This window comes from Paraburkholderia sp. (genome assembly GCF_047605525.1).
Taxonomy (GTDB): Bacteria; Pseudomonadota; Gammaproteobacteria; order Burkholderiales; family Burkholderiaceae; genus Paraburkholderia.
The window spans coordinates 114,610-156,724 of the sequence record NZ_JASGFN010000020.1 but is presented as its reverse complement, the minus strand read 5'-3'; the positions used below and the strand labels follow the sequence as shown (position 1 = coordinate 156,724).

At 64.1% G+C, this 42,115-nt stretch carries 40 protein-coding genes and 1 tRNA gene (1 of these 41 cut by a window edge); 19 read left to right on the top strand and 22 right to left on the bottom strand.

The window, feature by feature from the left end; translation table 11 throughout:
- The coding region (locus QM685_RS26380) for a LysR family transcriptional regulator (protein WP_415120962.1) at positions 1-684 on the bottom strand (684 nt) is incomplete at its 3' end.
- Between the two features lie 101 nt (positions 685-785).
- On the opposite strand from QM685_RS26380, the gene QM685_RS26375 reads away from it, so the two are divergent.
- A complete protein-coding gene (locus QM685_RS26375) occupies positions 786-1,169 on the top strand; it encodes a tautomerase family protein (protein ID WP_415120960.1) in 384 nt (127 codons plus the stop codon).
- Positions 1,170-1,209: 40 nt separating this feature from the next.
- On the opposite strand, the gene QM685_RS26370 is transcribed toward QM685_RS26375, so the two are convergent.
- On the bottom strand, positions 1,210-2,151 hold the full coding sequence (locus tag QM685_RS26370) for a LysR family transcriptional regulator (RefSeq protein ID WP_415120958.1): 942 nt from the start codon (positions 2,149-2,151) through the stop codon (positions 1,210-1,212).
- A gap of 146 nt (positions 2,152-2,297) precedes the next feature.
- Between QM685_RS26370 and QM685_RS26365 the strand changes: the two genes are divergently transcribed.
- The gene (locus QM685_RS26365; RefSeq protein WP_415120970.1) at positions 2,298-3,002 is read left to right on the top strand and encodes an SDR family NAD(P)-dependent oxidoreductase; all 705 of its coding nucleotides are present in this window, start codon (positions 2,298-2,300) and stop codon (positions 3,000-3,002) included.
- A 35-nt stretch (positions 3,003-3,037) separates the two neighbouring features.
- Here the strand turns inward: QM685_RS26365 and QM685_RS26360 are convergent, their stop codons facing one another.
- Positions 3,038-3,832 (bottom strand): SDR family NAD(P)-dependent oxidoreductase, encoded by a 795-nt coding sequence (locus tag QM685_RS26360; protein WP_415120956.1) that lies wholly within the window; start codon positions 3,830-3,832, stop codon positions 3,038-3,040.
- A gap of 238 nt (positions 3,833-4,070) precedes the next feature.
- Between QM685_RS26360 and QM685_RS26355 the strand changes: the two genes are divergently transcribed.
- A complete protein-coding gene (locus QM685_RS26355) occupies positions 4,071-4,907 on the top strand; it encodes a TOBE domain-containing protein (RefSeq protein WP_415120954.1) in 837 nt (278 codons plus the stop codon).
- A 45-nt stretch (positions 4,908-4,952) separates the two neighbouring features.
- Here QM685_RS26355 and QM685_RS26350 read toward each other — a convergent pair whose 3' ends face one another.
- From QM685_RS26350 to QM685_RS26335, 4 genes are all read right to left on the bottom strand, one after another.
- Positions 4,953-5,663 (bottom strand): sulfate/molybdate ABC transporter ATP-binding protein, encoded by a 711-nt coding sequence (locus QM685_RS26350; protein WP_415120952.1) that lies wholly within the window; start codon positions 5,661-5,663, stop codon positions 4,953-4,955.
- A 1-nt stretch (position 5,664) separates the two neighbouring features.
- On the bottom strand, positions 5,665-6,339 hold the full coding sequence (gene modB, locus QM685_RS26345) for a molybdate ABC transporter permease subunit (protein WP_415120950.1): 675 nt from the start codon (positions 6,337-6,339) through the stop codon (positions 5,665-5,667).
- Positions 6,340-6,361: 22 nt separating this feature from the next.
- Positions 6,362-7,135 (bottom strand): molybdate ABC transporter substrate-binding protein, encoded by a 774-nt coding sequence (modA, locus tag QM685_RS26340; protein ID WP_415120948.1) that lies wholly within the window; start codon positions 7,133-7,135, stop codon positions 6,362-6,364.
- 179 nt (positions 7,136-7,314) lie between these two features.
- Entirely contained in the window at positions 7,315-8,016 is a 702-nt protein-coding gene (locus QM685_RS26335) for a phosphatase PAP2 family protein (RefSeq protein WP_415120946.1), read from the bottom strand.
- A 364-nt stretch (positions 8,017-8,380) separates the two neighbouring features.
- On the opposite strand from QM685_RS26335, the gene QM685_RS26330 reads away from it, so the two are divergent.
- Together QM685_RS26330 and QM685_RS26325 are read left to right on the top strand one after the other, a co-directional pair.
- Positions 8,381-9,565 carry a PHB depolymerase family esterase gene (locus QM685_RS26330; RefSeq protein ID WP_415120944.1) on the top strand — a complete coding sequence of 395 codons (1,185 nt, stop codon included), beginning with the start codon at positions 8,381-8,383 and terminating at the stop codon, positions 9,563-9,565.
- Positions 9,566-9,673: 108 nt separating this feature from the next.
- Positions 9,674-9,856, top strand: a complete 183-nt coding sequence (locus tag QM685_RS26325) for a DUF3563 family protein (RefSeq protein ID WP_233837153.1) — start codon at positions 9,674-9,676, stop codon at positions 9,854-9,856.
- A gap of 154 nt (positions 9,857-10,010) precedes the next feature.
- Here QM685_RS26325 and QM685_RS26320 read toward each other — a convergent pair whose 3' ends face one another.
- The 7 genes from QM685_RS26320 to QM685_RS26290 form a co-directional block, all read right to left on the bottom strand.
- Positions 10,011-10,469 (bottom strand): TspO/MBR family protein, encoded by a 459-nt coding sequence (locus QM685_RS26320; RefSeq protein ID WP_415120942.1) that lies wholly within the window; start codon positions 10,467-10,469, stop codon positions 10,011-10,013.
- 34 nt (positions 10,470-10,503) lie between these two features.
- Positions 10,504-12,003 (bottom strand): cryptochrome/photolyase family protein, encoded by a 1,500-nt coding sequence (locus QM685_RS26315; RefSeq protein WP_415120940.1) that lies wholly within the window; start codon positions 12,001-12,003, stop codon positions 10,504-10,506.
- 202 nt (positions 12,004-12,205) lie between these two features.
- On the bottom strand, positions 12,206-12,625 hold the full coding sequence (locus QM685_RS26310) for an organic hydroperoxide resistance protein (protein WP_415120938.1): 420 nt from the start codon (positions 12,623-12,625) through the stop codon (positions 12,206-12,208).
- A 192-nt stretch (positions 12,626-12,817) separates the two neighbouring features.
- Positions 12,818-13,270: a MarR family winged helix-turn-helix transcriptional regulator gene (locus QM685_RS26305; RefSeq protein WP_415120936.1), complete on the bottom strand. Its 453-nt coding sequence runs from the start codon at positions 13,268-13,270 to the stop codon at positions 12,818-12,820.
- A 160-nt stretch (positions 13,271-13,430) separates the two neighbouring features.
- Positions 13,431-14,237 (bottom strand): BPSS1780 family membrane protein, encoded by an 807-nt coding sequence (locus QM685_RS26300; protein WP_415120934.1) that lies wholly within the window; start codon positions 14,235-14,237, stop codon positions 13,431-13,433.
- Positions 14,228-15,223 (bottom strand): homoserine kinase, encoded by a 996-nt coding sequence (locus tag QM685_RS26295; RefSeq protein ID WP_415120932.1) that lies wholly within the window; start codon positions 15,221-15,223, stop codon positions 14,228-14,230. The genes QM685_RS26300 and QM685_RS26295 overlap by 10 nt, the downstream gene beginning before the upstream one ends.
- A gap of 264 nt (positions 15,224-15,487) precedes the next feature.
- Complete coding sequence (locus QM685_RS26290) at positions 15,488-15,886, bottom strand: hypothetical protein (RefSeq protein ID WP_415120930.1); 399 nt, start codon at positions 15,884-15,886, stop codon at positions 15,488-15,490.
- Positions 15,887-16,071: 185 nt separating this feature from the next.
- Here QM685_RS26290 and QM685_RS26285 point away from each other — a divergent pair, with 185 nt between their 5' ends.
- Positions 16,072-17,601 (top strand): AMP nucleosidase, encoded by a 1,530-nt coding sequence (locus QM685_RS26285; RefSeq protein WP_415120928.1) that lies wholly within the window; start codon positions 16,072-16,074, stop codon positions 17,599-17,601.
- Between the two features lie 61 nt (positions 17,602-17,662).
- On the opposite strand, the gene QM685_RS26280 is transcribed toward QM685_RS26285, so the two are convergent.
- From QM685_RS26280 to QM685_RS26270, 3 genes are all read right to left on the bottom strand, one after another.
- On the bottom strand, positions 17,663-18,193 hold the full coding sequence (locus QM685_RS26280; RefSeq protein WP_415120926.1) for a chromate transporter: 531 nt from the start codon (positions 18,191-18,193) through the stop codon (positions 17,663-17,665).
- A complete protein-coding gene (locus QM685_RS26275; RefSeq protein ID WP_415120924.1) occupies positions 18,190-18,759 on the bottom strand; it encodes a chromate transporter in 570 nt (189 codons plus the stop codon). The genes QM685_RS26280 and QM685_RS26275 overlap by 4 nt, the downstream gene beginning before the upstream one ends.
- A 196-nt stretch (positions 18,760-18,955) precedes the next feature.
- Positions 18,956-19,699: a TIGR00730 family Rossman fold protein gene (locus QM685_RS26270; protein WP_415120922.1), complete on the bottom strand. Its 744-nt coding sequence runs from the start codon at positions 19,697-19,699 to the stop codon at positions 18,956-18,958.
- 1 nt (position 19,700) lies between these two features.
- On the opposite strand from QM685_RS26270, the gene polA reads away from it, so the two are divergent.
- From polA to QM685_RS26255, 3 genes are all read left to right on the top strand, one after another.
- Complete coding sequence (polA, locus tag QM685_RS26265) at positions 19,701-22,442, top strand: DNA polymerase I (protein WP_415120920.1); 2,742 nt, start codon at positions 19,701-19,703, stop codon at positions 22,440-22,442.
- 158 nt (positions 22,443-22,600) lie between these two features.
- On the top strand, positions 22,601-23,950 hold the full coding sequence (locus tag QM685_RS26260; protein WP_415120918.1) for an NAD(P)/FAD-dependent oxidoreductase: 1,350 nt from the start codon (positions 22,601-22,603) through the stop codon (positions 23,948-23,950).
- A gap of 91 nt (positions 23,951-24,041) precedes the next feature.
- Positions 24,042-24,914 (top strand): dienelactone hydrolase family protein, encoded by an 873-nt coding sequence (locus tag QM685_RS26255; RefSeq protein WP_415120916.1) that lies wholly within the window; start codon positions 24,042-24,044, stop codon positions 24,912-24,914.
- Between the two features lie 95 nt (positions 24,915-25,009).
- On the opposite strand, the gene QM685_RS26250 is transcribed toward QM685_RS26255, so the two are convergent.
- Both QM685_RS26250 and QM685_RS26245 read right to left on the bottom strand, forming a co-directional pair.
- Positions 25,010-25,879 carry a sulfurtransferase gene (locus QM685_RS26250; RefSeq protein ID WP_415120914.1) on the bottom strand — a complete coding sequence of 290 codons (870 nt, stop codon included), beginning with the start codon at positions 25,877-25,879 and terminating at the stop codon, positions 25,010-25,012.
- Positions 25,880-26,027: 148 nt separating this feature from the next.
- Positions 26,028-27,134, bottom strand: coding sequence for an aromatic ring-hydroxylating oxygenase subunit alpha (locus tag QM685_RS26245; RefSeq protein ID WP_415120912.1), 1,107 nt, complete (start codon positions 27,132-27,134; stop codon positions 26,028-26,030).
- A 321-nt stretch (positions 27,135-27,455) separates the two neighbouring features.
- On the opposite strand from QM685_RS26245, the gene QM685_RS26240 reads away from it, so the two are divergent.
- The 4 genes from QM685_RS26240 (at position 27,456) to folE2 (ending at position 31,683) form a co-directional block, all read left to right on the top strand.
- Positions 27,456-27,767: an exodeoxyribonuclease VII small subunit gene (locus tag QM685_RS26240; RefSeq protein WP_415120910.1), complete on the top strand. Its 312-nt coding sequence runs from the start codon at positions 27,456-27,458 to the stop codon at positions 27,765-27,767.
- A complete protein-coding gene (locus tag QM685_RS26235; RefSeq protein WP_415120908.1) occupies positions 27,764-28,645 on the top strand; it encodes a polyprenyl synthetase family protein in 882 nt (293 codons plus the stop codon). Before QM685_RS26240 ends, QM685_RS26235 begins: the two co-directional genes overlap by 4 nt.
- 87 nt (positions 28,646-28,732) lie before the next feature.
- Positions 28,733-30,640 carry a 1-deoxy-D-xylulose-5-phosphate synthase gene (gene dxs, locus QM685_RS26230; RefSeq protein ID WP_415120906.1) on the top strand — a complete coding sequence of 636 codons (1,908 nt, stop codon included), beginning with the start codon at positions 28,733-28,735 and terminating at the stop codon, positions 30,638-30,640.
- A 236-nt stretch (positions 30,641-30,876) separates the two neighbouring features.
- Positions 30,877-31,683, top strand: coding sequence for a GTP cyclohydrolase FolE2 (folE2, locus tag QM685_RS26225; protein WP_415120904.1), 807 nt, complete (start codon positions 30,877-30,879; stop codon positions 31,681-31,683).
- 105 nt (positions 31,684-31,788) lie between these two features.
- Here folE2 and tsaD read toward each other — a convergent pair whose 3' ends face one another.
- Complete coding sequence (gene tsaD / locus QM685_RS26220) at positions 31,789-32,817, bottom strand: tRNA (adenosine(37)-N6)-threonylcarbamoyltransferase complex transferase subunit TsaD (RefSeq protein WP_415120902.1); 1,029 nt, start codon at positions 32,815-32,817, stop codon at positions 31,789-31,791.
- Positions 32,818-32,938: 121 nt separating this feature from the next.
- Here tsaD and QM685_RS26215 point away from each other — a divergent pair, with 121 nt between their 5' ends.
- The 6 genes from QM685_RS26215 to QM685_RS26190 all read left to right on the top strand — a co-directional run bounded on the left by QM685_RS26215 (position 32,939) and on the right by QM685_RS26190 (position 39,859).
- A complete protein-coding gene (locus QM685_RS26215) occupies positions 32,939-34,156 on the top strand; it encodes an NAD(P)/FAD-dependent oxidoreductase (protein WP_415120900.1) in 1,218 nt (405 codons plus the stop codon).
- 68 nt (positions 34,157-34,224) lie between these two features.
- Positions 34,225-34,437 carry a 30S ribosomal protein S21 gene (gene rpsU, locus QM685_RS26210; protein WP_008919901.1) on the top strand — a complete coding sequence of 71 codons (213 nt, stop codon included), beginning with the start codon at positions 34,225-34,227 and terminating at the stop codon, positions 34,435-34,437.
- 241 nt (positions 34,438-34,678) lie between these two features.
- Positions 34,679-35,125 (top strand): GatB/YqeY domain-containing protein, encoded by a 447-nt coding sequence (locus QM685_RS26205; RefSeq protein ID WP_415120898.1) that lies wholly within the window; start codon positions 34,679-34,681, stop codon positions 35,123-35,125.
- Positions 35,126-35,249: 124 nt separating this feature from the next.
- Complete coding sequence (dnaG, locus tag QM685_RS26200; protein WP_415120896.1) at positions 35,250-37,133, top strand: DNA primase; 1,884 nt, start codon at positions 35,250-35,252, stop codon at positions 37,131-37,133.
- A gap of 91 nt (positions 37,134-37,224) precedes the next feature.
- The gene (rpoD, locus tag QM685_RS26195) at positions 37,225-39,615 is read left to right on the top strand and encodes an RNA polymerase sigma factor RpoD (protein WP_415120894.1); all 2,391 of its coding nucleotides are present in this window, start codon (positions 37,225-37,227) and stop codon (positions 39,613-39,615) included.
- A 156-nt stretch (positions 39,616-39,771) separates the two neighbouring features.
- A tRNA-Ile gene (locus tag QM685_RS26190) sits at positions 39,772-39,859 on the top strand.
- 442 nt (positions 39,860-40,301) lie between these two features.
- On the opposite strand, the gene QM685_RS26185 is transcribed toward QM685_RS26190, so the two are convergent.
- Together QM685_RS26185 and QM685_RS26180 are read right to left on the bottom strand one after the other, a co-directional pair.
- A complete protein-coding gene (locus QM685_RS26185) occupies positions 40,302-41,036 on the bottom strand; it encodes a DUF4198 domain-containing protein (protein WP_415120892.1) in 735 nt (244 codons plus the stop codon).
- Positions 41,037-41,102: 66 nt separating this feature from the next.
- Positions 41,103-42,115, bottom strand: partial view of a TonB-dependent receptor gene (locus QM685_RS26180; protein WP_415120890.1) — the end only. It continues 1,246 nt past the right edge of the window; 1,013 of the gene's 2,259 nt are visible here — the last part of the coding sequence; the start codon falls outside the window, past its right edge — the gene reads right to left on this strand; its stop codon occupies positions 41,103-41,105.

The window sequence follows — 42,115 nt, the reverse complement described above, 5'->3', positions numbered from 1 at the left end:
GGCGAGCCCCGCCGCCACCGCCGCGCCGACCGCCGCCACCCCGCCGCCGACAAACACTTCCTGCCATGCGATTCCCGCCGCCGTCAGCGCGCGCAGCGCCACGTCGCGCACGTTGCACGGCGGACTCAGCAACGCGAGCGGCAACGGCTCGCCGACTCGCAGCGTCCATGCCGGCGTCGCGAGCCAGCCGAGCGGTTCGCTGAACAGCACCTGCGCGTCGTCGCGCGGCGGCTCGTCCGCGCCGTAACGGACGATCGCTGCGTCGAGTCGCCGTTCGTCGAACTGCGCGAGGAGTGCCGCCGACGTCCCCATGTGCAGCTCGACCACGAGCCCCGGATCGTGCGCATTGAGGCGGCCGAGCAACTCCGGCAGGTCAGGCCCGGCGACATGCTCACTGAGCCCGAGCACGAGGCGTCTGCGTTCCACCGACAACGCGCCCAGCGCGCGCTCATGCGCGTTCAGCAGCTCGCGGGCCGCGCCGAGAAACGCATTGCCGTCGGCGGACAGGCGCACGACACGCGGCGTGCGCTCGAGCAACTGCTTGCCCAGATGCGCTTCCAGCCGCTTCAGCTTCAGGCTCACGGCCGATTGCGTGGTGTCGAGCGCGTCCGCGGCACGCGTGAAGCTACGCAGATCGGCGACGAGCACGAACGCCCGCACCGCGTCGAGATCGAGCACTTTCATTTCCAATGGAAATAGATGAAATAGGTGAGGATGTCTGTTTATTATGAATGAGTGTGCCTAAGCTGTGTTTGACCCAACACAGCAACAAGAAGGAGCCCATCATGCCGCTCACCCGGATTTCACTGCGCGCCGGCAAGCCGGCCGAATACCGCAAGGCGCTGACCGCCGGCATCCAGCGCTCGCTCGTGGACACGTTCAACGTGCCGAAGGACGACATGTTCGTGCTGATCACCGAGCACACGCCCGACAACATGATCTATGACCGGCAGTACCAGAACATCGAGCGCGGCGACGACTTCGTCGTGATCCAGTTGACCGTGAGCAACACGCGCACGGTGGAGCAGAAGAAGGCGCTGTACCGGCGCATCGTCGATGAACTCGGGAAATCGCCCGGCGTGCGCCGGGAAGATGTGTTCATCAATCTCGTCGAGGTCGGGAAGGAGAACTGGTCGTTTGGCAATGGGGTCGCCCAATACGCGACTTGAGCGAGGGACGCGGCCGGCGCGGTCTCCGGCTGCCTTCGTGTCACGACGCCATCCGCTGGCGACATACCTCGAGCACGAGTTGCCGGAGCCAACGATGAACCGGATCCGCGTCCAGGCGCGGATGCCACATCTGCGACACCGTAATTTTTTCGGTGATCACCGGAAGATCGAAAGCGCGGATGGCGACGGATGGCGGGAAGGCTCGGGTTTCAGGCTGCTCTCCAGGCTGACTGAGCAGAAACGACGCAGGCACGAGCGCGATCAGATCCGACGCTTGCGCGACGGCAAGCGCGGCGGGAAAGCTGGGCACCACGGCGACGACCTTTCTCTCCAGCCCTAACGCCGCCAGCGCATCGTCGACCGGCCCGCTGCCTTGGCCGCGCCGTGAAGCCACCACGTGGCCGAACGCTACATATCGTTCGGCGGTTATTTCGCGTTCCGCTCCGAGCGGATGTCCGCTTCTGACGACGCCGACAAAGCGATCCCGGAATAGAGCCTGAACGCGTATTTCCGGGCCCATCCGGCTCAGGACACCGATTTCCAGATCGGCCGAGCCTTCTCGCAAAGGCGCGGGTGTCTTCTCGAGCTTCGGCGTGAAACTCATCCGCACATGCGGTGCAAGCGCGGTCGCCCCGGCTATCAGGGATGCGCCAAATGCTTCGACGAAGCCGTCGTTGGCGCGAATGGTGAAGGTTCGCTGCAACGTCGGGAAATCGGGTTCCCCGGTCGAAGGACGCAGCAGGCCCCGCGCTTCGTGAATCGCATTGCGGGTGCGTTGGCGCAGTGCCTCCGCGTGAGGCGTCAGCACCATCCGGCGGCCCGCGCGGACCAGCAGCGGATCACCGGTCGCTTCTCGAAGCCGGGCCAGGGTCCGGCTCATGGCCGAAGCGCTCAACCCCAGTCGACGCGCGGCGCCGATCACGCTGCCGTCGGCGAGCAGCACATCCAGGGCAACGAGCAGATTCAGGTCGGGATCGGGCATGGCGGATCGTAACATTGAGCGTCCAGACATGGCGTCTGATGCATTTCATAAGTGCAAACCTTGCGTCTTCCGCCATGTGTGGCGCGCCACTATATTTCCTGAGACTGAAGCAGCGCTCAATCCGATTTCATTCACAGGAAACGACCATGCAACGCACATCCCGGCAAAAAACCGTGCTCCTCATCGGCGCATCCCGCGGTCTCGGCCTCGCGATGGTCGAGGAATATCTGAAACGCGGCTGGCGGGTGATAGCCACCGGCAGGCAGGGTTCCACGGAAAAGCTCGTTCAGCTCGCGAAAGCCGCGGACGGCGCACTGGAAGTCGAAATGGTCGACATCACGATTCCGGAGCAGGTCGCCGCTTTACGCCATCGTCTTGAACAACGCCGGCTAGACGTGCTTTTCGTCAATGCCGGCGTCAAGAATGACGATCGTGAAACGATCGCGGATGTATCGACCGATGAATTCGTCCGTGTGATGGTGACGAACGCGTTGAGCCCCATGAGGGTCATCGAGGCATTTCAGGATCTCGTTCAGCCGGCCGGAACGATCGGCGTCATGTCGTCGGGGCAGGGCAGCCTCACCAACAACACCAACGGAAACTACGAGGTCTATCGAGGCAGCAAGGCCGCGCTGAACATGTTTATGCGCAGCTTCGCCGCGCGTCATCGGGACGAGGCGAGAACCCTGCTGCTGATGGCGCCCGGATGGGTTCGAACGGATATGGGCGGTCCCGACGCGCGGCTCGGCATCGACGAAAGCATTCCGAACCTGATCAGCACGATCGACGCTTACGAAGGCCGTGCCGGCTTGCACTACCTGGACTACCTCGGCAGAGTCGTGCCGTGGTGAACGACGGCACGACCGGAACCCGTTTCGCGTAATCGTCACGCAATCGTATCGACTACCCCGCCATCCACGCGCAACGCCGCCCCCGTCGTCGCCGACGCCTGCGGCGAGCACACGTAGACCACCATATTCGCGACTTCTTCGGGACTCGCCGCGCGCTGGATGATCGAGCTGCCGCGATGCTCGCGCACGAATTCGGTGGCGACCTGTTCGACGGTTTTGCCCTGTTCCTTCGCGGTGTCCTCGACCATCGAGCGAAAGCCATCCGACAGCGTCGGGCCGGGCAGCACCGCGTTCACCGTCACGCCGCTGCCGGTCGCGTGCTTGGCGATGCCGCGCGCGACGCTCAATTGCGCAGTCTTCGAAAAGCCATATGCGAGCATGTCGGGCGGAATATTCAACGCCGACTCCGACGATATGAACACGACGCGCCCCCAGTTGCGCTCCATCATCCCCTTCAGATAGTGGCGCGTGAGCCGCACGCCCGACATCACGTTGACCTGGAAATAGCGCTCCCAGTCGTCGTCTCCGGTCGTGAAGATGTCGCCCGGTCCGAAGACGCCGAGGCTGTTCACGAGAATGTCCGCCTGCGGTATTGCTTGCGCGAGCGCATCGCAGCCGTCGCGCGTGCCGAGGTCGCCGGCGAAACCCTGCAGTTGCGCTTGCGGCGCGTGCTTGCGGATCGTGTCGATGGCGCGGTCCACGGTTTCCTGCTTGCGTCCATTGACAACGGTCCGCGCGCCCGCCGCGGCGAGGCCGGTGGCGATGGCAAGGCCGATGCCGGCCGTCGAGGCGCTGACGATCGCGGTCTTGCCCGAGAGATCGATGTTCACTGTGCTGGCTCCTTGCTGAGGTGGGGGCGGCCGCGCCCGGCATGCAGGCTCCGCCGCAAAACACAAAGGACGAAAGTGCTCGAGGCATCGAACGGAAAGTATCCCATCGATCCGTTCACGCAGCAGCGCGTGTGCCCGGCGAGCGTCCGCTGAAGCGGCCGGCCGTCGAAGACCGCGTCGCTATAATGATTCGCCGTCCTTCCCCCGACCTTCAAGCGCTTTTCAACCACTCCCCGCCATGACCTCCGACCGCACTGATCCTCCCCGCGAATCCCTCGAACTCGGCGGCTCCGTCTGGTTTCAGGCCGGCGCGCGCACGCTCGGCGGCGCGCCGCGCATCGCGCTGCTCGCGGCGATCGGCGAAACCGGCTCGATCACGAGCGCGGCGAAAGCGGTCGGCATCAGCTACAAAGGTGCGTGGGATGCGGTCGACACGATGAACAACCTCGCCGGCGAACCGCTCGTCGTGCGCCTGACCGGCGGCAAGGGGGGCGGCGGCACCACTCTCACGCCGCGCGCGGTGAAGCTGATCGAGACGTTTCGCGCGGTCGAGCGCGAGCATCGCCGGTTTCTCGAACGCGCGAGCGCGGCGATCGAGGGCTTTGCGACGGACTGGGATCTGATCGGCCGCATCGGTGTGAAGACGAGCGCGCGCAATCAGTTCTATGGCACGGTGTCGGCGATCACGCGCGGCACCGTCAACGACGAAGTGTCGCTCGCGCTGCCCGGTGGCCAGACGGTCGTCGCCGTGCTCACGCACGAGAGCACCGAAGCGTTGGGTCTTGCCGAGGGCGTGGCGGCGTTCGCGCTGATCAAGGCGTCGTGGGTCGTGCTGCTTGTCGACGGCGAAAACGGCGCGCCGTTGAAGCTGTCGGCGCGTAACCAGTTGCGCGGCACCGTGCAGAGCGTGAAGCGCGGCGCGGTGAATGCGGAGGTGTCGTTGGGGCTCGAGGGCGGCGCGGTCATCACCGCGGTCGTCACGAACGAAAGCGTCGATGCGCTCGGTTTGCGGGAGGGCGCGAGCGCGGTCGCGGCGTTCAAGGCGTCGAGCGTGATACTCGGGGTGAAGGATTGAGTGTCGTGGATACGCGGATGAAGATGCGGACGCGCCCTGGCGTAACTATCCCCGTGACGGTTCATTCCGCGCATAGCCCGCAAACGGATGGTCCTCGCGCACGCGGCCATCGCTGACCTGCACGACCTGATCGCCGAAAGCGGCGACGTCGTCGGGATCGTGAGTGATCAACACCATCGGAATATCGAGCCGCGTTTGCAGATCCGACAGCTCGCGCCGCATGCGCTGACGCAGCGCGCTGTCGAGTGCGGAAAACGGCTCGTCGAGCAGCAACAGGCGCGGCTGCGAAACCAGCGCCCGCGCGAGCGCGACGCGCTGCTTCTGCCCGCCCGACAACTGCACCGGGTGATTGCCCGCGACCGCCTTCAACTCCAGCGCCTCGAGCCAGTAATCGACCTGCGGATGCGTGCCGCGCGCGCGTGGATTGAACCAGCCCTGGCGCAGCCCGAAGCCGATGTTCTGCCGTACGTTCAGATGCGGAAACAGCGCGTAGTCCTGGAACAGATACGCGATCTTGCGCGCCTGCGGCTTCTGATCGATGCCGCGCGCGCTGTCGAACAGCGTGGTGCCGTGCAGCGTGATCGACCCTTCGTCGGGGTGCAGCAAACCGGCGATCGCCTGCAAGGTCAGGCTCTTGCCCGCGCCGGACGGCCCGAACAGCACGAGCCGCTGCGTGTTCGCGCTGAACGCGACATCGAGCTTGAAGCGCCGCTCGGCGCTTTCGAAGGTCTTGCGGATCGCGACGTCGAGCGGCATGTCAGCGGGACCTCAGAAGCGTGTGCTGCGGCACCAGACGACCCGCGAGCAGCAGGATCGTCACACACGTGACCGAGGTCACGAGCACGAGAAAGTTGGCGGTGCTGTCGTCGCCGGCCTGCACCGCCGAATAGACCGCGACCGACAGCGTCTGCGTGCGGCCCGGCAGGTTGCCCGCGATCATCAGCGTCGCGCCGAATTCGCCGAGCGCGCGCGCGAACGCGAGCAGGGCGCCGGCGAGGATGCCGCGCGCGGCGAGCGGCAGCGTCACGCGGAAAAACACCGCCGTTTCGCTGACGCCGAGCGTGCGCGCCGCGCGCTCGAGCTGCGGATCGACGCCTTCGAACGCGGCGCGCGCCGATTTCAGCACGAGCGGAAACGCGACCACCGTCGACGCGATCACCGCGCCCTGCCACGTGAATACGAGCTGGATGTCGAAGCGGTCGAGCCATGCGCCGATCACGCCGCGCCGGCCGAGCAGCACCAGCAGGTAGTAGCCGAGCACGGTCGGCGGTAGCACGAGCGGCAGCATCAGCATCGAGTCGATCACGTCGCGCGCGCCGGAGCGCCAGCGCGACAGACCGAGCGCCGCCGCGACGCCGAGCACGAGATTGAGCACGGTGGCCCAGCCCGCCACTTTCAGCGACAGCAGGAGCGGAACCCAGGCCTGTTGCATGAGCGTGTGCCTTTTTCGTGAATCAATGCGCGGGCTTGAAGCCGTACTTCGCGAGCACCGCCTGGCCGGCCGGCGACAGCACGAAGTCGATGAAGGCCTGCGCGTCGGCCGCCTGGTGACTGCCTTCGACCCGCGCGATCGGGTACGTGACCGGCGTCTGCGTCGGCAGAGTCATTGCGACCTTGACCTTGTCCGGCATGATCGCGGCGTCGGTGCCGAACACGAAGCCCGCGTCGACTTCGCCGCGCGCGACGTAGTCGAGGCTTTGACGCACGTTCGCCGCGAGCACCGCCTTTGCGCTCACCGCGTCCCAGACGCCCGCGGCCTGCAACGCGCCCTGCGTATAACGGCCGATCGGCACGGACGCCGGATCGCCGAACGCGACACGCTTCACGCTCGCGGCCGTCAGCTCGTTGAGGCTGGTGGGCGTGAAATGGCTGTCGGCCGGCACGATCAGCACCAGCGAATTGGCGGCGAAGTCGCGGCGCGTCGACGGCACGATCACTTTTTCGGCGGCGGCCTTGTCCATCGCCTTCTGATCGGCCGAGGCGAACACGTCGGCGGGCGCGCCCTTGACGATCTGTTGCATCAGCACGTCGGATGCGCCGAAGTTCAGCAACACCTTGGTGCCCGGATGCTGCTGCTCGAACGCGTCGCCGACCGCCTTGAACGCGTTGGTCAGGCTCGCGGCGGCGGAAACCACCAGTTCACCGGCGTGGGCATTCGCGCTGACGACGACGGAGAGGGCGCTTGCAACGCACAGCACATATTTCTTCAGATGGCGGGAAAGTGTCATGAAGGACCTGGAAGTCGGACGTGGAGGGAAGGCAGCGGCTTAAAGGCGCTATCGTAATATATGCGCGGTTATAGCGGTGCGCATGACGGGCGATGCAACGGGGCGCCGGATGCGCCGCACGGAGAGCGAGCGGTATCAGGCCACGCCTGAAAGCTTCGAAAAAAGCGCCGCGAAGGCGCTCAGATTTGGGACGCGCGCGATGGTTTGAACGTATCGAGCGGCTGCGACAGCGGCGCGGCGGCCGGATGGAGGTCGCGCGCGGCTTTCCACTTTGCGCGGATGAACGGCCGGTCGTGGCCGGATACCTTCAGCGCGATATGCGTGACCCAGCGCTGGGTCGGCACGTGCACGTCATGCATCGCGACGGCGAGTACCATCATGCTGACGGCGACCGGCATCGCCGACAGCCGGCCCGGCTCCGCATTCCACGCGATGCGCACGAACACGAGCGCGGCGAGCGCACCGACGAGGCAGCCGGTCACGGCTTCGGACGGCGAATGCGCGCTCAGCACCACGCGCGAGAGCCCCACCGCGATGCCGGCGGCGAGCCCCGCGAGCACGCCGAGCAGACGGATTGCGGGCCGTGCGGGTAATAGCATCAGAAACATCGCGACCGGATAGACGGCCGTGGACAGCATCGAGTGGCCGCTGACGCCGGTGAAATCGAGCTCCCGCACACCGACGCCCCAGCCGAGAAAGGCCAGCTTGGTCACGGTCACGACGCCGATCGCCGCGCCGAGCAACGCCAGCCAGCAGGCCGCGAGCCGCCACGAGTAGCCGACCGACAGCCACAGCGCGATGGCGAGCGCGAGCGGCAGCGTCAGGCCGGCACCGCCGAGGCTGGTGATCGAATACCACAGATGGATCGGTAAATCGGGCATGGCAGGAGCGCGACGCGGGGCCGCGTGGAATCGGGTTGGTGGAAAATCGGCGCGCGGCCGGCGCGAAGTGCCGGTACGGCTCGGATCGACACACTGCAAAAACTAACCGCCAGTATAGACGGGTGCCGCACGACGGTCTTGCGGCGCACCGCGCATTTGCGCGCCAAATGTGGGCTGCCGAACAGGCGTCGTGGGAGTTTGACGGCGAGGAGGCGGCAACGTTCGCCGCGGCGGAATTCGGGCACGGCCCGCGGAGCCGGCCTTCAGCAGCGCATGAAAAATGGTGTTATTGTGCATTGCACAACGTAGTGAGAGCCGGCATGTTTGCCGGTCTGCACTGTCCCTTTTTGCGAGGTTATCGCCGATGGCCAAAAGCCTGTCGAAAATCTGGCTACGCGGTTTCAAGCGCCTGCTCGCGATTCAAACCGAACACGCGCAAAAAACCGCCAAGCGAGCGCTGGCACGACCGATCCGTGCCGCCACCAACAAACCGTCGAGCAAGGCGCGTCCGCTGAAGCCGGCCGCCGCGCTGCGCACGCCCACGAAACGCGAAGCGCCGCGCGAGTCGCGCGTGCGTCCGCGCGCGGCCGCATGGGCAAGCGGTTCGTGGACGCGCTCGTTCCACTCCGCGCCGGTCGCGCCGGGGCGGCTCGTCAATCACCTGCAATACGGCTTGTATATCCCGTCCGGGCACGCGCACGAAACCATGCCGCTCGTCGTGATGCTGCACGGCTGCACCCAGTCCATCGACGAATTCGCCGAAGGCACGCGCATGAACCTGCTCGCCGACCGCTACGGTTTCGCGGTGGTCTATCCCGAGCAGTCGAAGCATGCGCATTCGCATCGCTGCTGGCACTGGTACGACGCCGGTGACAACGCCGGTGGCGCCGAGGCGCGCGCGGTGGTGTCGCTTGTCGACGCGCTGGTCGCGCAGCACGGCTTCGACCGCGAGCGTGTGTACGTGGCCGGGATTTCCGCGGGCGCGGGCCTGACGGCGCTGCTGGCGGTCAAGTATCCCGAGCATTTCGCGGCGGTCGCGCTGCATTCCGGCCCCGCTTTCGGCGAGGCCCGCTCGGGCATTACCGCGATGGACGTGATGCGGCGCGGCGCGCGCGGCGAGCCGGTTGAACTCGTCGATGGGATGACGGACGTCGCGAACTACCCCGGCATGCCGGCGCTCATCATCCACGGTGACGCCGACCACGTGGTCACGCCGGTCAATGCGGACCAACTGGCGACGCAGTTCCTGCGCCTGAACCGGCTCGTCGATGCGCGCGGCGGCCGTCGGGCCGGTGAGATGCGCGAAGACCGCAAGGGCGGCGTCGTGATGCGCGACTATCTGCGCGGCGGACGGCGTGTGGTGCGGCTGTGTCGCGTGCAAGGGCTCGACCACGCGTGGAGCGGCGGTGACGACGCCGTGCCGTTCCATTCCTCCAAAGGCCCGGATGCGAGCGCGATGATCTGGGAATTCTTTAAACACCAGCGCCGCACGGACGCTGGGCACAGCGCGGAAAGCCCGGCTGTGGCGGATTCCGCGCTCGGACACTGACGCTGGAGCAACCCCTCGAAAATGAAGGTGGCGCGATCCTAGGGTTTTCCCTATAATCAGGGTTATTACCTAGGTGTAAACGCCTAATTCTATTTCCCGAGGTCGACCATGTATCTGCTTAGCCGTCTGTTCCTGTTTTTGACCAAGTCGCCGGACCAACTCGCGAAAGAGCGTGCTGACGCCTACCTCGCCGAAGCGACCGACCTCTACGACCTCGAATTCCGCATGCGCAAGCTCGATCGTGAATCGAACGTGCGCCAGCCGTCGTGGATGAGCCAGCACTACGGCTAACCGGGTGCCTCGCACCAGGCATTCGCTGTAGCAACCGGAACATCGGCGTGGCGTGAAGCGCCGGTGTTTGGGGCGAGCCGCGCAGGCTTGCGCCCGAATCTTTCCGCATCGATCGCTCGCGCGGCCTTCGCGGGCAGTGAATCGGCGTTGCGGGTTACGCCGCTGGATTCATCTGCCACAACGCGTAGTTCAGCAGCGCCGCATACGCGACCCACACCACATACGGCACCAGCAGCAGGCCCGCGAGACGGTCGCGTCGCCAGAACACATACGTCAGCATCACGATCAGCACCAGCAGGATCAGGATGTCGATCAGCCCCGTCCCCGGCCGGTGCAGGCCGAAAAATAGCCACATCCACGCCGCGTTGAATACCAGTTGCACGACCCACAGGATGATCGCCGCGGTCAGGCCGTCGTGCTTCCACACACGCCACGCGGAAAACGCCATCAGCACGTAAAGCACGGTCCAGACCGGTGGGAAGACCCAGTTCGGCGGATTGAACGCGGGCTTTTGCAGACCCGAGTACCACGCATCCGGCAAGGACAGGCTCGCGGCCCAGCCGGCCGCAAGCGTCAGGATCAGAAACACGAGCAGCGACGGCAGACGACGCATCTTTACCCCCATCTTCGATGATGTAAGCCGGCACTCACTTGCCGTAACGGGCCAGCGTGCGCTCGCGCGCCTGCGCGTGATCGACGATCGGTTCGGGATAATTCCCGCCGAGCACCACGCCGAATTCCGCGAGTCGTTCCGCACCCGCAAGCCACGGCGCGTGAATCCATTTTGCCGGCAAGTTCGCGAGTTGCGGAAGATAGCGTTTGATAAAGCGCCCGTCAGGGTCAAATTTTTCGGATTGTGTCACCGGATTGAAAATGCGGAAGTAAGGTTGCGCGTCGCACCCGGTCGATGCCGCCCACTGCCAGCCGCCGTTGTTCGCCGAGAAATCGAAGTCGTTCAACAGATCGGCGAAATAGCGCTCGCCGCGGCGCCAGTCGACGCCGAGATCCTTCGCGAGGAAACTCGCCGTCACCATCCGCAGACGGTTGTGCATATAGCCGGTGCGGTTCAACTGCAGCATCGCGGCGTCGACGAGCGGATAGCCGGTGCGGCCGTCGCACCACGCGGCGAACGCCTCTTCCGCCGCGCGGCCTTGCTCCCAGCGCAAATGCTCGTATTCCGGCTTGAACGGCGCGCCGTGCGCGATGCGTGGATGATGCGCGAGGACCATGAAATAGAAGTCCCGCCAGATCAGCTCAGACAGCCATGTCGCCGCGCCTTTGCCGTCGGGTTGCAGCGACATCTCGTACGCGAGTCGCGCTAGCGTGCGGATCGACACCGTGCCGAAGCGCAGATGCACCGACAGATAGCTCGGCCCCTTCGCGGCGGGAAAGTCGCGCCGCTCCGCGTAGCTGTCGATGCGGGTCAGGAAGTCGTCGAGTAGCTGCTGGGCGCCGCGCATGCCGGCGGGAAGCTTCAGATCAGTGAGGTTGCTCGGCGTGAAGCCGAGCTGATCGAGCGTCGGCAAGTGACGGTCGAGCTTGCCCGGCAGCGCCGCGAAATGCTTCGCGTAGCTTTCCACGGGATAGGGCTTCAGGTCGAATGCGCTCAACTGCTTGAGCCACGCGTTCCTGTACGGCGTGAAGACCGTGAACGGTTTGCCTTGGCCCGTCAGCAATTCGTCGCGTTCGAAAATCGCCTGATCCTTGAACGTCAGCCACTGACGCCCCGCTTCGGCGAGCCGCTCGCCCACCGTTGCGTCGCGCTCGATCGCGACCGGCTCGTAGTCGTGATTCGCGAACACCGCGTCGACGCGCAGTTGCGCGGCGAGCTTCGGCACCAGCTCGGCCGGATCGCCGTACAGTACGACGAGGCCGCCGCCGTTCGTGCGCAACGCGTCATCGAGTTCGCCGAGCGACGCCAGAATGAAGTCGATGCGGCGGTCTTGTACCAGCTCGCCAGGATGGCGCGACTGCCAGGTATCGACGAGTGGCTGCAGGATCGTCGTATCGAACACGAACACGCACCACACGCGCACGCAATGCTTGAGCGCGTAGTACAGCGCGGCATGGTCCGTGCTGCGCAGGTCGCGGCGAAACCAGACCAGACCGGTGTCGAAGTTGTCGTGCAGGCGTCGGGCGCGTGTCATCGGGGGCGTCGGTCGGGATGAGGAAGATTGAGAGCTGGCCACGCAGATTGCGTGCCGCGTGCGCCGGACGAGCTAGCGCCCGTCCCTATTGTGCAGGGTACGGGCGCTGTTTTGTGGTGAGGAAGTGCCGTTCCGTCAGTTGCCGCGGCGGATCGCGGCACGACGACTGAAGCAACGGCAACAGGCAACCCTCAATGCAAACTCAAGCGACGTGCAGACGAACCGCGACGTTGTTGCGCGTGGCGTTCGAGTACGGGCAGACCTGATGCGCGGCATCGACCAGTTCCTTCGCGGCTTCCGGAGCGAGACCCGGCAGCGAGATGCGCAGATCGATGTCGAGCGCGAAGCCGCCCGCGTCGTTCGGGCCGATGCCGACGTCGGCCGAAACCTGCGTGTCAGCTGGCAAAGCCTGCTTGCGCTGGCCGGCGACGAACTTCATCGCGCTCAGGAAACAGGCCGAGTAGCCGGCCGCGAAGAGTTGTTCGGGATTCGTGCCCGCCGCACCGTTGCCGCCCAGTTCACGCGGCGCGGCAAGCTTTACGTCCAATGCGTTGTCCGATGAGACGGCGCGGCCGTCGCGGCCACCGGTGCTCGTTGCGCTTGCTTTGTAGAGGATATTCATGGTGCTGTTCCTTATTCGGGTTGTCAGGGTGTTTGCGTGCTTGCCGTTGCGTACCGGCTCGCCGGTCTGGCGAAGTTGTTTGCGAAGCGGCATGTCGCTAAGATAGTACACAAATCATTTGTGTACAAATGAAATTTTTTGTATTGCCACGATAGTTTGCGCTGGTCGGCGCATGTGCTTCACTTCGTAACGCTATTGATCCATGTAATCGTTGAGCGTGGCACGCAGGCGCGTCAGGTCGTTGCGTAGACGCAGCAGGAATTCAGGCGTCTGCTGGGTCGCGCAGAAGATTTCGGCGGGCACTTCGCGCGCCTGCCGCTTGAGCGCCTTGCCCGCACCCGTGAGGCGGATATAGACGAGCCGTTCATCGTCGACGCCGCGCACGCGCTCCACGAGCCCTTGTGCTTCGAGGCGCTTGAGCAGTGGCGTAACCGTCGCCGGATCGAGATTCAGGCGCGCGGCCATGTCCTTGACGGTGACGTCGTCGGTTTCCCATAGCACGAGCATCGCCAGATATTGCGGATACGTGAGTCCGAGCTTGTCGAGCAGCGGCTTGTACGCTTTCGTCATCGCCAGAGAGGTCGAATAGAGCGCGAAGCAGAGTTGCTCGTCGAGCGTGAAGGGCAGGGTGGGGCGCTGGGTCATGGTGCATCTCGGCTGAAAGTGCGTACAAATGGATTGCACACAAATCATTGTGCCGCAAATCGATGCGCGATGGCGGAGCAGCCGGGGGAGCGATCGGGAAAAGCGCGGATGCGGCGAAAAGGTATGCGGACGCCGGAAAAGCGCCCGCGCGTACGACGGATCAGGCTGCCGGCGTGGTCGGCAGATCCGGTGTTTGCGGCGTCTGCACGCCGAAGCAGCCGCGGTAGGTCGCATAGAACGAGCAGTACAGCATCGTCGTGACGATCATCGTGGCGGGCATCAGGACCGCGTACGCGTACTCAACGGCGCCGAGCGCCTGCATCAACGTGGACAGCCCGAACGACACCACCGTCGCCACCGCGAACCACAGTGCCGCGAACACGATGAACGCGCCGCGATTGCGCCAGCAACTGACGACGCTGAAGAACATCGCCTTGACGGGCGGCACGTCATGCCAGGCGGCGAGGATCGGCGAGAACCAGAAGATCATCGCGACCGGAATATAGAACGCGAGCGCGGTGATTACCGCGAGCGGGATATTGCCGTTGGCGATCGCGTTCTCATCCATCGGAGTGGTGCCGAGCATCACTTTCAGCAGCATGCCGCCGTCGGCGAGCGCCGAGCCGAGCAGCACCAGAGCCATTGCGACGACGTACAGCACGCCGAGCACGAGCAGCCGCCGCGCGACCACCGGGCCGTACGAATGAAAGCCGTCCACGAGGATGGTCGGGAATACCGGCTTGCCGGCGATCGTATTGCGGCACGCGGCCATGAAGCCGACCGCGACGCCCGGAATGAACAGCAGCGGCAGGACGCCGCCGACCACCGGAATCTGCGAGACGAGCGTCATCACCAGCACGTAGGTGAAGAACAGCGTGAGGAAGGCGAGCGGGTTCTTGCGGAACAGCCAGATGCCTTGCCGGAACCACACGTAGCCGGTTTTCGCGGGGACTTCGATCAGTTGCATGGGGTATGGATGCCAGGATTCGCGACGCCCTTCAGGCGCTCGCGCAGAATGCGTTCGAAATGACCGGGGTCGTGCGGCTTGAGCAGCTCGGCCGCGCGCGGCAAATGAAAATCATACAGGCGCGAGACCCAGAAACGGTACGCGCCCGCACGCAGCATGTCGCCCCAGTGGCGGTTTTCCTCGACGGTGAACGGCCGAACGGTCTGATACGCGCGCAGAAGCGCTTCGGTTCGCACATCGTCGAGCTTGCCGGTGGCGAGGTCGACGCACCAGTCGTTGACCGTCACCGCGACGTCGAACAGCCACCTGTCGCAGCCGGCGAAATAGAAATCGAAGAAGCCGCCGAGCCGCACCGCGTGGCCGGTGTCCGGCGCGGCGCGCGCGAACATCGCGTTGTCGCGGAACAGGTCCGCGTGGCATGGGCCCGCGGGCATCGCGGCGTAATCGGCGGACGCGAAAAACGCCTCCTGATGCGCGAGCTCGGACGACAGCAGCTCGCGCTGCGCGCCTTCGAGGAACGGCAGGATCGTCGGCACGGTTTCGCGCCACCACGGCAAGCTGCGCAGATTCGGCTGATAACGCGGATAGTCGCGGCCCGCGAGGTGCATGCGCGCCAGCATCTGGCCGACTTCGACGCAGTGCTCGACACCCGGCGCGAGTTCCGGTGCGCCCTCGAGTTTGGTGACGATCGTCGCGGGCTTGCCGAGCAGCATGCCGAACAGCGCGCCGTCGCGGCGCGGCATCGGGTCCGGCACCGGCACGCGGTGAGACGCGAGGTGGCGCATCAGGTCCAGGTAGAACGGCAGTTGCGCGGCAGTCAGCTTTTCGAAAATCGTCAGCACGTATTCGCCGCGCGTCGTCGTCAGAAAGAAGTTGCTGTTTTCAATACCGGACGAGATGCCGCGAAATTCGACGACGTCGCCGAGATCGTAGTGACTCATCCATTCTGCGAGTTGGGATTCGTTGACAGCGGTGAAGACGGCCATGCGGGAAGCGTCGGATCAGGTTGGTCGGGCTGGCGCGGTGCGGCCAGTGCGAGGTAAGGCAAATGAATGTGACGAGTGTAACGAGTGCGGTGTCGGAGCAGACGATTCGGCGCCGGCGATCCGGTTTGCGCGGCGAGTGCGGCATCGAGACGCCATGTTCATCGCCGGTTCACGGTGGAGCGACCGGAATCAGTCGCGGCGGCGAGGCGCGAGCCTCGCGAAACCGGAGCGGCCGCCGTTGCCGGCGCGCCGCCCGTGCATGGATCAATAGTGCAGATTCACCGAGGGCAAACGCGTGCTCGGACGGCCGCTGTCGTGGACAGTGGGCGACGTGTCGAGCGGCGCGCTCATCTGGTAGCGGGTGCCGAAATTCGATTGCACGTTGATTTCGACCGGTTTGCCCTTGTCGCGGTATTCGGTGATTTCAGTGCCGTTCGGGCTGCGCTCGTGGAAGCTGGGCGTGCGCGGAACGTTGTTGATGTCGACCTTCGAGCTGACCTGCGCGGCCGGACGGTTGATCTTGTCCAGGTCGGGCAGACCGGCCCGCTCGTTGGCGGACTGAGGCGCGTCGGCGGGCGGCGGTTCGTCGACGGGCTGGGCAGCCATCGCGGCGCTGCCGAAGGCGAGAGCCAGCGCGGCGGCGATGGGAAGGAGCGGCTTCATGGTGATTCTCCGATTGGGTGCCCGGATTCTAGCAAATCCGGCCTGGCGTACGGACGCGAAGCCTTATTTTGCGCCGCTTTCGCGCAACCTGCGCGGGCTTGCCGCGAACCGTGCTGCAAGCGCCGCGGCGCCATTTGGCGACAGCGGGTTCCGTGGTAATGTCGTCTCATCAATAGGGGTGAACGATGATCAACAACGAAATCAATCAGCGCACGGTGCAGACTCCCGCCAGCAGCTTCCCGACCGAGGCCTTCGACGACGCGGCCGAGGCCGTCACCCGCCTCTCCGCGATTTACGAGGCGAATACGTCGTTCCTGCGCGATGCGTTCGCGCGCTATCGCCGCAACGAACAGTTCGAGCATCGTGTGCGCGCGTGCTATCCGTTCGTGCGCGTGCGCACCGAGGTCAACACGCACGTCGACTCGCGCCGCTCGTACGGTTTCGTCGCGGGGCCCGGCGTGTTCGAGACGACCGTCACGCGGCCCGATCTGTTCGGCAACTACTATCGCGAGCAGTTGCGGCTGCTCGCGAAGAACCATCACGTGCAGATCGAGGTCGGCGTGTCCGACCAGCCGATTCCGATTCACTTCGCGTTCGCCGAGGGCATTCACCTCGAAGGCGATCTGGACCGCGAGCGCCTGTTCCTGATGCGCGACATCTTCGATACGCCGGATCTCGCGCTGCTCGACGACCGCATCGTCAACGGCACGTACGAGCCGATGCCGGGCGAGCCGCATCCGCTCGCGCTTTTCACGGCGGCGCGCGTCGATTTCTCGCTGCACCGGTTGAAGCACTACACGGCGACCGCGCCGACGCACGTGCAGAACTACGTGCTGTACACGAACTACCAGTTCTATATCGACGAATTCGTCAAGCTCGGCCGCAACATGATGGCCCATACCGACGACGAGGAATTGCGCGCCTATCGCAGCGAGTACACGTCGTTCGTCGAGCCCGGCGACGTGATCACGTACAACGAGAATCTCGGCGAACAGGCGCAGGAGGGCACGCCGCCGCCGCGTCTGCCGCAGATGCCCGCCTATCACCTGAAGCGCGCGGACGGCAGCGGCATCACGATGATCAATATCGGCGTCGGGCCGTCGAATGCGAAGACGATCACCGATCACATCGCGGTGCTGCGTCCGCATGCATGGATCATGCTCGGCCACTGCGCGGGGCTGCGCAACACACAGCGTCTCGGCGACTACGTGCTCGCGCACGGCTACGTGCGTGAGGATCACGTGCTCGACGCCGACCTGCCGCTGTGGGTGCCGATTCCGGCGCTCGCCGAGGTGCAGGTCGCGCTCGAGCGCGCGGTCGCGCAGGTCACGCAGCTCGATGGCGTCGAGCTGAAGCGCGTGATGCGCACGGGTACCGTGGCGAGCGTCGACAACCGCAACTGGGAGCTGCGCGATCATCGCGAGCCGGTGCAGCGGCTGTCGCAAAGCCGCGCAATCGCGCTCGACATGGAAAGCGCGACGATCGCCGCGAACGGCTTCCGCTTCCGCGTGCCTTACGGCACCTTGCTATGCGTGTCGGACAAGCCGCTGCACGGCGAGCTGAAGCTGCCGGGCATGGCGGATCAGTTCTATCGCGCGCAGGTCGATCAACACCTGCAGATCGGCGTGAAAGCGATGGAGTTGTTGCGCATGAACGGGCTGCATCGCTTGCATAGCCGCAAGTTGCGGAGTTTCGCCGAGGTGGCGTTCCAGTAAGCGGGCGACGGGTTGACCGACTGCGGCCCGGCAAGCCGCGCAGCCACCGGCGGCTTTTGCATCACATCTGCCCGAACCCGGTCAGCCCGATCAGGCTGCCGGCCGCCAGCAGCCACAGCGGATGAATGCGCGTTTTCGTCGCCAGCACGGCGGTGAACGCGGTGATGGCCCACGCAATCGCGGTCGGGTTCGACGCCTTCGCTATTACCGCCGCGCTCGCCGCGACGATGCCGGCCGTCACCGGCACCAGTCCGAGCTGTGCATAGCGCCGCCACGGACGGTCCTTGAAGCGGTCCCACGCATGCAGCGCGAGAATCGTCACGAGCGACGAGGGTCCGAACTTCGCAATCGACGTCACGAGCATCCCGGCCCAGCCGGCCACATGCCAGCCGACCAGCGTGACGACCATCAGGTTCGGCCCGGGCGCTGCCTGCGCGAGCGCGAACAGCGCGCTGAATTCGCTGGCCGGCATCCAGTGATGCACGTCGACCACCTGCCGCTGCATCTCCGGAAGAATCGTATTGCCGCCGCCGAACGCGAGCAGCGAGAGTTGACTGAAAATGACGGCGAGCGAAATGAGCGTGTCGTTCATCGTGTGCTCCTTGCCGCGAGGTAGATGCTGAGCGGCGTGAGCACGAGCATCGTCGGCAACAGCGGCAGCCGCAGAACCGCAATCGCGATGAAGCCGAGCACCGCGATCAGCGCGGCCATCGGCCTGTGGCGCAACGGCAGCACGATCTTGAGCGCCATCGAGATCAGCAGGCCCGAGGCCGCCGCCGCAAGTCCCGCGAACAGATGCCGCACGTGCGGATCGTTCTGCGTGTGCTCATACAGCACGCCAAGCCCGATCACGACCAGCGAAGGTCCGGCGATCAGCCCGAGCAGCCCGGCCAGCGCGCCGGGCACGCCGCGAAAGCGCATGCCCATCGCGACCGAAAGATTGATGACATTGCCGCCCGGCAGGAATTGACAAAGGCCGAGCAGGTCCGTGAATTCCTCGGCGGTGAGCCAGCGGCGTTGTTCGACGAGCGCGCGGCGCGCGAGCGGCAGTGCGCCGCCGAATGAAATCAGCCCGAGGCCGAGAAAGCCGCCGAAGATTTCCCGCAATGTCGGCGTGGGCGCCAATGCGGGTTCGGGCGAGGTGAGTTCGTTGTTCATCTTGTTCAAACCACGAGGCTTCGGGTACCAGCCCAGCAGGTTAGCGCCGAACGCGCGGCGCGCAAAACGATTTTTACGCGATTTTTATGCGGACGCCGATGATCGTAAGCACACCGCAAACTGGCCTGCAAAACGAAAGCGGGCAGCCCGAAGGCTGCCCGCCGGAATTTGCCGCGCCGCATGCGGCAACCGATCCTCACAGATAGAACATCCTGTCCTCATCCGACTTGACGGGAGGCGCCTCGCCTTCCTCGCGGTCTTCGTAGAACTTCAGTACCGCTTCGAGCACCTGGTCCGGATCGTCGATCACCTGCATCAGATCGATGTCGGTCGGATTGATCAGGCCCATCGGAATCAGTGAACTCTTGAACCACGCGAGCAGACCTTCCCAGAACTCGGCGCCCACCAGAATGATCGGCACATGGCGCGACTTCTTGGTTTGAATCAGCGTGAGCACTTCGGCGAGTTCGTCGAGCGTGCCGAAGCCGCCCGGCATGACGATCACCGCATCGGAATTCTTCACGAACGTGACCTTGCGCGTGAAGAAATGGCGGAAGCGCAGCGAGATGTCCTGCCACTGGTTGCCCGATTGCTCGTGCGGCAACTCGATGTTCAGACCGACCGACGGCGCCTTGCCCGCATGCGCGCCCTTGTTGGCCGCTTCCATGATGCCGGGGCCGCCGCCGGAGATCACCGCGAAGCCCGCATCCGACAGCTTGCGCGCGATTTGCGTGGCGAGTTTGTAGTACGGCGAGTTCGGTTTCAGGCGCGCCGAACCATAGATGCTGACCGCCGGGCGAATCTCCGACAGGTACTCGGTGGCCTCGATAAACTCTGCCATAATCGTGAACATCTGCCACGATGCGCGGGCTTTTTTGGCCGTTGCACGCTCTTGATCTGCGAGTGATCGCAGACTCGGAATCACTTTTCTCTTAGTCATAATGCCTGAAGAACGAAGCCTTGAAGGTAAGACCCTGCTGTTGGTCGACGGTTCGAGTTATCTGTACCGGGCCTACCATGCGATGCCTGATCTGCGCGGCCCCGAGGGTGGTCCGACGGGTGCGCTCTACGGGATGATCAACATGCTGCGGCGCATGCGCAAGGAAGTCACCGCAGAGTATAGCGCGTGCGTGTTCGACGCCAAGGGCAAAACGTTTCGCGACGACTGGTATCCCGACTACAAGGCGAACCGCCCGTCGATGCCGGAAGACCTGTCGCGTCAGATCGAGCCGATTCACGTCGCGGTTCGCGCGCTCGGCTGGCCGCTCCTGATGATCGAACGCGTCGAGGCCGACGACGTGATCGGCACGCTGTGCACCGAGGCGGAAAAGCTCGGCATGAACGTGATCGTGTCGACCGGCGACAAGGACCTCGCGCAGCTCGTGTCGGACCGTGTCACGCTCGTCAACACGATGACGAACGAAACGCTCGACCGTGAAGGCGTGGTCGCCAAGTTCGGCGTGCCGCCGGAGCGCATCATCGATTATCTATCGCTGATCGGCGATACCGTCGACAACGTGCCCGGCGTCGAGAAATGCGGACCGAAAACGGCCATCAAATGGCTCACGCAATACGATTCGCTCGACGGTATCGTCGAGCATGCGGGCGAGATCAAGGGCGCGGTCGGCGACAATCTGCGCCGCGCGCTCGAGTTTCTGCCGATGGCGCGCAAGCTCGTCACCGTCGAGCGCCATTGCGATCTGACCGGCCATATCGTGTCGATCGAGGAAAGCCTGGCGAGCCGGGCCGAGTCGCGTGAGGAATTACGCGATCTGTTCACGCGCCACGGCTTCAGGACATGGCTGCGCGAAGTGGAAATCGCCGATGCGGTGGAAGGCCCGGAAACCGACGTGGAGCCGGCGCTCGCCGTCGACCAGGAGCGTCATTACGACACCGTGCAGACGTGGGAGCAGTTCGACGCGTGGTTCGAAAAGATCAACGCGGCCCAACTGACTTCCTTCGATACCGAGACCACGTCGCTCGATCCGATGACCGCGCAGATCGTCGGGCTGTCGCTCTCGGTCGAAGCTGGCTGCGCCGCGTATGTGCCGCTCGCGCATCGCGGCCCGGATGCGCCCGCGCAGCTGCCGCGCGACGAAGTGCTCGCGAAGCTCAAGCCGTGGCTCGAAAGCGAAGCTCACAAGAAGGTCGGCCAGCATCTGAAGTACGACGAACAGGTGCTCGCGAATTACGGCATCGAAATGCGCGGGGTCCAGCACGACACGCTGCTCGAATCGTATGTGCTCGAATCGCATCGCACGCACGACATGGACAGCCTGGCGCTGCGCCATCTCGGCGTGAAGACGATCAAGTACGAAGAAGTGTGCGGCAAGGGCGCGCAACAGATCTGCTTCGACGAAGTTGCGCTCGATAAAGCCACCGAATACGCGGCCGAAGACGCCGACATCACCTTGCGTTTGCATCAGGCCTTGTATCCGCAGATCGCCGCGGAAAAGACGCTTGAACATGTGTATAGCGCGATCGAAGTGCCAACTTCGCGCGTGCTGCGCAAGATGGAGCGCACCGGCGTGCTGATCGACGCGGAGAAGCTGCGTCAACAAAGCAGCGAGATCGCGACGCGTCTGATTCAGCTCGAAGCCGAAGCGTACGAACTGGCGGGCGGCGAATTCAATCTCGGCTCGCCGAAGCAGATCGGCCAGATCTTCTTCGAGAAGCTCGAGTTGCCGGTCGTCAAGAAGACCCCGAGCGGCGCGCCGTCCACCGACGAAGAAGTGTTGCAAAAGCTCGCCGAAGACTACCCGCTGCCGAAGATCCTGCTCGAGCACCGCGGGCTGTCGAAGCTGAAGTCGACCTATACCGACAAGCTGCCACGCATGGTCAACGCGCAAACCGGCCGCGTGCACACGAACTATGCGCAGGCCGTCGCGGTGACGGGACGGCTCGCGTCGAACGATCCGAACCTGCAGAACATTCCGGTGCGCACCGGCGAGGGCCGTCGTATCCGCGAGGCGTTCATCGCGCCGCCGGGGCACAAGCTGGTCTCCGCGGACTATTCGCAGATCGAGTTGCGCATCATGGCGCATATTTCCGGCGACGAATCGCTGATGCGCGCGTTCTCGCGAGGCGAGGACATTCATCGCGCGACCGCCTCGGAAGTCTTCAGCGTGACGCCGCTCGAAGTCTCCAGCGATCAGCGGCGCATCGCGAAGGTCATCAACTTCGGCCTCATTTACGGGATGAGCTCGTTCGGTCTCGCATCGAACCTCGGCATCACGCGCGACGCGGCGAAGATGTATATCGACCGTTACTTCGCGCGTTATCCGGGCGTCGCCCGTTACATGGAGGAGACGCGTACGAGCGCGAAGGCGAAGGGCTACGTCGAAACCGTCTTCGGCCGCCGCTTGTGGCTGCCGGAGATCAACGGCGGCAACGGTCCGCGCCGCCAGGCCGCCGAGCGCGCCGCGATCAACGCGCCGATGCAGGGCACCGCCGCCGACCTGATCAAGATGTCGATGATCGCCGTGCAGAAGTGGATCGAAGACTCGAACGTCGGCACGCGCATGATCATGCAGGTGCACGACGAACTGATTCTCGAAGTGCCCGACGCCGAATTGTCCGAGGTACGTAAGCGCTTGCCTGAATTGATGTGCGGCGTCGCCACGCTGAAGGTGCCGCTCGTCGCCGAGGTCGGCGCGGGCCTGAACTGGGAGGAAGCGCATTGACGCGCCTGTGACGCGCGCGCGATAACGTCGTGCGCATGTCACACATCTGTTTTGATGACTTGTGACAACCCGTGCGGGTCGAGGACAATCGCTGCTGGACGGCGCGTTGAGGCGCAGCGTCGCGACGCATGATTCATCGGCTAACACGGAGAAGTGCAATGCATCGATTTATCGTCGTTGGCGGAGGTGCGGGGGGGCTGGAACTGGCGACACGCCTCGGCAATCGCTATGGGCCGAGCCGGCGCAAGGGTGACGCGCGAGCCCAGGTCACGCTGGTCGACCGTTACCCGACGCATATCTGGAAGCCGCTGCTGCATGAGGTGGCGGCGGGCAGCATGGACCCGTTCACGCAGGAGCTCGAATATGCGGCCCAGGCGCGCTGGCATGGCTTCGAGTTCCAGCAGGGCGAGCTGGCCGGGCTCGACCGCGCGAACCGGCGCATCACGCTCGGTCCCGTGCTCGACGACGACGGCGCCGAACTGCTGCCCGAACGGCAGCTGGAATACGACACGCTGGTCATCGCGATCGGCAGTACCACCGCCTTTTTCGGCGTGAAAGGCGCGGCCGAATTCTCCATTGCACTCGATACCGTCAGCGAGGCGGAGCGTTTCCGCAAACGCCTGATCGCGGCATGCATGCGCGCCGAGCATCAGGTGCACGCGCCCGTCGAGTCCGGGCCGGACGCAGCGGCGTCCGGCGAGCCGCGCATCCAGGTGGCGATTGTCGGCGGCGGCGCGACCGGGGTCGAACTGTCGGCGGAATTGCGCAACACCGCGCAGGTGCTGTCCGCGTACGGGCTGCACAAGCTCGATCCGCGCCACGACGTCGGCATCGTGCTGATCGAGGCCGGCCCGCGCATTCTGCCGGCCTTGCAGGAGCGCGTGTCGACCGCTACCGCGGATCTGCTCGTCAAGCTCGGCGTGAAGCTGATGATCGGCGAGACGGTCGCGGAGGTCGCGCCCGGCATCGTGCGCACCGCGAGCGGCAAGACCGTGCGCGCCGATCTGACCGTCTGGGCGGCGGGCATCAAGGCACCGGCGGTGCTGAGTCAGCTCGACGGGCTGCCGGTCAACCGGCTCGGCCAACTGGTCGTGCGCCGCACGCTGCAAACCGAAATCGACGACAACATCTTCGCCCTCGGCGACTGCGCCGCGTGCCAGTGGCCGGGCAACGAGCGCAACGTGCCGCCGCGCGCGCAGGCCGCGCATCAGCAGGCAACCTTTCTGCTGAAGGCGATCGCGGCGCGGCTCGACGACAAGCCGCTGCCGGAATTCACCTATCGCGACTTCGGCTCGCTCGTGTCGCTCGGGCATTTCAGCGCGGTCGGCAATCTGATGGGCGGGGTGATCGGCGGCAACATGCTGATCGAGGGGCTGTTCGCGCGCTTCATGTACATGTCGCTGTACCGGCTGCATGTCGCCGCGCTGCACGGCTATCCGCGCATGGTGCTCGACACCTTCGCGCACTGGCTGAGGCGCACCACGCTGCCGCGCGTCAAGCTGCACTGACGCGCGCGAGCTGCCTCCGCGGCCGGATCCGCAACAGGATGCGCGCAGGGCGTATCCTGTTGCCTCCGACACATTCTCCGAGGAGCGTCGCATGCTGAAACCCGAGATCGACAGCCTGGTTCCGCACGTTCCCTTCAACCGGCGTACCTTCATCAAGGCCGCACTCGGCAGCGGTTTCGCGGCGGCCGTGCTGCCGGTCTCGGCGCAAACCATCCATACCGACAGCGACGGCCTCGAAGCCGGCGAGGTCGCGTTTCATTCGGGCGGCACGCTGGTGCCGGCCTATCGTGCGCAGCCGAAAGGCAAGATGCATCTGCCGGTGATCCTCGTCGTGCATGAGATTTTCGGCGTGCACGAGCATATCGCCGACGTTTGCCGGCGCTTCGCGAAGCAGGGCTATCTGGCGATTGCGCCGAACCTGTACGAGCGCGAAGGCGATCCGACTGTCTACACGAGCATGCAGCAGCTCAACGAGCAACTGGTCAGCAAGGTGCCCGACGAGCAGGTGCTGGCCGACCTCGACGCGGCCGCGGCATGGGCCGGCGAGAACGGCGGCGACCTGAACCGGCTTGGCGTGAACGGCTTCTGCTGGGGCGGGCGCATCGCGTGGCTGTATGCCGAGCACAATCCGCGTGTGAAGGCGGGCGTCGCCTGGTATGGTCGCGTGACCGGCGCGAAGAATGCGATGACGCCGGCCAATCCGCTCGACCGGGTCGCGGACCTGCATGCGCCGGTGCTGGGTCTGTATGGGCGCCAGGATCAGAGCATTCCGCAGGACACGCTCGAGCAGATGAAGCAGGCGATCGCGCAAGGTCCGCAGGCGGGACGCGGTTCGCAGTTCGTCGTCTATGACGACGCGGGTCACGCGTTTTTCGCCGACTACCGGCCGAGCTACAGGAAGGCCGATGCGGAGGATGGCTGGCGTCGCGCGCTCGTGTGGTTCAAGCAGCACGGGGTGGCTTGAGGCGGCGCGCTGCCGCTGTCGCGCGGTGACGAACTTCGCAAGCCTTGACGAAGGCTGAGGGCTTTGACGAAATCGTCGCGCGTCGTCGACTCAACTCAAGGATTCGGCCCCGTCGCGATCGGCCGTTTCGGATCGGAACTCCATTCGCTCCACGACCCCGCGTACAACGCCGAGCCATGCAGGCCTGCGATCTCCATCGCGAGCGAATTCACGCAGGCGGTCACACCCGAGCCGCATTGCAGCACCACGTGTTCCGGGGGCGTGTCGCCGAGCACGGCATGGAATTCCTCGCGCAGCGTATGCGCCGGCTTGAAGCGGCCGTCGGCGGTGAGGTTGTCCTTGAAGAAGCGGTTGAGCGCGCCAGGAATATGGCCGCCGACGCGATCGAGCGTCTCGTTCTCGCCGCGATAGCGATCGGCCGCGCGCGCGTCGACCACGACGTGCTCCTTCGAGCCGAGATTGCGCTCGATCGTCTGCACGTCGACGGTGACGGCGAGCGGCGCGCCCGCCTTGAAGTCGCCGGTGTTCTGCGCCGGCACGTCCTGCGTCAACGGCTTGCCGGCGGCCTCCCAGGCTTGCAGGCCACCGTCGAGCAGCGCGACCGCGTCGTGTCCGAGCCAGCGCAGCAGCCACCAGACGCGCGCCGCGTACATGCCGCCTTGTGCGTCATACGCAACGACCTGCTGGCCTTGCTTCAAGCCGCGTGATTCGAGTGTTTCGACGAGCCGCGCGCGATCCGGCAGCGGATGGCGGCCGTTCGAGCCGTTCTTCGGCCCGGACAGATCGCGGTCGAGATGCAGATAGTGCGCGCCCGGCAGATGGCCGGCCAGATAGGCTTTTTCGCCCGCCTCGGTATCGGCGAGATCGAACCGGCAGTCGATGACGAACACGCTGCCCGGCGCGGCCGCGAGCCGCTCCGCGAGATTGGTCGCGGAGATCAGGGTGGTGTAGTGAGTGTGGGGCATGATGTCTCCTCGAGACGGGCGATGGCGGCTCCGGCTGCGCGTTTTCGAGCAGCGGGCGGATGACCGGTCTATGTCGGTAGTCTAAACAAAAAAAGACGGGCCGAAGCCCGTCTTTCCCTGCATTGACACATGTGTCGATCGCGGTGACTCAGATCGTGCCGAGTTCACGGCGCAGAAACTCGTGGAAGTGTTGCATGCCGTCTTCCATCGGGCTCTGATACGGACCGACCTGCGACTCGCCGCGCTCCATGAGTGCGCGCCGGCCGGCGTCCATGCGCTCGGCGATCTCGTCGTCTTCGCGGGCCGTTTCCATATAGGCGGCGCGCTCGGCTTCGACGAAGTCGCGTTCGAACAGCGCGATTTCCTCGGGATAATAGAACTCCACGACATTGGTGGTTTTCTGCGGACCGCGCGGAATCAGCCACGATACGACCAGTACGTGCGGATACCACTCGATCATGATGCCCGGGTAGTACACCATCCAGATCGCGCCGAATTCGGGCGGGTTGCCGCCACGGAAGCGCAGCACTTCGTCGTGCCACTTGCGGTACGTCGGGCTGCCGGGTTGCTCCAGATCCTTGTGCACGCCGACCGTCTGCACGCTATACCAGTCGCCGAACTCCCACGTCAGATCGTCGCAATTGACGAAGCTGCCGAGGCCCGGATGGAACGGCGCGACGTGATAGTCCTCCAGATAGACCTCGATGAAGGTCTTCCAGTTGTAGTTGCACTCGTGGACTTCGACGTGATCGAACATGAAGCCCGAAAAATCGAAGTGCCTGCTCGGGCCGAGACGGGCGAGATCTTTCGCGACGTTGCGCCCCTGTGCCTCGAACAACAGGCCCTGCCAGTTCTGCAGCGGCGTTGCGTCGAGATTCAGGCACGGGTTGTCGGCGAAATGAGGCGCGCCGAGCAGCTCGCCCTTCAGGTCGTACGTCCAGCGATGCAGCGGACAGACGATGTTCTGGGTCTGCCCGCGGCCGTTGAGCATGATGGCTTGCCGGTGGCGGCACACGTTCGACAGCAGCTCGACCTGCGACTGCTGGTTACGAACGAGCACCCGCCCCTCGCGTTCGCTGGGCAAGGCAAAATAATCCCCCGCTTCGGGCACCATGAGATCGTGGCCGATGTAGCGAGGACCTTTCTTGAAAAGGGTGTCGATTTCGCGCGTAAGAAGCGCTTCGTCAAAGTAAGCCGTGACTGGCAGTTGGCTGTGAACAGATCGCAACTGCAATGCATTGCTCAGATTGGACATTCCCACTCCCGATGAAGACGTGAAAGCAGTGAACAACCCAACCATCGAAGATTCGATTTAGGGAACCGATGATTATACCCGTTTCCCCTTCGCTGGGGCACTTAAGTGACTGATTTGGGTTAAAAATGTCGGGAAAGTTCGGCATTTTTGCCGCAGACCCGGTGCTTTTTTTCTGCGAGACTTCAGGGTCGAAGCAGTGCAAAGGCGAGGGGCAAGGCGAGGGCGACGCGGAGTGGGAAGCCGGGGCGTACGGCGGCGAGCGGATCGGAAACGATGCTTTTGCCGTAGAATGTTCGACTTGTTTTAATTTTGCGACTATTCATGGCGAAGACCGCATCGAAAGATACCGCCGCCGCGCCAGCCGAAAGCGGCGATGCCGCGCCTCTGCCCGAGAACTACGAGGCCGCGCAGGCGGAGCTGGAAGAACTCGTCGCGCGCATGGAAGGCGGCAGCCTGAGCCTCGAGGAATCGTTGGCCGCGTACCGCCGCGGCGCGGCGCTTGTCGCATTCTGTCAACAGCAGCTCGAAAAGGTCGAGCAGCAGGTGCGCGTGCTCGATGGCGAGACGCTCAAGCCGCTGCCCATGAATACCGCGGGCACAGCCGCTACTGAAAGCGGGGACGACGACCTATGACATTCGAACAATGGATGCGCTCGGTACTCGAACGCGTCGAAACGGCTCTCGAACACTATCTGCCGTCTGAAACGACCGAACCCGCCACCCTGCATGAAGCGATGCGCTACGCGGTGCTCGGCGGCGGCAAGCGGGTCCGTCCGCTCCTGTGTCACGCGGCCGGCGAGCTGACCGGCGCGCGCGCCGAATGCCTCGATGCGGCGTCGGCGGCGCTCGAAATGATCCACGTGTATTCGCTGGTCCACGACGACATGCCGTGCATGGACGACGACGAACTGCGCCGCGGCAAGCCGACGGTCCACGTCAAGTATGACGAAGCGACCGCGCTGCTCGTCGGCGACGCGCTGCAGTCGCAGGCATTCGTAACGCTGACCTCGGACGCATTGGCCGCGCAGCAGCAAGCGGCGCTCGTGCGTGAGCTGGCGCTCGCGAGCGGCTCGATCGGCATGTGCGGCGGCCAGGCGATCGATCTCGCCAGCGTCGGCCATACGCTCACGCGTGCGCAGCTCGAAACGATGCATCGGATGAAGACTGGCGCGTTGCTGCGCGCGGCGGTGCGCATGGGCGCGCTGGCCGGCGAGGCCCCCGGTGCGGACGCGATGCGCTCGCTCGACGCCTACGCCGCCGCGGTCGGCCTCGCGTTCCAGGTTGTCGACGACATTCTCGACGTCACGACCGACTCCGCGACGCTCGGCAAGACCGCCGGCAAGGACGCGAAGGACGGCAAGCCGACCTATGTATCGATTATCGGGCTCGACGCGTCGCGTGCGCTCGCGGCGCAACTGCGTGGCGATGCCCATGCCGCGCTCGCCCCGTTCGGCGCACGCGCGCAGCGTCTTGCCGAACTGGCCGATCTGGTGGTGAACCGGGTCAGCTAAACGCGAAAGCCCGCCGCCGCGTACCCTCCATCCCCGGGGTGCATGTATTAAGTGCGGGCGCGTAAGTTTTCCTACAATGGAACGACGATGTACGACTTGCTGAAAACCATCGACGACCCGGCAGCCCTGCGCCGCCTCGATCGCCGTCAATTGCAACCGCTTGCCGACGAGTTGCGCGCTTTTGTGCTCGACAGCGTATCGCAGACGGGCGGCCATCTTTCGTCCAACCTCGGCACGGTCGAGTTGACCATTGCTCTGCATTATGTGTTCGACACGCCGCACGACCGGATCGTCTGGGACGTCGGCCATCAGACCTATCCGCACAAGATCCTGACGGGCCGCCGCGACCAGATGCACACGCTGCGTCAGCTGGGCGGCATCTCGGGCTTCCCGAAACGCGACGAATCGGAATACGACACCTTCGGTACCGCGCACTCGAGCACGTCGATTTCCGCCGCGCTCGGCATGGCGGTCGCGAGCAAGCTGCAGGGCGACAACCGCATGGGCATCGCCGTGATCGGCGACGGCGCGATGACGGCCGGCATGGCCTTCGAAGCAATGAACAACGCGGGCGTCGAAGACGACGTGCCGTTGCTCGTGATCCTCAACGACAACGACATGTCGATCTCGCCGCCGGTCGGCGCGTTGAATCGCCATCTCGCGCGTCTGATGTCGGGCCGCTTCTACGCGGCCGCGCGCGCGGGCGTCGAACGGGTGCTGCGCGTCGCGCCACCCGTGCTCGATCTCGCGCGCAAGCTCGAGGAGCACGCAAAGGGCATGATCGTGCCGGCCACGCTGTTCGAGGAGTTCGGCTTTAACTACATTGGCCCGATCGACGGTCACGATCTCGACTCGCTGATTCCGACGCTGCAGAACATCAAGGAACTGCGCGGTCCGCAATTCCTGCACGTCGTCACGAAGAAAGGCCAGGGCTACAAACTGGCCGAGGCCGATCCGGTGCTGTACCACGGCCCGGGCAAGTTCAATCCGGCCGAGGGCATCAAGCCGGCTGCCACGCCGTCCAAGAAGACCTATACGCAGGTGTTCGGCGAATGGCTGTGCGATGCCGCCGAGCTCGATTCTCGCGTGGTCGGCATTACGCCGGCCATGCGCGAGGGCTCGGGCCTCGTCGAGTTCGAAAAGCGTTTCCCGGACCGTTACTTCGACGTCGGCATCGCCGAGCAGCATGCGGTGACGTTCGCGGGCGGCCTTGCCGCGGACGGCATGAAGCCGGTCGTCGCGATCTACTCGACCTTCCTGCAACGCGCGTACGACCAGTTGATCCACGACATCGCGCTGCAAAACCTGCCGGTCGTGTTCGCGATCGACCGCGCGGGCCTTGTCGGCGCGGACGGCGCAACGCACGCCGGCGCGTACGATCTCGCATTCATGCGCTGTATCCCGAACATGACCGTGATGGTGCCGTCGGACGAAAACGAATGCCGGCAGATGCTGTACACGGCGTTGCAGCAGTCGCATCCGACCGCGGTGCGCTATCCGCGCGGCGCGGGCACCGGCGTCGCGACGGTCAAGCAGATGACCGCGCTGCCGATCGGCAAGGGCGAAGTGCGTCGCGAGACCTCGCAGCCGGCCGGCAAGCGCATCGCGATCCTCGCGTTCGGCACGATGGTCGCGCCGTCGCTCGCGGCGGCCGAGCAGCTGGACGCCACGGTCGCGAACATGCGCTTCGTGAAGCCGCTCGATGTCGGCCTCGTGCGTCAGCTCGCCGAAACGCACGACGCGATCGTCACCGTCGAGGAAGGCTGCATCATGGGCGGCGCGGGTTCGGCCTGCGTCGAAGCCCTGCTCGCGAGTGGGGTTATGCGACCCGTACTACAATTGGGCCTCCCCGACCGGTTCATCGATCATGGGGACCCGGCCAAGCTGCTCGCCGCGTGCGGTCTCGACGCCGCGGGCATTGCCCGGTCGATCCGCGAACGCTTCCTCGCGAGCGGCGCGGTCGGCGGTCAATCGTCGGTGAAGCGCGTCGCGTAAAGCGCGGTCGCTGTCGTACCGCCTGATGCCGCCGTCATGCGACGGCGGTCCCGGAATCTCCAGTTTTTGAATCGACGGGCGTTGCGGCCCGTCACCCAACGCCGGCAGGAGCCGGCGTTCGCCGTTGCGCGCGCTGATCCGCACGGCCGCTGGGCGCCTCGAATCTGTCGTTGCGCGACAGTCCCCGATGCAGCGAACCCTTGGGGTGGCCCGGCGTTTTCCAGAAAGGACAAAAAATGAATCAGATGAATCCCGCCTTTGTGATGCCCGACGTGCAAAGTACCCCCGATACGCGCCAGATCCCGATTCAGCGGGTCGGCGTGAAGGGTGTGCGTCATCCGTTGACGGTGCGCACGCAGGCCGGCGAGGTGCAGCCGACGATCGGCACGTGGAATCTCGACGTGCATCTGCCGGCCGAACAGAAGGGCACGCATATGTCGCGTTTCGTCGCGCTGCTCGAAGAGAACAAGAGGCCGCTCGACGCGGCCACGTTCCGCACGATGCTCGCGGCGATGCTCGAAAAGCTCGAGGCCGAGGCGGGCCGCATCGAGGTCTCGTTTCCTTACTTCGTGAACAAGACCGCACCGGTGTCGGGTGTGCAAAGCCTGCTCGACTACGAAGTCACGCTGACGGGGGACACCCGCGACGGCGCGACTCGGCTGTTCCTGAAGGTGCTGGTGCCGGTCACGAGCCTGTGCCCGTGCTCGAAGAAGATCTCGCAGTACGGCGCGCACAATCAGCGCTCGCACGTCACGATCAACGCGGAACTCAACGGCGACGTCCCGGTGGAAGAACTCGTGCGTATCGCCGAGGAAGAGGCGTCGTGCGAGCTGTGGGGCCTGCTCAAGCGCCCGGACGAGAAGTTCGTTACCGAGCGTGCGTATGAGAATCCGAAGTTCGTCGAAGACCTCGTGCGCGACGTCGCGCAGCGTCTGAACGCGGATGAGCGCATCGTCGCGTATGTGCTCGAAGCCGAGAACTTCGAATCGATTCACAATCACAGCGCGTATGCGGTGATCGAACGGGATAAGCGACGCGGTTGATACGTTTTCCGGTTCGCGCCGTTTGGTCGAGGGTGCATCGAAGCATTAAAAAAAGCCGCTTGAAGCGGCTTTTTTATTCGCATTGGAACAATGGCTTGCATCGATTCAGCGCGCGAGCGAAGCCAGGTCCCAGCGCGGCTTCACCGTGAACGCGTAGTCGTTGCTGGCCTGCTCGGGCCAGCGCTGCAAGCGCAACGCGCCGGCCAGCGCGATCATCGCGCCGTTGTCCGTACATAGCGACAAGTCCGGATAGTGCACATGGAAATTGCGTTTCTTCGCGGCGGCCGACAGCGCTTCGCGCAACTGCCGGTTCGCACCGACGCCGCCGGCGACCACGAGCCGGTTCAGGTTCGTGCGCTTGAGCGCCGCGAGCGACTTTGCCGCCAGCACCTCGACGGCGGCATCGACGAAACCGCGCGCGAGATCGGCCTTCGCCTGCTCGCAGATGTTCGCGCCGCCGAGCTTGTTCGCATGCGTGAGGACAGCGGTCTTCAGGCCGCTAAAGCTGAAATCGAGGTCGCCTGAATGCAGCATGGGACGCGGCAGCACGACCGCGCCGGGCGTGCCGAATTCGGCCATGCGCGAGACTTCCGGGCCGCCTGGATAGCCGAGGCCGAGCAACTTGGCGGTTTTGTCGAACGCCTCGCCAGCGGCGTCGTCGAGCGTTTCGCCGAGTGTCTCGTAGACGCCGACGTCCGTTACGCGCATCAACTGCGTATGGCCGCCCGACACGAGCAACGCGACGAACGGGAACGGCGGCGGCTCATCGACGAGCAGCGGCGACAGCAGATGCCCCTCGAGGTGATGGATGCCGACGGTCGGTTTGTTCCATGCCATCGCCAGCGAATTGGCGATGCTCGCGCCGACGAGCAGCGCGCCCGCGAGCCCCGGCCCCTGCGTATAGGCGATTGCGTCGATATCGCTCCTCGCCACGCTGGCGCGTTCCATCACTTCTTCGAGCAACGGCAGCGCGCGGCGGATATGGTCGCGCGACGCCAGTTCCGGCACGACGCCGCCGTACTCCCGGTGCATCGCGATCTGCGAATGCAGCGCGTGTGCGAGCAGGCCGCGCTCCGTGTCGTAGAGCGCGAGACCGGTTTCGTCGCAGGAGCTTTCGATGCCGAGAACGAGCATGATGAATCGCTTTGAGCGGGCGGACAGACGCGCGCCCGAAAGTGAAAGGTAAACCTGAAAGTATAGCAGCGCGGGCCAGGCGCCGCAGACGCCGTAAGTCCCGCAGGTACAATGCGGCCCCATGGAATCTTTCGATATCGCGGTGATCGGCGCGGGCGCGGCCGGCATGATGTGCGCGTCCGTGGCCGGGCAACTCGGCCGGCGCGTGGTGCTGATCGATCACTCGCAGCGTCTGGCGGAGAAAATCCGCATTTCCGGCGGCGGACGCTGCAACTTCACGAATCTGTACGCGGGACCGGCCAATTATCTGTCGGCGAATCCGCATTTCTGCCGTTCGGCGCTCGCGCGCTACACGCCGCGCGACTTCATGGCGTTGCTCAAGCGGCATCGCGTGACGTGGCACGAGAAGCACAAGGGGCAACTGTTCTGCGATCAGTCGAGCGACGCGATCATCGACGTGCTGAAGAACGAGTGCGACGTGGGCGGCGTCGCCTGGCGCGCGCCGCTTTCCGTCGAAGAAGTGCGTCATGACGGCCAAGGTCGGTTCATGCTTGGCACGCCGGCCGGGACGATCGCCGTACGCGCGCTCGTGATTGCAACGGGCGGCCTGTCGATCCCGAAGATCGGCGCCACCGACTTCGCGTACCGGCTCGCCAGGCAGTTCGGCCACAAGCTGATCGACACACGCCCCGCGCTGGTTCCGTTGACCTTTGCGCCGGCCGACTGGGAGCCGTTCGCGGCGCTGTCCGGCGTGTCGCTCGAAGTGCGGCTAACGACCGGCAATAAAAAGTCCGGCGCCGAATTCACCGAAGATCTGCTGCTCACGCACCGCGGTCTGTCGGGCCCGGGCGTCCTGCAGATTTCGAGCTACTGGCAGCCCGGCGAGCCGATCCACATCAACCTGCTGCCGGAGCGCGACGCCGCAACCACGCTGATCGAGGCGAAGAAGGGCACGAAACGCCAGATTGCCAATCTCCTGTCGGAATGGGTGCCGCAACGGCTCGCGCATGTATGGCTCGACACCCATCAGGTTCACGCTGACGCCCGTATGGCCGATTTGCCGGACAAGACGCTGCGGCGCATCGGTGAGGCGCTGTCGCGTTGGACGCTCACCCCGAACGGCACCGAGGGCTATCGCAAGGCCGAAGTGACGCGCGGCGGCGTCGACACGCGCGGCCTGTCGTCGACGACGATGATGAGCGAGCGCATCCCGGGCCTCTATTTCATTGGCGAGGCGGTCGACGTAACCGGCTGGCTCGGCGGCTACAATTTTCAGTGGGCGTGGGCCTCGGGCGTCGCGGCGGGCGAGGCGGCCGCGGAGCATGTCCAGGGGGCTTGACGGCGCGGTAGCTTTGTGAGAAAGCTCTGCTATACTCCTCAACCTTTACAAAGTTCCGTTATTGAAAAATGACGACTATCCGCGTAAAAGACAATGAACCGTTCGAAGTCGCGATGCGCCGTTTCAAGCGCACGATGGAGAAAAACGGTTTGCTGACGGAACTTCGCGCTCGCGAGTTTTACGAAAAGCCCACGGCCGAACGCAAACGTAAGAAAGCAGCGGCGGTGAAGCGTCATTTCAAGCGTCTGCGTGGCCAGATGCTGCCAAAAAAGCTCTACTGATTCTGGCGTTGCCGTGGTTTCGCTTTGACGACGCGGCAACATCGAGGCCGATGGTGGCACGACAGGTGTCATCACGGAAAACCCGGCCCATCGGGCCAGCCGGCAGGGTCGCATCCATTACGCATATTGCGCCAACCCGCTTGAGGAAGCCGTCCCAAGCGGGTTTTCGTGTTGATGCCGCGCGGCATTGCCGCCATCGACCCGCCGCTTTTTCAACTTTTCAACGCAATTCAGGTGAGTGATGAGTCTCAAGGACCGGATCAACGACGATATGAAAGCTGCCATGCGGGCGCGCGAGACCGAGCGTCTCGGCACGATCCGCCTGCTGCTCGCCGCGATCAAGCAGCGCGAAGTCGATGAGCGCGTCACGCTCGATGACGCTAGCGTGACCGCCGTCGTCGACAAGATGATCAAGCAGCGTAAGGATTCGATCAGCCAGTTCGAGGCCGCCGGCCGCACGGATCTGGCCGACAAGGAAAAGGCCGAACTGGCTGTCCTGTCCGCCTATATGCCCGAGCAGATGTCCGAAGCGGAAATCGTTGCCGAAGTTCAGGCGGCGGTTGCGCAAACCGGTGCGGCAGGTCCGCAGGACATGGGCAAGGTGATGGGCGTGCTCAAGCCGAAGCTTGCCGGCCGGGCCGACATGACCGCCGTCTCGGCGCAGGTCAAGGCCGCGCTGGCGAAGTAATTTCCGTCCGTTTATCCGCGCCGCGCACGCTTCGCTGACTGAATGCGGGCGCGACGTCCGATTGCAGCGTCTGGCCCGTGTTCCGGGCCTGGATTTTGAAGCTTTCCTGGCAGCGTCATTTACTGTGATCCCCCCGTCATTCCTGCAGGACCTGCTCAACCGCGTCGATATCGTCGACGTGGTCGGCCGGTATGTGCAGTTGAAAAAGGGCGGCGCGAACTTCATGGGGCTTTGCCCGTTTCACAACGAGAAGAGTCCGTCGTTTACGGTTAGCCCGACCAAGCAGTTCTATCACTGCTTCGGCTGCGGCGCCCATGGCACGGCCATTGGCTTCCTGATGGAGCACGTGGGCGCGTCGTTTCCCGAAGCGGTCAACGAGCTCGCGCAATCGGTCGGCCTTACCGTGCCGCACGAGCCGTCGCCCGGATATGGTGGCGCAGGCGGCAGCGGCGGTGGTTCCGGCGGCTATGCGCCGGCGGCCTCCAAGGCCGTCACCACGGCGCTCTCCGACGTGATGCAGACCGCCTGCGACTACTACCGCAAGCAGTTGCGCGGCGCGCAGGGTGCGATCCAGTACCTGAAAAAGCGCGGCCTGACCGGCGAGATCGCGGCGCGCTTCGGCCTCGGTTATGCGCCCGACGGCTGGCAGAACCTCGAGGCAGCATTTCCGAACTACCGCGACGACGCGCTGGTCGAAGCGGGTCTCGTGATCGTCAGCGAAAAGTCCGACGCTCAGGGACAGAGCCGCCGCTACGACCGCTTTCGCGAGCGGATCATGTTCCCGATCCGCAATGTGAAGGGGCAGGTGATCGGTTTCGGCGGCCGCGTACTCGACAGCGGCGAGCCCAAATATTTGAATTCGCCCGAAACGCCTCTATTTAACAAAGGCAGTGAGCTATACGGGCTGTTCGAGGCGCGTCTCGCAATTCGCGAGCAACGCTACGTGCTGGTCGTCGAAGGCTATATGGACGTAGTCGCGCTGGCCCAGTTGGGCTTCCAGAACGCGGTCGCGACCCTCGGCACTGCCTGCACGCCAATTCATGTGCAGAAACTGATGCGCCAGACCGACACGGTCATCTTCAGTTTCGACGGCGATTCGGCCGGCCGGCGCGCGGCGCGCCGCGCACTCGACGCCTGTCTGCCGCACGCGGCCGACAACCGCACGATCCGCTTCCTCTTTCTGCCGTCCGAGCACGATCCGGACAGCTACGTGCGCGAATTCGGCACCGAGGCGTTCGCCGAACAGGTCGAGCGCGCGATGCCGCTGTCGCAGTTCATGCTCAACGAGGTGCTGACCGGCAAGGAGCTCGATCAGCCGGAAGGCAAGGCCCGCGCGCTTTTCGACGCGAAGCCGCTGCTCCAGGCGCTGCCGGCCAATGCGCTGCGCGCGCAGATCATGCATATGTTCGCGGACCGGCTCGACGTGCCGTTCAACGAAGTCGCGGCGCTGTGCGAGGTCGATGCGCGGATCGCGGCCGCGGCCCGGGGGGCGCCGGCCCGCAAGGACCGGCGCAGCGTGACCGGAATCGAGGAAAAGACGCTGCGCAATCTGGTGATGCATCCGCGTACGGTCGCGGTGCTCGACGAGGAGGCTGAAGAGGCCCTGGTCACCGTGACCCGGCACGCGGAACTGTTCGCCGAAGTGACGACGCACGCGCGCGCGCTGGGCGATTCGGCGGAGTTCCAACTGTTGTCCGATCTCTTGCGAAATGGCGCGAACGCCCCAACTTTCGAGGAAATCTTTCGCAAAATTCTAGACTATGATGAAAACGTCCGGGATTTGCTGCTGAAAGACCCGCAGGATGCGGCCGTCATCGAGGAACGGCGCGAGCAGGAGCGGATCGTCGGCGAGGAACTGAAGGCCGCGATCCTGAAGATGCGGTATGACGCTTATTGCGATCGTCTCGAGCAGCTTTCGAGACAGTCGCGGCATACGCCGGAAGAATTTGCCGAGTTTTCGGACCTCAACCGGAAGCGGGCCGACATGAAGCGTCAACTCGGGCTGTAACGGAGTGGCAGGAACCGCGGGTGCTATAATTAAAAGTTTCTAGCGGTTTGTTTTTCAAGGGTTTTCCTAGCAAAGGCGAAAAGGCGATGCGATGGCAAAGACTACAGGCGGAAATCAGGCAACAGGCTCACGCGCGAAAGAGCGCACCGGAAAAGTTACCGAAGCCAGGCTGACTGCATCCACCAGAAAAACGTCTGCCGTCAGCGTTGCATCGGCTGCCGGGAAGAAGCCGTCGACCACTGCGGCCGCGCAGACGGCCCGGGTCCGGGCGGCGAAAGCTGTAGCACCGCCGGCTGCGAAGCGGTCGGGTGTCAGAAGCGCAAGGGAAGCGGCTGCCGTTGAGGACGATGCGGTAGCGCGCGTGACTTCAGTATCCACGGTTCAACCGGCTGTTGTCCAACAGCCGGGGGTCGAGACTACAGCCGGTACGGCGAACTCCATGACGAAAAAGCTGAATGAAGTACCCGTCGATGACGATGCAACCCAGACCGAAGAAACCGCTGCCGCCGCACCGGGCAAGACGGAGAAGGTCAAGGCTCGCGACCGTCGTGCAAAGGAAAAAGCGCTGCTGAAGGATGCGTTCGCGTCGTCGCAGCCGGGCACGGTGGAGGAGCTCGAAGAGCGCCGTTCCAAGCTGCGCGCGCTGATCAAGCTCGGCAAGGAGCGCGGCTTCCTCACTTACGCCGAAATCAACGATCACCTGCCGGACAATTTCACCGAAACCGAGGCGATCGAAGGCATCATCAGCACGTTCAACGACATGGGCGTCGCGGTCTACGAACAGGCCCCGGACGCCGAAACGCTGCTGCTCAACGACAACGCGCCCGCGGCGTCGTCGGACGACGAAGTCGAAGAGGAAGCTGAAGTCGCGCTGTCCACCGTCGATTCCGAATTTGGCCGCACCACGGACCCTGTCCGCATGTACATGCGCGAAATGGGCACCGTCGAGCTGCTCACACGCGAAGGCGAAATCGAAATCGCGAAGCGGATCGAAGACGGCCTCAAGCACATGGTGATGGCGATCTCCGCGTGCCCGACCACGATCGCCGACATCCTCGCGATGGCCGAGCGCGTCGCCAACGACGAAGGACGCATCGACGAACTCGTCGACGGCCTCATCGATGTCGACGCGGAAGACGCCGACGGCTTTTCGGCGCAGGAAGCGGAAGCGATCGAAAACGAGGACGAGGAAACCGAGGAAGAGGACGAAGAGGACGAGGAGGAAGACGATGGCGCGGCGCAAGCCACGGCCAACGCCGCGCAGCTCGAAGCGCTGCGGCGCGCGTCGCTCGAAAAGTTCGCGCTGATCAGCGAATGGTTCGACAAGATGCGTCGCGCGTTCGAAAAGGAAGGCTACAAGTCCAGGTCGTACCTGAAGGCACAGGAAACGATCCAGAACGAGCTCATGACGATCCGCTTCACCGCGCGTACCGTCGAGCGTCTGTGCGACACGCTGCGCGCGCAGGTTGACGAAGTACGTCAGGTCGAGCGTCAGATTCTGCATACGGTGGTCGACAAGTGCGGTATGCCGCGCGCGGAATTCATCGCGCGTTTCCCGGGTAGCGAAACGGACCTCGAGTGGGCCGACAAGATCGTCGCCGAGGGTCACGCCTATAGCGCGATCCTCACGCGCAACATTCCGGCGATCCGCGAACAACAGCAACGTCTGCTCGACCTGCAGGCGCGTGTCGTGCTGCCGTTGAAGGACCTGAAGGAAACCAACCGTCAGATGGCGGCAGGCGAGTTGAAGGCGCGTCAGGCGAAGCGTGAAATGACCGAGGCGAACCTGCGTCTCGTGATCTCGATTGCGAAGAAGTACACGAACCGTGGTCTGCAGTTCCTCGATCTGATTCAGGAAGGCAACATCGGCCTGATGAAGGCGGTGGACAAGTTCGAATATCGTCGCGGCTACAAGTTCTCCACGTATGCGACGTGGTGGATTCGCCAGGCCATTACGCGTTCGATCGCGGACCAGGCGCGCACGATCCGGATTCCGGTTCACATGATCGAAACGATCAACAAGATGAACCGTATCTCGCGTCAGATCCTGCAGGAAACCGGTCTCGAGCCGGATCCGGCAACGCTGGCCGAGAAAATGGAGATGCCGGAAGACAAGATCCGCAAGATCATGAAGATCGCGAAGGAGCCGATCTCGATGGAAACGCCGATCGGTGACGACGACGATTCGCATCTGGGCGACTTCATCGAAGATACCAACACGGTCGCGCCGGCGGATGCCGCGTTGCATGCGAGCATGCGCGACGTCGTGAAGGACGTACTCGACTCGTTGACGCCGCGTGAGGCGAAGGTGCTGCGCATGCGGTTCGGTATCGAGATGAGTACCGATCACACGCTCGAGGAAGTCGGCAAGCAGTTCGACGTGACGCGTGAGCGGATCCGCCAGATCGAAGCGAAGGCGCTGCGCAAGCTGCGTCATCCGAGCCGTTCGGACAAGCTGAAGTCGTTCCTCGAGGGGAATTGATCGTGGCTTGGCGCGCATAGCCGAAAATGATGCGATTGAAGGGGCCTTCCGGTCGTTTCGCGTAAGCGAAGCGGTGGCGAAGGCCCCTTTTTCGTGTAGTATGTCGGCCAATCGACGAAATGGGCCCGGCCTTCACGACCGGGTCTTTTTCTTCCTGGGCCGGACGCCGTGTTGGTTGCAGGCAGCGGACTCATAATCCGCCTCCGAAAGGACGTCGTCGGTTCGAACCCGACCCGGCCCACCATTCTTTATTTCGTCAAGTTCCCGGATGTTCCGTCCGAGTCCCCGAAGCGGGAAGATCTCGCCTGTGGCGAATGAAGTACAGTTTCGCAGGCAAAGAAACCACTCCTTGCAGAAGTGCGGCCAGATTTTCCGGTACGCAGTGTTGACTGGACGGGCAGTCCGTGACCCCACGACCGATCTTCGTGAGGCTCTCAGGCCTGCGCCAAAACAACATTACGCATCGATCAAAGATCCTAAGGAAGTCGGTGCATTGATGCGCACGATCCGGGACTATGTAGGTGGTTTCGAAACGAAATGCGCACTTCCTGTCGGCATTCTCACCTTTGTTCGTCCCGGCGAGCTCCGTAAGGCCGAGTAGTCCGAGTTCGACCTTGACCAGTAACCGCATTGCGTCTTGCCAGCGCGAGTGCGATCAGCGGCGATTCGTTCAGACCAACGGAACATCACTGTTCCTTGTGGGGCAGTGCAAAACTCAGCGAGGTGGCATAGCGGTTGAAGTCGATGTCCGGATTAGCCGCCACCGGTGCATCGTATTCGAGGCCGATGACATTGAGCATGTCGTCGTGCAGCGTCACCAGGGTTTTACCTGCTGCGTCGGTTTTCTTCGTCAGCAACGAGTCGTTGTTGACGAAATCCTCCCGCAGTTGCACCCCTTCAAGGGGCCGCCCATCGAGCAGTACCTGCACTGACAGCATATCGCCGCGCACTTTCTTCATCGGCATTTCAAGCGGAACGATTTCGAGCCCCACGCCGCGCGGCTTGATCGCCACGTCCGAATCCTTCTGGATGGAGAGGTTGTACTTGATCGCGTGCAGCCCCTTCACGGCGCCTGGCACACTGGTTTTTCCGCCTTTCTTCCAACCCTTGCTGCCGCTGGCGTCTGGCGTGGCATAGAGTCCGCCGTCCATCGCCACGCCAATGACCGCAACATCGGGTGCCGCCAGTGTCACGTACGTGCCGTTGGAGATTTTTTCGACGGGTTCTGGTTTGCCGTCGGCCGCATAGGCTGAAACGACGCTGATGCTGTCGGGAGAATACTTCTGGTCAACCGACGAATAGCCGAGAACCACACCCAATTCGCTATGTCGCTGGGCAACGTAGATGCAGTGTGCCGAAGCTGGGGCAACAATGCCGGCAAGCAGGGTTGCGACGGCAGAAAGAGTGAAGAGATGCTTCATCTGGAAAGGTCTCTTATGGAACAAGCAGAACCAGCCCGGATGACCGGGCCGGTCAGGCGATGACGCTCACTGGTAGAAGTTCATGGTGAGCATGGCCGAGCGGCCTGGTGCCCATGTGGCGTAGATCGGATACGCGCTGGAGAAGTACTGCCGGTCGAAAATATTGTTGACGTTCAGTTGCAGGTCGATGGACTTCGAGACACGGTAGGTCGCGGATGCGTCGAAGCGGGCATAGCCCGGCACCCACTTGCGTGACGTTGCCGAAACCGATGCATACTGGAGGCTCGATATCGTGGCGCCGGCACCGATCTTCAGTTTCGGCAGTACGTCATAGCTTGTCCAAAGAGTGAAGTTGTGCTTCGGAACAGACACCATCGGCAGTCCCGACAGCGACGGACTGGCTGGTCCCGCATTGGTCGTGATCGCATCGAGATAGGAATAGCCACCGAACACTGCCCATTTGTTCGTGACATTCCCGGAGAAGCCGACTTCCATACCGCGTACGCGCTGCGAACCCGCGTTGATGGTGCCGCCCAGGCCATCGCTGACGCGCGCATTGGTCTTGTCAGTCTGGAACAGTGCCGTGGTCAGCGAGAGGCGCTGGTCGAGCACATCCCACTTCGCACCGACTTCAATGTTGCGTGAACGCTCGGGAGCGAGATCGGAGTTAGTGGCGGTGAGCTGGTCGTTGCCACCGGCAAGGCCAGAATTGGCACCGGGCGGATTGGCCGAAGTGCCGTACGAGGCGTACAGGCTCACATTACGCACGGGCTTGTAGACCAGGCCGAACTGGTAGCTGAACAGGTTCGAGACGTTTGCGAGGTCGGCCACACCGGCCTGTTTCGCACTGACATCGAAGTAATCGAATCGCAGGCCGGCATTGAACAGCCAGTGCTCGGACAGCGCTACGCTGTCGAACAGATAGGCCGATGCGATGTCAGTGCGGGTATGGGTTGCCGGTCCCGGAAAGCTCTTGTCACCGTTGAGCAGGATGCTACCGGTCCACGGGTTGTTCGGGTTCCAGCCACCGTAGAGCGGCGTGCAGTTATAGGCCACCGAACAGGGGCCGCCCGTGCGTA

Excerpts from the sequence above, each read along its gene's own strand:
- QM685_RS26350 (WP_415120952.1), bottom strand. The coding sequence starts at position 5,663 with ATGCCGCTCGACGTCGCGATCCGCAAGACCTTCGAAAGCGCCGAGCGG.
- folE2 (WP_415120904.1), top strand. The coding sequence starts at position 30,877 with ATGAATCAGATGAATCCCGCCTTTGTGATGCCCGACGTGCAAAGTACC.
- QM685_RS26290 (WP_415120930.1), bottom strand. The coding sequence starts at position 15,886 with ATGAAGCCGCTCCTTCCCATCGCCGCCGCGCTGGCTCTCGCCTTCGGC.
- QM685_RS26285 (WP_415120928.1), top strand. The coding sequence starts at position 16,072 with ATGATCAACAACGAAATCAATCAGCGCACGGTGCAGACTCCCGCCAGC.
- modB (WP_415120950.1), bottom strand. The coding sequence starts at position 6,339 with ATGCAACAGGCCTGGGTTCCGCTCCTGCTGTCGCTGAAAGTGGCGGGC.
- QM685_RS26370 (WP_415120958.1), bottom strand. The coding sequence starts at position 2,151 with ATGCCCGATCCCGACCTGAATCTGCTCGTTGCCCTGGATGTGCTGCTC.
- QM685_RS26255 (WP_415120916.1), top strand. The coding sequence starts at position 24,042 with ATGCTGAAACCCGAGATCGACAGCCTGGTTCCGCACGTTCCCTTCAAC.
- QM685_RS26335 (WP_415120946.1), bottom strand. The coding sequence starts at position 8,016 with ATGCCCGATTTACCGATCCATCTGTGGTATTCGATCACCAGCCTCGGC.
- QM685_RS26270 (WP_415120922.1), bottom strand. The coding sequence starts at position 19,699 with ATGACTAAGAGAAAAGTGATTCCGAGTCTGCGATCACTCGCAGATCAA.
- modA (WP_415120948.1), bottom strand. The coding sequence starts at position 7,135 with ATGACACTTTCCCGCCATCTGAAGAAATATGTGCTGTGCGTTGCAAGC.
- QM685_RS26295 (WP_415120932.1), bottom strand. The coding sequence starts at position 15,223 with ATGGCCGTCTTCACCGCTGTCAACGAATCCCAACTCGCAGAATGGATG.
- QM685_RS26365 (WP_415120970.1), top strand. The coding sequence starts at position 2,298 with ATGCAACGCACATCCCGGCAAAAAACCGTGCTCCTCATCGGCGCATCC.
- dxs (WP_415120906.1), top strand. The coding sequence starts at position 28,733 with ATGTACGACTTGCTGAAAACCATCGACGACCCGGCAGCCCTGCGCCGC.
- QM685_RS26215 (WP_415120900.1), top strand. The coding sequence starts at position 32,939 with ATGGAATCTTTCGATATCGCGGTGATCGGCGCGGGCGCGGCCGGCATG.
- QM685_RS26375 (WP_415120960.1), top strand. The coding sequence starts at position 786 with ATGCCGCTCACCCGGATTTCACTGCGCGCCGGCAAGCCGGCCGAATAC.
- QM685_RS26250 (WP_415120914.1), bottom strand. The coding sequence starts at position 25,879 with ATGCCCCACACTCACTACACCACCCTGATCTCCGCGACCAATCTCGCG.
- QM685_RS26240 (WP_415120910.1), top strand. The coding sequence starts at position 27,456 with ATGGCGAAGACCGCATCGAAAGATACCGCCGCCGCGCCAGCCGAAAGC.
- QM685_RS26310 (WP_415120938.1), bottom strand. The coding sequence starts at position 12,625 with ATGAATATCCTCTACAAAGCAAGCGCAACGAGCACCGGTGGCCGCGAC.
- QM685_RS26235 (WP_415120908.1), top strand. The coding sequence starts at position 27,764 with ATGACATTCGAACAATGGATGCGCTCGGTACTCGAACGCGTCGAAACG.
- QM685_RS26355 (WP_415120954.1), top strand. The coding sequence starts at position 4,071 with ATGACCTCCGACCGCACTGATCCTCCCCGCGAATCCCTCGAACTCGGC.
- QM685_RS26330 (WP_415120944.1), top strand. The coding sequence starts at position 8,381 with ATGGCCAAAAGCCTGTCGAAAATCTGGCTACGCGGTTTCAAGCGCCTG.
- QM685_RS26205 (WP_415120898.1), top strand. The coding sequence starts at position 34,679 with ATGAGTCTCAAGGACCGGATCAACGACGATATGAAAGCTGCCATGCGG.
- QM685_RS26275 (WP_415120924.1), bottom strand. The coding sequence starts at position 18,759 with ATGAACAACGAACTCACCTCGCCCGAACCCGCATTGGCGCCCACGCCG.
- rpsU (WP_008919901.1), top strand. The coding sequence starts at position 34,225 with ATGACGACTATCCGCGTAAAAGACAATGAACCGTTCGAAGTCGCGATG.
- QM685_RS26325 (WP_233837153.1), top strand. The coding sequence starts at position 9,674 with ATGTATCTGCTTAGCCGTCTGTTCCTGTTTTTGACCAAGTCGCCGGAC.
- QM685_RS26320 (WP_415120942.1), bottom strand. The coding sequence starts at position 10,469 with ATGCGTCGTCTGCCGTCGCTGCTCGTGTTTCTGATCCTGACGCTTGCG.
- QM685_RS26305 (WP_415120936.1), bottom strand. The coding sequence starts at position 13,270 with ATGACCCAGCGCCCCACCCTGCCCTTCACGCTCGACGAGCAACTCTGC.
- QM685_RS26300 (WP_415120934.1), bottom strand. The coding sequence starts at position 14,237 with ATGCAACTGATCGAAGTCCCCGCGAAAACCGGCTACGTGTGGTTCCGG.
- tsaD (WP_415120902.1), bottom strand. The coding sequence starts at position 32,817 with ATGCTCGTTCTCGGCATCGAAAGCTCCTGCGACGAAACCGGTCTCGCG.
- QM685_RS26185 (WP_415120892.1), bottom strand. The coding sequence starts at position 41,036 with ATGAAGCATCTCTTCACTCTTTCTGCCGTCGCAACCCTGCTTGCCGGC.
- polA (WP_415120920.1), top strand. The coding sequence starts at position 19,701 with ATGCCTGAAGAACGAAGCCTTGAAGGTAAGACCCTGCTGTTGGTCGAC.
- QM685_RS26260 (WP_415120918.1), top strand. The coding sequence starts at position 22,601 with ATGCATCGATTTATCGTCGTTGGCGGAGGTGCGGGGGGGCTGGAACTG.
- QM685_RS26245 (WP_415120912.1), bottom strand. The coding sequence starts at position 27,134 with ATGTCCAATCTGAGCAATGCATTGCAGTTGCGATCTGTTCACAGCCAA.
- rpoD (WP_415120894.1), top strand. The coding sequence starts at position 37,225 with ATGGCAAAGACTACAGGCGGAAATCAGGCAACAGGCTCACGCGCGAAA.
- QM685_RS26280 (WP_415120926.1), bottom strand. The coding sequence starts at position 18,193 with ATGAACGACACGCTCATTTCGCTCGCCGTCATTTTCAGTCAACTCTCG.
- QM685_RS26315 (WP_415120940.1), bottom strand. The coding sequence starts at position 12,003 with ATGACACGCGCCCGACGCCTGCACGACAACTTCGACACCGGTCTGGTC.